General features: G+C 67.0%; 59 protein-coding genes, 1 tRNA gene and 2 pseudogenes (1 of these 62 cut by a window edge). 27 read left to right on the top strand and 35 right to left on the bottom strand.

The genetic code is table 11. The features are described from left to right. Nucleotides 1-266: 266 nt before the first annotated feature. Complete coding sequence (locus RJ05_RS18205; RefSeq protein ID WP_036538793.1) at nucleotides 267-1,403, top strand: helix-turn-helix transcriptional regulator; 1,137 nt, start codon at nucleotides 267-269, stop codon at nucleotides 1,401-1,403. An 11-nt stretch (nucleotides 1,404-1,414) separates the two neighbouring features. On the opposite strand, the gene RJ05_RS18210 is transcribed toward RJ05_RS18205, so the two are convergent. Together RJ05_RS18210 and RJ05_RS30975 are read right to left on the bottom strand one after the other, a co-directional pair. Next, nucleotides 1,415-2,071: a chymotrypsin family serine protease gene (locus RJ05_RS18210; RefSeq protein ID WP_036538794.1), complete on the bottom strand. Its 657-nt coding sequence runs from the start codon at nucleotides 2,069-2,071 to the stop codon at nucleotides 1,415-1,417. 95 nt (nucleotides 2,072-2,166) lie between these two features. Beyond that, nucleotides 2,167-2,409 carry a hypothetical protein gene (locus RJ05_RS30975; protein ID WP_138445744.1) on the bottom strand — a complete coding sequence of 81 codons (243 nt, stop codon included), beginning with the start codon at nucleotides 2,407-2,409 and terminating at the stop codon, nucleotides 2,167-2,169. 234 nt (nucleotides 2,410-2,643) lie between these two features. On the opposite strand from RJ05_RS30975, the gene RJ05_RS18220 reads away from it, so the two are divergent. From RJ05_RS18220 to RJ05_RS18230, 3 genes are all read left to right on the top strand, one after another. After that, nucleotides 2,644-4,257 carry an MFS transporter gene (locus tag RJ05_RS18220; RefSeq protein ID WP_249040579.1) on the top strand — a complete coding sequence of 538 codons (1,614 nt, stop codon included), beginning with the start codon at nucleotides 2,644-2,646 and terminating at the stop codon, nucleotides 4,255-4,257. Then, the gene (locus RJ05_RS18225) at nucleotides 4,208-4,768 is read left to right on the top strand and encodes a TetR/AcrR family transcriptional regulator (RefSeq protein WP_036538797.1); all 561 of its coding nucleotides are present in this window, start codon (nucleotides 4,208-4,210) and stop codon (nucleotides 4,766-4,768) included. Before RJ05_RS18220 ends, RJ05_RS18225 begins: the two co-directional genes overlap by 50 nt. A 116-nt stretch (nucleotides 4,769-4,884) precedes the next feature. Continuing rightward, complete coding sequence (locus RJ05_RS18230) at nucleotides 4,885-6,429, top strand: acyl-CoA carboxylase subunit beta (protein WP_036538799.1); 1,545 nt, start codon at nucleotides 4,885-4,887, stop codon at nucleotides 6,427-6,429. A gap of 44 nt (nucleotides 6,430-6,473) precedes the next feature. On the opposite strand, the gene RJ05_RS18235 is transcribed toward RJ05_RS18230, so the two are convergent. The 3 genes from RJ05_RS18235 to RJ05_RS18245 form a co-directional block, all read right to left on the bottom strand. Beyond that, the gene (locus tag RJ05_RS18235) at nucleotides 6,474-6,755 is read right to left on the bottom strand and encodes an SH3-like domain-containing protein (protein WP_228788966.1); all 282 of its coding nucleotides are present in this window, start codon (nucleotides 6,753-6,755) and stop codon (nucleotides 6,474-6,476) included. 86 nt (nucleotides 6,756-6,841) lie between these two features. Further along, nucleotides 6,842-7,543: a thiocyanate hydrolase subunit gamma gene (gene scnC / locus RJ05_RS18240; protein ID WP_036538802.1), complete on the bottom strand. Its 702-nt coding sequence runs from the start codon at nucleotides 7,541-7,543 to the stop codon at nucleotides 6,842-6,844. A gap of 36 nt (nucleotides 7,544-7,579) precedes the next feature. Further along, nucleotides 7,580-8,419, bottom strand: coding sequence for an SH3-like domain-containing protein (locus RJ05_RS18245; RefSeq protein WP_036538803.1), 840 nt, complete (start codon nucleotides 8,417-8,419; stop codon nucleotides 7,580-7,582). 256 nt (nucleotides 8,420-8,675) lie between these two features. Between RJ05_RS18245 and RJ05_RS18250 the strand changes: the two genes are divergently transcribed. Beyond that, nucleotides 8,676-9,128, top strand: a complete 453-nt coding sequence (locus tag RJ05_RS18250; protein WP_036538805.1) for a VOC family protein — start codon at nucleotides 8,676-8,678, stop codon at nucleotides 9,126-9,128. Between the two features lie 71 nt (nucleotides 9,129-9,199). On the opposite strand, the gene RJ05_RS18255 is transcribed toward RJ05_RS18250, so the two are convergent. Continuing rightward, nucleotides 9,200-10,114: a D-alanyl-D-alanine carboxypeptidase family protein gene (locus tag RJ05_RS18255; protein ID WP_051016694.1), complete on the bottom strand. Its 915-nt coding sequence runs from the start codon at nucleotides 10,112-10,114 to the stop codon at nucleotides 9,200-9,202. Nucleotides 10,115-10,247: 133 nt separating this feature from the next. Here RJ05_RS18255 and RJ05_RS30065 point away from each other — a divergent pair, with 133 nt between their 5' ends. Beyond that, a complete protein-coding gene (locus RJ05_RS30065) occupies nucleotides 10,248-10,676 on the top strand; it encodes an NUDIX hydrolase (RefSeq protein ID WP_085996234.1) in 429 nt (142 codons plus the stop codon). Between the two features lie 117 nt (nucleotides 10,677-10,793). Here the strand turns inward: RJ05_RS30065 and RJ05_RS30070 are convergent. Beyond that, nucleotides 10,794-11,177: pseudogene (locus tag RJ05_RS30070) on the bottom strand (transposase); the annotation flags it as partial. A gap of 195 nt (nucleotides 11,178-11,372) precedes the next feature. On the opposite strand from RJ05_RS30070, the gene RJ05_RS18265 reads away from it, so the two are divergent. Next, on the top strand, nucleotides 11,373-12,485 hold the full coding sequence (locus RJ05_RS18265; protein ID WP_130917443.1) for a hypothetical protein: 1,113 nt from the start codon (nucleotides 11,373-11,375) through the stop codon (nucleotides 12,483-12,485). Nucleotides 12,486-13,157: 672 nt separating this feature from the next. After that, nucleotides 13,158-13,721 carry an HD domain-containing protein gene (locus RJ05_RS30075; RefSeq protein ID WP_081597401.1) on the top strand — a complete coding sequence of 188 codons (564 nt, stop codon included), beginning with the start codon at nucleotides 13,158-13,160 and terminating at the stop codon, nucleotides 13,719-13,721. Here the strand turns inward: RJ05_RS30075 and RJ05_RS18270 are convergent. Together RJ05_RS18270 and RJ05_RS18275 are read right to left on the bottom strand one after the other, a co-directional pair. Further along, entirely contained in the window at nucleotides 13,697-14,179 is a 483-nt protein-coding gene (locus tag RJ05_RS18270) for an NUDIX hydrolase (protein WP_036538810.1), read from the bottom strand. The genes RJ05_RS30075 and RJ05_RS18270 overlap by 25 nt on opposite strands. Nucleotides 14,180-14,183: 4 nt before the next feature. After that, nucleotides 14,184-14,918, bottom strand: a complete 735-nt coding sequence (locus tag RJ05_RS18275; RefSeq protein WP_036538811.1) for a helix-turn-helix domain-containing protein — start codon at nucleotides 14,916-14,918, stop codon at nucleotides 14,184-14,186. Between the two features lie 259 nt (nucleotides 14,919-15,177). On the opposite strand from RJ05_RS18275, the gene RJ05_RS18280 reads away from it, so the two are divergent. The 9 genes from RJ05_RS18280 to RJ05_RS30980 all read left to right on the top strand — a co-directional run bounded on the left by RJ05_RS18280 (nucleotide 15,178) and on the right by RJ05_RS30980 (nucleotide 20,624). Continuing rightward, nucleotides 15,178-15,480, top strand: a complete 303-nt coding sequence (locus tag RJ05_RS18280) for a hypothetical protein (protein WP_036538813.1) — start codon at nucleotides 15,178-15,180, stop codon at nucleotides 15,478-15,480. 79 nt (nucleotides 15,481-15,559) lie between these two features. Then, nucleotides 15,560-16,939, top strand: coding sequence for a hypothetical protein (locus RJ05_RS18285; protein ID WP_036538892.1), 1,380 nt, complete (start codon nucleotides 15,560-15,562; stop codon nucleotides 16,937-16,939). Between the two features lie 6 nt (nucleotides 16,940-16,945). Further along, nucleotides 16,946-17,524 (top strand): class IV adenylate cyclase, encoded by a 579-nt coding sequence (gene cyaB, locus RJ05_RS18290; RefSeq protein ID WP_036538814.1) that lies wholly within the window; start codon nucleotides 16,946-16,948, stop codon nucleotides 17,522-17,524. Nucleotides 17,525-17,626: 102 nt separating this feature from the next. Next, a complete protein-coding gene (locus RJ05_RS18295) occupies nucleotides 17,627-17,791 on the top strand; it encodes a hypothetical protein (protein WP_174343947.1) in 165 nt (54 codons plus the stop codon). A 240-nt stretch (nucleotides 17,792-18,031) separates the two neighbouring features. Then, nucleotides 18,032-18,376 carry a helix-turn-helix domain-containing protein gene (locus RJ05_RS18300; protein ID WP_232052171.1) on the top strand — a complete coding sequence of 115 codons (345 nt, stop codon included), beginning with the start codon at nucleotides 18,032-18,034 and terminating at the stop codon, nucleotides 18,374-18,376. Between the two features lie 5 nt (nucleotides 18,377-18,381). Next, entirely contained in the window at nucleotides 18,382-19,251 is an 870-nt protein-coding gene (locus tag RJ05_RS18305) for an ImmA/IrrE family metallo-endopeptidase (protein ID WP_036538817.1), read from the top strand. Beyond that, nucleotides 19,248-19,862: a PIN domain-containing protein gene (locus RJ05_RS18310; protein WP_036538819.1), complete on the top strand. Its 615-nt coding sequence runs from the start codon at nucleotides 19,248-19,250 to the stop codon at nucleotides 19,860-19,862. The genes RJ05_RS18305 and RJ05_RS18310 overlap by 4 nt, the downstream gene beginning before the upstream one ends. 33 nt (nucleotides 19,863-19,895) lie before the next feature. Further along, a complete protein-coding gene (locus tag RJ05_RS18315; protein WP_036538821.1) occupies nucleotides 19,896-20,294 on the top strand; it encodes a DUF3558 family protein in 399 nt (132 codons plus the stop codon). An 87-nt stretch (nucleotides 20,295-20,381) separates the two neighbouring features. After that, nucleotides 20,382-20,624: a hypothetical protein gene (locus RJ05_RS30980; protein ID WP_138445745.1), complete on the top strand. Its 243-nt coding sequence runs from the start codon at nucleotides 20,382-20,384 to the stop codon at nucleotides 20,622-20,624. A 75-nt stretch (nucleotides 20,625-20,699) separates the two neighbouring features. Here the strand turns inward: RJ05_RS30980 and RJ05_RS29435 are convergent, their stop codons facing one another. Next, a complete protein-coding gene (locus tag RJ05_RS29435) occupies nucleotides 20,700-22,463 on the bottom strand; it encodes a protein kinase domain-containing protein (RefSeq protein WP_138445746.1) in 1,764 nt (587 codons plus the stop codon). A 347-nt stretch (nucleotides 22,464-22,810) separates the two neighbouring features. On the opposite strand from RJ05_RS29435, the gene RJ05_RS18325 reads away from it, so the two are divergent. After that, on the top strand, nucleotides 22,811-23,239 hold the full coding sequence (locus RJ05_RS18325; RefSeq protein ID WP_036538823.1) for a VOC family protein: 429 nt from the start codon (nucleotides 22,811-22,813) through the stop codon (nucleotides 23,237-23,239). 499 nt (nucleotides 23,240-23,738) lie between these two features. On the opposite strand, the gene RJ05_RS18330 is transcribed toward RJ05_RS18325, so the two are convergent. The 5 genes and pseudogenes from RJ05_RS18330 to RJ05_RS18345 form a co-directional block, all read right to left on the bottom strand. Then, a complete protein-coding gene (locus RJ05_RS18330) occupies nucleotides 23,739-24,344 on the bottom strand; it encodes a dihydrofolate reductase family protein (RefSeq protein ID WP_036538824.1) in 606 nt (201 codons plus the stop codon). An 82-nt stretch (nucleotides 24,345-24,426) separates the two neighbouring features. Further along, a complete protein-coding gene (locus RJ05_RS32385) occupies nucleotides 24,427-24,900 on the bottom strand; it encodes a multicopper oxidase domain-containing protein (protein WP_255220944.1) in 474 nt (157 codons plus the stop codon). A 670-nt stretch (nucleotides 24,901-25,570) separates the two neighbouring features. Further along, a pseudogene (locus RJ05_RS32390) lies at nucleotides 25,571-25,972 on the bottom strand (multicopper oxidase domain-containing protein); the annotation flags it as partial. Then, entirely contained in the window at nucleotides 25,969-26,349 is a 381-nt protein-coding gene (locus RJ05_RS18340) for a hypothetical protein (RefSeq protein ID WP_156090832.1), read from the bottom strand. The pseudogene RJ05_RS32390 and the gene RJ05_RS18340, both read right to left, overlap by 4 nt. After that, nucleotides 26,346-27,467 (bottom strand): amidohydrolase family protein, encoded by a 1,122-nt coding sequence (locus RJ05_RS18345; RefSeq protein WP_036538826.1) that lies wholly within the window; start codon nucleotides 27,465-27,467, stop codon nucleotides 26,346-26,348. Before RJ05_RS18345 ends, RJ05_RS18340 begins: the two co-directional genes overlap by 4 nt. 184 nt (nucleotides 27,468-27,651) lie before the next feature. Between RJ05_RS18345 and RJ05_RS18350 the strand changes: the two genes are divergently transcribed. Further along, complete coding sequence (locus tag RJ05_RS18350) at nucleotides 27,652-28,560, top strand: sigma-70 family RNA polymerase sigma factor (RefSeq protein ID WP_036538828.1); 909 nt, start codon at nucleotides 27,652-27,654, stop codon at nucleotides 28,558-28,560. 111 nt (nucleotides 28,561-28,671) lie between these two features. On the opposite strand, the gene RJ05_RS18355 is transcribed toward RJ05_RS18350, so the two are convergent. Next, nucleotides 28,672-29,061 (bottom strand): RidA family protein, encoded by a 390-nt coding sequence (locus tag RJ05_RS18355; RefSeq protein WP_036538829.1) that lies wholly within the window; start codon nucleotides 29,059-29,061, stop codon nucleotides 28,672-28,674. Between the two features lie 67 nt (nucleotides 29,062-29,128). Between RJ05_RS18355 and RJ05_RS18360 the strand changes: the two genes are divergently transcribed. Together RJ05_RS18360 and RJ05_RS18365 are read left to right on the top strand one after the other, a co-directional pair. Continuing rightward, entirely contained in the window at nucleotides 29,129-29,731 is a 603-nt protein-coding gene (locus tag RJ05_RS18360) for a CGNR zinc finger domain-containing protein (RefSeq protein WP_036538831.1), read from the top strand. A gap of 440 nt (nucleotides 29,732-30,171) precedes the next feature. After that, nucleotides 30,172-30,918 carry a phosphotransferase family protein gene (locus RJ05_RS18365; protein ID WP_232052174.1) on the top strand — a complete coding sequence of 249 codons (747 nt, stop codon included), beginning with the start codon at nucleotides 30,172-30,174 and terminating at the stop codon, nucleotides 30,916-30,918. Between the two features lie 105 nt (nucleotides 30,919-31,023). Here the strand turns inward: RJ05_RS18365 and RJ05_RS18370 are convergent, their stop codons facing one another. From RJ05_RS18370 to RJ05_RS18380, 3 genes are all read right to left on the bottom strand, one after another. Continuing rightward, nucleotides 31,024-32,079 carry a fatty acid desaturase family protein gene (locus RJ05_RS18370; RefSeq protein ID WP_051016705.1) on the bottom strand — a complete coding sequence of 352 codons (1,056 nt, stop codon included), beginning with the start codon at nucleotides 32,077-32,079 and terminating at the stop codon, nucleotides 31,024-31,026. A gap of 260 nt (nucleotides 32,080-32,339) precedes the next feature. Continuing rightward, nucleotides 32,340-33,089: an SDR family NAD(P)-dependent oxidoreductase gene (locus RJ05_RS18375; RefSeq protein ID WP_036538833.1), complete on the bottom strand. Its 750-nt coding sequence runs from the start codon at nucleotides 33,087-33,089 to the stop codon at nucleotides 32,340-32,342. A gap of 132 nt (nucleotides 33,090-33,221) precedes the next feature. Next, a complete protein-coding gene (locus RJ05_RS18380; RefSeq protein ID WP_036538834.1) occupies nucleotides 33,222-35,948 on the bottom strand; it encodes an ATP-binding protein in 2,727 nt (908 codons plus the stop codon). 182 nt (nucleotides 35,949-36,130) lie between these two features. On the opposite strand from RJ05_RS18380, the gene RJ05_RS18385 reads away from it, so the two are divergent. After that, nucleotides 36,131-36,655 (top strand): YybH family protein, encoded by a 525-nt coding sequence (locus RJ05_RS18385; RefSeq protein ID WP_036538901.1) that lies wholly within the window; start codon nucleotides 36,131-36,133, stop codon nucleotides 36,653-36,655. A 109-nt stretch (nucleotides 36,656-36,764) separates the two neighbouring features. Here the strand turns inward: RJ05_RS18385 and RJ05_RS18390 are convergent, their stop codons facing one another. From RJ05_RS18390 to RJ05_RS18410, 5 genes are all read right to left on the bottom strand, one after another. Further along, the gene (locus RJ05_RS18390) at nucleotides 36,765-37,406 is read right to left on the bottom strand and encodes an HAD family hydrolase (RefSeq protein WP_036538836.1); all 642 of its coding nucleotides are present in this window, start codon (nucleotides 37,404-37,406) and stop codon (nucleotides 36,765-36,767) included. After that, nucleotides 37,403-38,572 (bottom strand): MFS transporter, encoded by a 1,170-nt coding sequence (locus RJ05_RS18395; protein WP_051016707.1) that lies wholly within the window; start codon nucleotides 38,570-38,572, stop codon nucleotides 37,403-37,405. Before RJ05_RS18395 ends, RJ05_RS18390 begins: the two co-directional genes overlap by 4 nt. Before the next feature lie 429 nt (nucleotides 38,573-39,001). Further along, entirely contained in the window at nucleotides 39,002-39,322 is a 321-nt protein-coding gene (locus RJ05_RS18400; protein ID WP_051016710.1) for an NIPSNAP family protein, read from the bottom strand. 47 nt (nucleotides 39,323-39,369) lie between these two features. Next, a complete protein-coding gene (locus RJ05_RS18405) occupies nucleotides 39,370-39,747 on the bottom strand; it encodes a DUF4267 domain-containing protein (RefSeq protein ID WP_036538837.1) in 378 nt (125 codons plus the stop codon). A 303-nt stretch (nucleotides 39,748-40,050) separates the two neighbouring features. After that, nucleotides 40,051-40,557: a carboxymuconolactone decarboxylase family protein gene (locus RJ05_RS18410; protein ID WP_036538839.1), complete on the bottom strand. Its 507-nt coding sequence runs from the start codon at nucleotides 40,555-40,557 to the stop codon at nucleotides 40,051-40,053. 137 nt (nucleotides 40,558-40,694) lie between these two features. Here RJ05_RS18410 and RJ05_RS18415 point away from each other — a divergent pair, with 137 nt between their 5' ends. Then, on the top strand, nucleotides 40,695-41,582 hold the full coding sequence (locus RJ05_RS18415) for a LysR family transcriptional regulator (RefSeq protein WP_036538840.1): 888 nt from the start codon (nucleotides 40,695-40,697) through the stop codon (nucleotides 41,580-41,582). Between the two features lie 91 nt (nucleotides 41,583-41,673). Here the strand turns inward: RJ05_RS18415 and RJ05_RS18420 are convergent. The 6 genes from RJ05_RS18420 to crcB (RJ05_RS18445) form a co-directional block, all read right to left on the bottom strand. Continuing rightward, nucleotides 41,674-41,746 (bottom strand) — tRNA-Ala (locus RJ05_RS18420). Nucleotides 41,747-41,844: 98 nt separating this feature from the next. After that, complete coding sequence (locus RJ05_RS18425; RefSeq protein WP_051016711.1) at nucleotides 41,845-42,546, bottom strand: DsbA family protein; 702 nt, start codon at nucleotides 42,544-42,546, stop codon at nucleotides 41,845-41,847. A 96-nt stretch (nucleotides 42,547-42,642) separates the two neighbouring features. Further along, nucleotides 42,643-43,983 (bottom strand): MFS transporter, encoded by a 1,341-nt coding sequence (locus tag RJ05_RS18430; protein ID WP_036538843.1) that lies wholly within the window; start codon nucleotides 43,981-43,983, stop codon nucleotides 42,643-42,645. Then, on the bottom strand, nucleotides 43,973-45,613 hold the full coding sequence (gene pgm, locus RJ05_RS18435; RefSeq protein WP_036538907.1) for a phosphoglucomutase (alpha-D-glucose-1,6-bisphosphate-dependent): 1,641 nt from the start codon (nucleotides 45,611-45,613) through the stop codon (nucleotides 43,973-43,975). Before pgm ends, RJ05_RS18430 begins: the two co-directional genes overlap by 11 nt. A gap of 47 nt (nucleotides 45,614-45,660) precedes the next feature. Beyond that, nucleotides 45,661-46,023, bottom strand: a complete 363-nt coding sequence (crcB, locus tag RJ05_RS18440; RefSeq protein ID WP_036538845.1) for a fluoride efflux transporter CrcB — start codon at nucleotides 46,021-46,023, stop codon at nucleotides 45,661-45,663. Between the two features lie 103 nt (nucleotides 46,024-46,126). Next, nucleotides 46,127-46,546, bottom strand: a complete 420-nt coding sequence (crcB, locus tag RJ05_RS18445) for a fluoride efflux transporter CrcB (protein ID WP_036538909.1) — start codon at nucleotides 46,544-46,546, stop codon at nucleotides 46,127-46,129. A gap of 321 nt (nucleotides 46,547-46,867) precedes the next feature. Here crcB (RJ05_RS18445) and RJ05_RS18450 point away from each other — a divergent pair, with 321 nt between their 5' ends. Then, nucleotides 46,868-48,040, top strand: a complete 1,173-nt coding sequence (locus RJ05_RS18450) for a lipase family protein (RefSeq protein WP_036538846.1) — start codon at nucleotides 46,868-46,870, stop codon at nucleotides 48,038-48,040. A 208-nt stretch (nucleotides 48,041-48,248) separates the two neighbouring features. Here RJ05_RS18450 and RJ05_RS18455 read toward each other — a convergent pair whose 3' ends face one another. Next, nucleotides 48,249-49,748 carry an MFS transporter gene (locus RJ05_RS18455; RefSeq protein ID WP_036538848.1) on the bottom strand — a complete coding sequence of 500 codons (1,500 nt, stop codon included), beginning with the start codon at nucleotides 49,746-49,748 and terminating at the stop codon, nucleotides 48,249-48,251. A 110-nt stretch (nucleotides 49,749-49,858) separates the two neighbouring features. On the opposite strand from RJ05_RS18455, the gene RJ05_RS18460 reads away from it, so the two are divergent. Further along, nucleotides 49,859-50,533 carry a TetR/AcrR family transcriptional regulator gene (locus tag RJ05_RS18460; protein WP_249040580.1) on the top strand — a complete coding sequence of 225 codons (675 nt, stop codon included), beginning with the start codon at nucleotides 49,859-49,861 and terminating at the stop codon, nucleotides 50,531-50,533. Nucleotides 50,534-50,599: 66 nt separating this feature from the next. Next, complete coding sequence (locus tag RJ05_RS18465) at nucleotides 50,600-51,898, top strand: D-arabinono-1,4-lactone oxidase (protein WP_036538850.1); 1,299 nt, start codon at nucleotides 50,600-50,602, stop codon at nucleotides 51,896-51,898. Here RJ05_RS18465 and RJ05_RS18470 read toward each other — a convergent pair. Further along, on the bottom strand, nucleotides 51,865-52,464 hold the full coding sequence (locus tag RJ05_RS18470; RefSeq protein WP_036538851.1) for a hypothetical protein: 600 nt from the start codon (nucleotides 52,462-52,464) through the stop codon (nucleotides 51,865-51,867). The two genes, RJ05_RS18465 and RJ05_RS18470, sit on opposite strands and share 34 nt — an antisense overlap. A 225-nt stretch (nucleotides 52,465-52,689) precedes the next feature. On the opposite strand from RJ05_RS18470, the gene RJ05_RS18475 reads away from it, so the two are divergent. Beyond that, nucleotides 52,690-53,634, top strand: coding sequence for an AraC family transcriptional regulator (locus RJ05_RS18475; RefSeq protein ID WP_036538853.1), 945 nt, complete (start codon nucleotides 52,690-52,692; stop codon nucleotides 53,632-53,634). 53 nt (nucleotides 53,635-53,687) lie between these two features. Here the strand turns inward: RJ05_RS18475 and RJ05_RS18480 are convergent, their stop codons facing one another. From RJ05_RS18480 to RJ05_RS18490, 3 genes are all read right to left on the bottom strand, one after another. Next, nucleotides 53,688-54,431 carry an SIR2 family NAD-dependent protein deacylase gene (locus RJ05_RS18480; RefSeq protein ID WP_036538912.1) on the bottom strand — a complete coding sequence of 248 codons (744 nt, stop codon included), beginning with the start codon at nucleotides 54,429-54,431 and terminating at the stop codon, nucleotides 53,688-53,690. 184 nt (nucleotides 54,432-54,615) lie between these two features. After that, the gene (locus RJ05_RS18485) at nucleotides 54,616-55,182 is read right to left on the bottom strand and encodes an alkaline shock response membrane anchor protein AmaP (RefSeq protein WP_232052409.1); all 567 of its coding nucleotides are present in this window, start codon (nucleotides 55,180-55,182) and stop codon (nucleotides 54,616-54,618) included. A gap of 5 nt (nucleotides 55,183-55,187) precedes the next feature. Further along, on the bottom strand, nucleotides 55,188-55,267 hold the final stretch of the coding sequence (locus RJ05_RS18490) for a DUF6286 domain-containing protein (protein WP_036538856.1). It continues 460 nt past the right edge of the window; the window shows 80 of its 540 coding nt (coding positions 461-540); its start codon lies beyond the right edge, outside the window; the stop codon is at nucleotides 55,188-55,190.

Consider the following 55,267-nt stretch of genomic DNA (forward strand, 5'->3'; position numbering starts at 1 on the left):
CAATTCTTCTCGAATGTCCGTTTCGGTACGCAGGAGAATATCGTCAGCGTTTTCGATACCGCCGGTCCGAATTGATCTCGTATCCGTCCACATGGCAGATACCCCGTCGATAGCGCTCCGAATCACTCTGGAAGTTGGTAGATTTCGACCGAGGGTGGTCCGGCGCCGTACCGCCGCGGGGGTTTCATCGTTGTGATTCGAGGATGTTTCTCGACTATGGCTGACAAAACGAATTCTCGGAAATCCACTTCGGCGGCGATGATCAGATGACCTCCGCCGTCACCGCTTTCTCCGGTCGCGGAGGAGCCACGACGTCGATCGCGCTCCAGCGATTCTCGGATCTGGTCACCGCGATCCACGACGCCGGCGCCGACCCGACCCGATGGGACAGCGCGCTCGGTGCGATGACCGCTGCTTTCGGCGCCATCCGCGGACTGCTCGTCATCCCGGAGCCGGCCGGCAGCGGATTCGTCGTCACCGCCGCGGGCGCCGAACTCACGCCGGGAATCCACGAGCACATCGTCCGCGCCGCTGACCGCATCCAGCAGCTGCCCTCCGGCGCGCCCGTCACCAGCGATGAAGTGCTACCTCCACGCGACGGCGGCGACGGTGGCCGCGCCGATCCGGACGGCCTGGCCAACAGTTTCCTCGCCCGCCTCGACAGTGCGGTACCGCCCGCCTGGATCTGCCTGACCATGCCCGCGCAGGTCGACACCGCCCGTCATTCGGCGGGCCGAGCGCTACTGAGCGTCCTGGTGCCGCACCTCGGGCGGGCATTGCGCAATCAGTCGACCTTGATCGAGCTGACCCGCGAACGCGCCGTCGCCCTCGCGACCCTCGAGAAGGCGCGATACGGGATCATGATCGTCACCGCGGACGCCGCGGTGATCTTCGCCAACTCCGCCGCCATGGATATCACCGGAGACAGCGACGGCCTGGCCGCCGACAGTTCCGGACGCCTGCGGGCCAGCCCGTCGGCCAATCACGCCCGATTGAGCAGGCTCATCCGCGAGGCCGCCGACCCCGACGGTTCCAGCGGCAATGTCGCGATCACTCGTCCGTCGGGCAGGCGGCCGCTGATCGTCCGCGTCACTCCGCTCGACGGAATGCCCGGCGCCCCCTCGCCCCGGCCGCGCGCGGTCTTGCTGCTGGTGGTGGATCCCGATCACGATCTGGAGCCGCAGCCGCGGGCCCTGCACGATCTGTACGGGCTCACCGAGGCCGAGACGATGGTCGCCATGGGAGTCATCCGCGGCGACGGATTGCCCGCCGTGGCCGATCAGCTCTCGGTGTCGCTGTTCACCGCGCGCACCCACCTACAGCACATCTTCGTCAAGACCGGCACGCACCGCCAGGCGGAGCTGGTGCGCCTGTTGTTGTCGAGCGCTATTGCCGCGCAGTGATTTCCGGCGGCTCACACCGGACGGAAACCGGTTCCCGATCCGCCGCGCATGGCGACGTCGTCGAGAATCCGGGTGAAATTGACACCCACATGCGGGCCGAGGCACGGAACGGATACATATCCGTTGACCAGAGCCACCAACGTCGTGCCGACGACCACGGGCCCTCCGGAATCACCGACGAGCACACAAATCTGCGTCAGCGTCCAGGTCGCGGTATCGAACACGTCCCCGTACACCAGTCCGCATGTCTGCCCGGTCGTGCGCCCTTGCTTGCACGCGATCGCCGGGAATTGCGCGGGCAGACCGACTTCGGTGATCGTGGTCGCGCCGACCCGGTTCACCGGAATCACTTTGTCCGCGTCGAAGCGGATCACGGCGTAGTCGAGCTCCTTGTTGACATAGTCGATGGTGCCGACCGGACCCGCTTCCGGATTCGATTCGGCGGAGACGCCGGCCCCCGGCTGGTTGCAGTGGCCCGCGGTGAAGCCGACCATCCGGCCGGTGTCGTCCCAGCCGAGGGTGGCGAGCGAACAGGTCGCTCCGTCGTCGAAGACGATGCCCGACCCACCGCCCAGTACTACCGGGGGCGCCGCCTGGGCGCTCCCGATCGTCGTGCCCGCCAGGCCGAGGATGGCGGCCGCGAGCACGAGAAGGAATCCGCCGAACATGGTTCTCCCAAAGGTGGTCGGCCGAAGATCGGGGGGCACTCCCGAACCGAGTACGAGAGTGCCCTCACGTCCCCTCGGTCCTGGCATCGGTCGGATCAGACGACACACACCGGGAAGAGGATCGGCACCGTGATCAGCACAATCCCGCAGGCGAGGAACGCGCCGGGGATGGTGATGAACGGTGACAGCACGGCCGGCTGGACTTCGACCGGAACCGGTGCGACTGGTGCGGGAGCGGGCTCCGCGGCCGGTGCCGCGCTCGCTACCCCTGCGCCCATCGCGATCAACGGCGCGCACGCCGCTGCTGCTATGGCAGAGCGAACCTTGGTGCTAGTCATGACATTTCCCTTACTGTCAGCATTCTTGGTCATGGCCGACCCGGGTCCCCGGGTTGCCACAACGTTCAGCACAGCACCGTCCGGGCGGAAAATCCTCACGCGAACAGATGAGATGGGTTCGCCGAGACCGAAAAAGTCACCGAGTCGGGAAATGACACAGGTTCACACTCGCCATGATATTTGAACGATGGTACAACTTGTACTACCGTTCAAATAACTACCTGGGAGGGTGCCGTGTCGCGAGTCGACATCCGAAGTACGGCCACGCGCGAGTGGGCGGGCCTTGGCCTGCTTGCGCTGCCGACGATGCTGCTCGGCCTCGATGTCACCGTGCTGTATCTGGTCCTGCCGAGAATGGCCGAGGCGCTGAATCCGTCTGCGACACAGACACTGTGGATCATGGGCGCCTACGGCTTCTTCATCGCCGGATTCCTGCTCACCATGGGAACCCTCGGCGATCGGATCGGGCGCAGGCGCCTGTTGGTGATCGGAACGACGGCTTTCGCGGCGGTATCGATCCTCGCCGCCTTCGCCCCGAACGCCGAACTGCTGATCGTGGCGCGCGCCCTGCTCGGAGTCGCCGGGGCGACGCTCATGCCCTCCACACTGTCGTTGATCTCCAATATCTTCCGCAACGCGCGGCGGCGCGCCGTCGCGATCGGCATCTGGGCGACGATGTTCGCGCTCGGCATGGCCGCCGGACCCGTGATCGGCGGCGCGCTCGTCGACACCTTCTGGTGGGGTGCGGCATTCCTGCTCGCCGTTCCCGTCGCCGCCATCGTGGTGGCCCTCGCGCCGATTCTGCTTCCCGAACATGCCGATCCACACGGCGGGCGGCTCGATCCGGTCAGCGTCGCGCTGTCGCTGGCCGCGATCCTTCCGGTGATCTACGCGGTCAAACACGCCGCCGCCCATCGGCCCGATCTCGGCACGGCGTTGCTCGCGCTCGCCGGCCTGGTGGCCGGAGCTGCTTTCGTGCGACGTCAACGGGGCCTGACCGCGCCGCTGCTGGACGTCACGCTCTTCGCGAACCGGGCATTCTCCGCGGCGCTGGGTGTGCTGCTGATCGGATTGATCGGCGTCGGCGGAACGATGTACCTGGTCACCCAGTATCTCCAGCTCGTCGAAGGCATGACGCCGTTCACCGCCGGGTTGTGGATGGGGCCGCCTGCGCTGGCGATGTTCGCCGCGGCGATCGGAGCGCCACTCCTGGCGCGTCGGATACGACCCGGACTGCTGATGGCGGCCACACTCGGCCTGTCGGTGATCGGCTACGCACTGCTGACCGTCGCGGGCACCGGAGATACCGTGCTGGTGGTCGCCGGATTCGCCTTCGTTTACCTCGGACTCGGTGCGATCGCCGCCCTCGGCACCGATATGGTCGTCGGCGCCACCCCGGCCGCCCAGTCCGGTTCGGCCGCGGCCATGTCGGAGACGGTCCAAGAACTCGGCCTCGCTGTGGGAGTCGCGGTCCTCGGCAGTCTCACCACCGCGCTCTACACCGCCCGCATGACCGCGCCCGCGAATCTCACAGCGGCGGTCGACGGCCGTGTCACCGACAGTCTGGCCGGGGCGCTCTCGGTCGCCGATCAGGTTCCGGCCGAGACGGTGCAGGCAGCGCGGGAGGTGTTCACCAGCGGCGTCAATGTCGCCGCCGCCGTCGCCGGTGTCGCCATCGTGGCGGCGACCGTAGTCTGTCTGGCGACCTTGGGGCACCTCCGTCCGCTCGGCGGCGATCATGACGACGACGCCGCCGAGGCGATGTGCCCGACCGGCCCGGAGCCCGCAGGAGGGGAGCATGGACACCGCGAGCGAGCCGATCGACGGGCGCAGGGCCAGGGGCAGTAGGCGGCGCGCCGAGATCATCGAAGCCACCCTCGCCGTCGTCACCCGCGACGGGGCCGCCGGCGTCACTCACCGCACCGTCGCCAAAGAGGCAGGCATCACCACCAGCCTCAGCACCTACTACTTCGCCACCCTCGACGACCTGCTGGTCGCGGCCCTGTCCTCGGTCGCCGACACCTACACCGCGCGCATCCGCGAGATCATGGACGCCCCCGGCGACAAGCTTCGCGGGCTGGCCGAGCTGATCGTCGAATCCGCGGGCCCCGCCCGAGAGCGAGCGCTCGCCGAACGCGAGCTGTCCACCCTCGCCGCCCGCCGCCCCGCACTCGCGCCGGTCGCCTTGCGCTGGCGAACCGACGTCGCCGAGCTCGCCGCCACCCTCACCGACGACCCCGACGCGATCGCGGCCGTCGTCGCCGCCACCGACGGACTGTGCACGGCCCTGCTGCTCGACAATGCTCCCGCCGACCCCGACTACGTCCACCGCATCCTGCATCGCGCACTGGCGCGATGAGCGTCGCCCGGCAGCTCACACGCCTGGGAACCCCGATGCCCGGCGCCGCCGGGTACGGTGTCAAAGCCCCCGATCACGGTGCGGTGTTCCTGCTGAATAAAACTGGATGATTATCGATGAGTACTACCGCCGACAAACTTGCCGATCTGCGTAAGAAGCTCGAGATCGCGCAGGAACCGGCCGGCGAGGCGGGGGCCGCCAAACGCGCACGTAAGGGCATTCCGTCGGCCCGCGACCGCATCGACATGCTGCTGGATCCGGGCACCTTCGTCGAGCTCGGTGCACTCGTGCGCAACCCCAATGACAAGGACGCCCTCTACGGCGACGGCGTGGTCACCGGACGCGGCCTGGTCGACGGCCGGCCGGTCGCGGTGTTCTCCCATGACCAGACCGTGTATGGCGGCACGATCGGCGAGATGTTCGGCCGCAAGGTCGCCGCGATCATGGAGCTGGCGGGCAAGATGGGCTGCCCGCTGGTCGGCATCAACGACTCCGGCGGCGCGCGCGTCCAGGAGGCCGTCACCTCGCTGCGCTGGTACGGCGAGCTGGCGACCAAGATGGAACCGCTCTCGGGTGCGGTGCCGATGGTCTCGCTCATCCTCGGCAACTGCGCGGCCGGCGCGGTGTATCAGCCGATCTGCACCGACGTCGTGGTCGCCACCGAGAGCGCGCACATGTTCGTCACCGGCCCCAAGATCATCGAGGACGCCATCGGCGAAAAGGTCGACATGGAGGAGCTGGGCGGCGCCTACAACCAGGCCGCCTACGGCAATATCCACCACGTCGCCAAGGATGAGGCGGCCGCCTTCGCGTGGGTCCGCAACTACCTGAGCTACTTGCCGTCGAGCGCGGTCGAGCAGCCGCCGATCGTGAACCCCGGCCTCGAGCCCGAGATCACCGAATCCGACCTGTCGCTGAACACGCTCGTCCCCGACTCCGACAACGCCGTCTACGACATGCACGACGTGCTGGTGCGGATCTTCGACGACGGCGAATTCCACGAAATCGGCGCGGCCGCAACGAAGAACCTCATCACCGGTTTCGCCCGCGTCGACGGCCGCCCGGTCGGCGTTGTCGCCAACCAGCCGACCGTGCTCGCCGGCGCCCTCGACGCCAAGGCCAGCGACAAAGCCGCGCATTTCATCCACATCTGCAACGCCTTCGAGATCCCGCTGGTGCTGGTGGTCGACACTCCCGGATTCCTGCCCGGTGTGGAACAGGAGAAGGTCGGCGTCATCAAGCGCGGCGGCCGCTTCCTGTTCGCGTACGTGGAGGCCACCGTCCCCAAGGTGACGGTGGTGGTCCGCAAGGCCTACGGCGGTGGCTGGGCGGTGATGGGCGCCAAGGCGCTCGGCTGCGACGTCTACCTGGCCTGGCCCACCGCCCGCATCGCGGTCATGGGCGCCGAGAGCGCCGTCGGCCTGACCCAGCGCAAGATCCTCGACGCCACCCCCGACGATCAGCGCGCCGCGGTCCGTCAGCAGATGATCGACTTCTACAACGCCACCATCGCCACCCCGTGGATCGCCGCCGAACGCGGCTATATCGATGCGGTCATCGAGCCGTCGGCGACGCGCCTGGAGCTGCGTAAGGCGCTGCATCTGCTGCGGGACAAGCAGGTCATCCGGTACCCGCGCAAGCATCACCTGCTGCCGCTGTGACCGTCGATCCGCCGGTGCCCATTCGGTGATGTGGCACCGGCGGATCAGGCTTCGAGCCTGGCCCGCACGGCGTCGAGGCGCTGCTGGAGTTCGGCCTCGTCGATGACGCCGCGGGCGACCAGGGTGTGTGCCAGCGCGACGAGCTGGTTTTCCGGGTAGGGCAGGTCGGCGTAGAGGGTCGCGGTGAGCCGGTCCTCGTCGGCACGGCGTTGCTCGAGGTGCGGTACCGGCGGTGTGCCCGCGGCGCGATCGAGCGCATCGCACATGCCGTCCAGGCTCGTCTTCCACGGGGGAACCAGATTGGTGACGCCGTACTCGGCCGCCATCCGCGGCCATACCTGGTTGCGCGCCACGATCTTTCGCAACGGCGCGATCTCGGGCTCGTCTACCGCACTCACGCTGGGGTCTCCCCTCAGTCCACCGGATGGATCCCCGGCCGGGTTTCGGTGATGACATTGCTGGTGACGCCGGGCTTGGGCAGCGCAACGCCGATCAGGCAATCGCGGGTGACGATCTCGGCGAGCCGATCCTCATCCCATCCGTCGGCGCCTTCCGGGCGCACCGGCATCACCATGAAGCGGTGCTTCTGGTTGGAATCCTGCACTCGAATGGCCACATCGTCGCCCAGGTACAGCCCGAACTCGGCGAGAACCTGGCGTGGCCAGCGCACCATGCGCCGGCGATAATTCGGGGTGCGATACCACTCGGGCGAATTGCCGAGAATCGGTCGTGGATAGCACGAGCACAGGGCGCAGACGATCACGTGGTGCAGGGTCGGAGTGTCTTCGAGAAGCTCGAATGCGGTGAAATCACTGGGTGTTCCGAATCCGGTGGGTTCGAGCCAATCCACCCCGACTTCCTTGCTCGCCGTCATCGGCTCGGTGAGGGCGAGGTTCTTGAAGTCCGGATCGAGCCAGGCGCGGGCGACGAGGTGCGCGGCCGGAGTCGGGCCGATCTGCTCGGCGAACTCGGTGAAGCGCCGATGCTCCTCGGCGGTGAAAATGCCCTTCTCGATACATAATTCGCGCAGCGCGATCTCCAGGACTTCGAAGTCGGTGACTTCGTCCACCATCGGCGCCACGGTGCGGTCGTGCTCGTGGTCGTGGTCGGACATGGAATCCCTTTCTGGCGGGGAGCCGAAACGAGTCACCTACGCCGCGTGCTTCAGCCAGCGTTCGGGGAGTTCGGTCTGCAAGGTGTCGTTCGCCGTACCGGTGTAGCCGTCCCACAGTTCGGAAAGGTCGAATCGAACGACGTAGAACCATTCGGGTTTCGCGTCCGGGCGGTCCCACGTCTCGTCCTCGGCGGCCGGGCTTTCGTAGGCGACCGAAGCGATCTCTCCGGTGGCGCCGCGGACGTATTCCGGAGTGCGCGTATACAGCAGCGCAGGCATATCGCGCACGGTCACGGCATCACCGACTCGGAAGCCGGGTTCTCCCGCCCGACCCGCGAACACCTGCGGATCCCCCTTGCCGACGGCACGAATGTGGTGCTCGTTGCGTACGACCTGCGCCCCGTCCCCTTCGAACTTCGGCTGCGCCGCCAACGCCTTCCCGGCGAGCCCGCCGTCATACCGCGCCCGAACCTCCTCCATCCGCTCACTCAACTCACCGAGCGCGATGTGGTGCTTCTCCACGAGAACCCGCGCGACAGCAAGCAGCCAGCGCCCGTAATACGGAAGCCCCAGGTAGATGGCCCGACCGACGTCCACGTTGCCCATCCGGCGCCGCTCCTCCGACAGCCAGATCCCCCGCCAGGCCAGCACCTCACAGATCACATAGGTGTTGTGCTCCCACACCTCGTACTGCTTGTTCTCGAACTTCATCGGCGCGTCCGGTTCACCACCGACGTCGTGCACGGTCTTCAGATACGCCTTCAGGCGTTTGTGGTCGAGCAGATCCGGTGTCGGCGCATCGGGAAGTTCGGGATAGGCGGAGTGGAGCCTGGCCACCAAATCCAGCTGAGCGGCCCGCTCCGCGGCGGTACTCATGAAGGCTCCCTTCACAGCGGCCTGGTCGACTACTGGACAGCACACCTCACAGATCGAATGTATGCCTCATCGTTGCTGGTGGGTAGCATTCCGGCGGATTTTCGCGCGACTCGGCGGCACACTGTTTCCCAGTGACGTGGCGGCTGCGTCGCGCATCGGCGTCACGGACCACGTTTGGACCGGACATGCGGAGAAATGCCCACCGTAAGCGAGCTCGACCGATACCCCGGTCGCGCACCGGCGCAGAGGAGCAGCCATGCCGAGTACAGATGACTGGCCCGTACCGACGAGCGGGCTGCTCGTCACCCATTTCCTCACGGTGCGCGACGTGGCGGTCTCTCGGCAGTTCTACGCCGACATCTTCGGCGGCGAGGTGGTGCTCGAGGAGAACCCGGCCATCGTCAAGGTGGCCAACAGCTGGATCATCATGAACCCCGGCGGTGGGCCCACCCCCGATAAACCGGACATCACCCTGACGCCGCCCGAGCCCGGCGACCCGGTATCGGCCTTCCTCAACGTCCGCGTCGCCGACATCGCCGAGTTCCATGCCGCCGCCACCGCCAAGGGAGCGCGCTTCATGACCGACCCCATCGACCGCAAGGCCGAACTCCGCTGCTACCTGCGGGACCCGGACGGGTACCTCATCGAGATCGGCCAGGCGACCGGGATGCTGCGCGGCATCTTCGCGGATCGTCCCGGGTCGACCTGAGCCGAATCCCGCCTCAGCCCATCGTCTCGCGGGCCGTTATTCACCCCAGGTACCAGCCCGCAACATGTAACTCAGCCGGCCGACATGGAACTGAGGACCGGCAGGAATCCCCAGTTCATGATGCGTTCGGCATCGGCAGTAGCGGCATCCAGATCGAACGGCGCGCTGTGCAGCACCACCCCGATCAACCGCTGCGCACCCCGCTGCGCCTCGAACAACAAGCAGGTCCCCGCCGCATTGGTGGAGCCGGTCTTGATACCCGTGGTCCCCGGATACCGATGCAAGAGGTCGTTCGTGTTCTCCCAGACATGCGCCCGGTTCGCCGGCCCACCGGGCTGATGATGGACCCGAGTCCCCACGATCTGCCGGAAAACCGGATTGCCCATGGCGTGATGCCCCATCCGCACCATGTCAGCGGGCGTGGAATAGGTGGAGTAATCGCCCGGAACGGGCAGCCCACTGGGATCGGTGAAGTGCGTGTTCCCCATCCCCAGCCGATGCGCCATCGCGTTCATCTTCCCGATGAACGCCTCCCGCCCCGGCCCGAACGCCTCCGCCAGCGCATACGCCGCATCACACCCCGAAGGCAACATCATCGCGTACAACAACTGCCGAGCCGTGAGCACCTCACCGGCCACCAGCCCCGCCGAACTCCCCCCATGCGCCGCCGACGCATCGATCGCCGCCTGCGGCACCGTCACCGCTCGCTCCAAATCCCCCGCCTCCAACACCACCAACGCCGTCATCACCTTGGTGAGACTGGCCACCGGAACCCGCGTGTGCGCCTCCCGCGACCACACGATCAACCCGGTATTCCCCTCCGCCAACGCCGCCCCGCGCGCTTGAATCCCATCGGGTTGCAGAGCCACCGGAAACGGAGCCTGATCATTCGAGCCGCCGACCACCGGGGCCGCCGCGACAGTAGGCGCGAAAACGACGAGCACCGCGGCGATCGCCGCCGGCAGCGCACGGGTATAGGTTCGCATCGGGCTATTGTGCAGTCGAGATGTTCCCAATAGTGGGATTTCGCGTCGTTGCACGGGCGCGTCATCGCTGGTCCGGGCGATATCTCCGCAAGAAGGTCCGCCGACCGGAACCCCACTCGGGCACGATGCCACAGTGCACCATCCGAGAATCCGCGTAGCCGCCTACGTCATCAGATACCGCACAACCCCTCAACTCCTCGTCTTCGATCACGTCGGCCTCCCCGAAGCAGGAACCCAGATCCCTGCGGGAGGCGTACACCCTGGAGAAGCCCTCGACACAGCGGTCCTCCGCGAAGTAGCCGAAGAAACCGGCCTGACCAACGTCTCCATAGCCGACCGAATCGCCGTAGACGACCACCCCCACCCCCTCACCAACCTCCCCCGCCGAACAACCTTCTACCACCTGCACGCCGAACCCGACACAGCCGACGCCTGGCTCCACCAAGTCGACGGCGAAGGAGCCGACCACGGCCTCACATTCGCCTGCCGCTTCGTACCACTGCCGCTGGAAGAACCGTTGGCCGACAACCAGGATCGCTGGTTGCCTCTGCTCTCGGGGTGATCATTACCTCGACACCACAGTCACCGTCCGCGAGGCCAACGACCTCACCACCGCCCTGGCCCCGCTGTTCCACTCCAATTCAACAATTTGGTGATTCCGGCAGTTTCTCTCAGTAGGTTCGGGCGTCGGGCCAACGGGCGGCAAGGTGATCGCGAACGCGTTGACCGCAGGCTTCCACCGCATCCTCTATCATTCCCGACCGGCACCGGTCAGATCGAGCGAACGAGGAACCCGATACAAGCATTAAGGGCGGCCTGCTCGGTGGGGAACGTCCTCTGGCCTTGATCGGACGCCGGTAGCGGGGGTAATCAACGACTCGATCGCATTCGTCGAGCAGATCACCCGCCTAATCTCGAAATCGTAGTCCAGGAACACAATGAACTCCTCCCACGCGTTGTTCCAGCGGCACACGATCGCCCCGCATCTGGTGCCCCACCGCTCGGTCAGCTCGTCGAGCGCAGCCCGAGCGGCCGCAGCGTTTACCGCGGTGTAGTTCGGCCGGTTGGCGACCTGGCCATCCCGGATCTGTTGCGAACCGACTGCGGACTGCGTCGCTGGCGACGGGCTATGGCGCGGCCCTCAGGTAGGCCCGCGGACTGGCTCGTTCGACTCCTTCGGCTCGTGTCGGTGGCGTCGGTCATACTCGCTTGGGTCTCGGACGATGGGTACCGGGTGTTCTGTGTAAGGGAGCACAGTTTGGCCAACAGCGCGTTGTTGATATCGGGGGTTCCGTTGGACGTGCCGATCCTCACCAGGCGGGGTTGGGTCATGTATGACCAGATCCTTCCCGGTGATGAGACACCCGGTCTCAACATCGAGACGGACCGCACCGAATGGACCGGGATCACAGACATCAATACCTACGACAACGAGGAGGTCGTAGAGAGCACCAGCATGTCCTGGTCGGTGTGCAGCACCCCTGGCCACCGTTGGATTCGTTGGAATCACGCGAGTGGGACGTACTCGAAGGTAACCACTGCGGGCACCACACGCGGCATCTCATGGCAAGCATCTGCCCAAATGGCTGCCGGGCCCGGACTTGATCTCACTGAGAACGAGGCCGAATTGATGGGTTGGCTGCTCACAGACGGCAGCCAGTGGGAAGGCGGGGCCATCTGCGCGTTCGAGGGCTGCACCAATCCGGCGCGCGCCAGAGGGTTATGCGGCTCCCATTCACGCCAACTCAAGCGGTGCCAGGAGTTGCACCCGTTGCGGGCTTGCTACCCGCGTGGCGCAGTCGCGGACTTCTCCTTGTTCGTCTGGCAGACGAAGCCAGCCGGCGTTCAACGGCTAGCCGAGGTCCTGGGTGAGCATGGCCGCTGGAACGGCAAAGGCTATCGGATCATCGATTCCTATGCCCGCGACCTGCTTCGTCGCGCCCGGATCGAGCATGTGAAGAGTGCCCCTCAACTCCTGGAAATGATCAACGAGATGTCCGCAGTGCAGCGTGAAGCAACACTACGAGGCGTCATCAACGGTGATGGGACGCGGGTAGTCGGCCGCAAATCGGAACACATACGTATCTACCAGGATGATGGCCCTTTGGTGGATGTCATTGCAATCCTCGGCTACTTCTGCGGTTACCGGCCAAGCGTTCTCAAGCGAGAGGTCGAGGGGTTTCCGGGTTACGAAAGCAAAGGCGTGCACCTGAAGATCACTCTGTGTCGCCCAAGGGCGTCCCCCGGGCGCCAACCCATGCGTTCCCTTGGGCCAATGAGGGTGTGGTGCCCGACTACCGAATTAGGGAGCTGGACAGCACGCTTCGGGAAGAATCCAGTGCTCACTGCTCACACCGACGGTAGTGGATGATGCTGGACTGTCTACCCTTCGACAAAGTGACTACGCATGGCCTGATGGGTGGTGGTCTGCGCCTACTGGGCTGGCTTCCCCTTGCCCCATAGGGCCTGCCTTTCTTGCGTAGAGGCTCCAAGGTCGAGGGTGGCGTAGCACATTGCGTAGTGACGCCAGAGCCACCCTTGACGCTAGACGAAAGCGGGCACACCATTCAGCAAGGCCACGCAGCCGCAGGTCGCGCAAGTCGTCTCGGCACATCGTGGCGATCTACCATCCCTTCATGCCGACTGAGATACCGCCTTGATCGTTGGAGATAGCTTTGTCGCGAGCCACCGAATCGGACCACAGCCGGTTGACCGGGCAGTGCGTCGGCTGAGGCGTGGGCGGCCGCGGGAGATAGGTCGAGTAAGGCTATCGTCGTGCGCCCACACTTCTCAGTTATCGAAACCTCGGCAATCTCGAATCGGTGGGTGTCGGCGCCCGGCTCGAACGGGCTGCTACCCCCTCCGAAACGGGCGCATTCATCCGGTGGCCAGTGCGCCTTGGGCGAGGATGTTCGCAACATTAGCCGCCGATCCACGCGACGAACAAACATGTTTTCACGTGGCCGTGGCAGCACTGGCCTGCCTCGGTCCGTCAGTCAACTGAAGCCCGAAGGCATCGAGTGCGGTTCTCGTAGTCCAACCGATGCTTCAGAGAGCGGCGAGGCGTACCATCGCGGCCGTGGATCGGGCTGTGGTTGACCTGTTGGCTCCGCTGACTGAATCGCGTCGGGCTCACTCAGTCGCGGTGGGACGTCGGATGGAATCCGTAGTGCACCTGCTGCCGGCCAACATTCGTAGGGATGCGGTTATGGCTGCCTACCTGCATGACGTTGGCTACGGGCATCCTGACCTGGGTTTTCATCCCATAGATGGTGCCCGGTTGCTGCGATCGCTCGGGTATTCGCCGGTTGTATGCCATATGGTCGCGTTTCACACAGCAGCGGAGGTCGAGGCGGAAGTGCGAGGTCTCGACGCCGGAATATTCGACGAGTTCTACCTCTCGGGTGTAGCTGGGCTCGAGAAGGCCGATGATTTCCTGTGGTGGTCAGACCTATCGACAGGCCCGAACGGGGGCGATTTCACGGTCGACGAGCGGCTGGCTGAGATTTCGAGTCGCTACGAACCGGGCAACGTCGTTCACACTGCGATCACTAAAGCGGAGCCGAGACTGCGAGCAGCTGCTCAGCGCGCATCGGGATCGATATAAGGCTCACTCTCGTTCAGCGCCCAGTCGATGCGCTTCCGTTGGCTGCGGTCCATCGTCAAGTCGGGGATCTGCTCGACCGGCACCCACTCGACGCGTGTGCTCTCGCTGCTCGTTATGGGTTGGCCACCGATCGCCTCACCGCGATACACAACGGTGAATTCCTGACGGACCTCGTCGTTGCTCGTGTAGTGGATGACGTGGGTCGGATCGGTGAAGATGCCGACAATGCCGGTTAATCGGATATCCACTCCCGTCTCTTCTCGAGTCTCGCGAACAGCGGTGCGACTGAGGGATTCGCCTGGGTCATGGGCGCCTCCCGGCATCGACCAGTTGCCGTTGTCGGACCTGCAGATCAGTAGGACTTCCCCGCCTTTCCGGACGAATGCGGCTGCGCTCGGGCGGACACTGTTCGCGGCCGGTGCGTGGGGGTCTTGGTGGTAGTCGATGCGCCGTCCCATGAGGTCAGGTTACGGTGCGACCTGTCTTCCAGACAGCCTCGAACGAATCCATGTAGTGGGCGAAGAGACGTCCGCCGGGGACTTTCTGGAGGTGCTGAACCGGAGATTTCGACGCGTACGCACCGTAGCTGTGGGTGTTGACCAGCAGCGAGTCGCCGAATCGGTAGATGCTGTTGTACAGCGTGGTGCGATGCGTCCGGATATCTACCATCGGCAGGTCCATCGTTTCCCGAAGATACTCCAGCGTCGACTCACACCGCTTCGCCAGCGAGGGCAAGCCTTCTTCACGCCCCCGTGCTACGACCTCCGGTGCGTCACTTTCGCCCACGAGGATCCGCACCTGTACACCAGCACCCGCCTTGGCACGGACGACGTTCACGAAGTCCAGCGACTCGACCAGAAACCCTCCTGCATAGACCAAGACGTCGATGTGGTCGCCGGCTTGCTTCATGAGCGAGCGCCATACCTCGTGCGGCACTTCGGGCCGGGTCGGCCAAATCTGCACCAGCTCCGAGAGAGACGCAGCCGCGGACCTACGGCCGGCCAACAACTCCGGCCAGAGGTAGGTTTCGTCGCAGTCGAGGACCCGGGCTGCCTTCAGGCGGAGACCGGGGTGTGGACACCGGCCCTGGGTGATCCACCGCTCGACGGTTTTCGTGCTGACGCCAAGCCGCTCTGCCAGAGCATGTTTCGTCAGGTTCGCGCTGGCCATTGCGCCCCGCAGCCGCTCGTTCGTCATGGCTCGGTTTTAGCCGAAAAGTGTCCCTATGTGTCCCAAATCTTGGGTTATTTCGTCCCTGTATGTCGCGGGAGCCTTGTCATACCGGATGCCAGTTCCGTCTTTGGCTCAACTAATCCACACCGAGACAAGGGGTTTCAGTGCTTGCCCTTCTGGATCAGATCGCTGGACGACACGAACTACACAACACCCGCCCGACAACTCCCGTCAGGGCCAACCTCCCGGACCGTAGCCACGCGCAGCCGAGCCAGGCGGCGCCATGAACCACTCGATCGCGTTCGGCTGGATCGACTACGACATCAGCCGTGCACCCGAATGGGATCGCGCCCAAATACACCGCCTCGCCCGTCACATCGGATACCGCCTCGTGTGGCCCGACGAACGGTCGGTGCTCCGGGTGGCCGACCAGGTACGCAGCGCTGGGGTCGACCTGGTGATCCTGCCGGCACCCGACCACTTGAGCCCGCTCGAACTCAACGCGGTAATGGACGTGGCCGACGTGGAAACAGTGGTACCCCGACTCAGCTTCGCCCGCTGGGCGTTCGCAAAGGTGAGTCCATGAGCGCCACGGTGGCGATCGGTTTCGCCATCGCGATCGGGCTACCACTGCTGGTGATCGCGGCATCGATCTGGTGGCCGTGATGATCGGAGCACCGAACCGCTTCGCGCATGTGCACAAGTCGGCTGCGACCTATCTCGACGTCGCCGCCAACGACCACGGCGACGAGAAGGGACTACTCGTATACCGGGCGTTGCAACGCGTCGAATCGCCTGAACCGCATCTCGTCGAGATCGGTCCGGGTGGCGGCGCTGCCGTCGACTACCTCGCGACGCGGGCAGCCGAGGAGCCACGCCCTGTACAACTCACACTGGTGGAGGCACCCGGCGTCTCCTCGACCTCGCTCACGGACGCGATCGGGCGGTTCAACGCGGTCGGGTCGTGCGTGCTGGTGCACGGATGGGCTCAGGACATCGGGCGACTGTTGCGCGAACCGGTCGACGTGATCAGCGCGTCCGCCCTGATGCACGAGGTCTACTCCTACGGTGGCGCCTACTCCGGACTGCACACCTTGATGCGGACCCTGCCGACCGTGCTCCACCCGTACGGTTACTTCGTCTACCGCGACGTCTACGCCGTCGCCGCGCCGAGCCTGCACGAGCGGGTCGTGCAGTCCTACAGCTCACAATCCTGGTTGCAGTTCTGGCGCATGTTCGTCCCGCACTACCTGCGGGAAGGCACCCATCCCTATCACCATCACGACGACGAGGTCGTCGCCCGGCAGAACTCGCGCATTGTGCCCGTAGGCGAACTGGACACCCGGGTGTGCGCGGTAATCGAAGCGCCGGTCGGGCTGTTCCGCGAGGTACAACGGCACTACATCACCTGCCGCGACCATGTCTGGCGTTCCGGGATCCTCGGGTTTCGGCCGGTTCTCGACGGACCACTGTCCGGAGACTGGATCGACTTCCGGACCGGCCACAAACGAGTGCACTACACCCTGACGGAATCCGATCGCATGCCGGCGATACAACGGGCGAACATCCTCGCGGTGAGTGAACCGTTCGACGATCATCACGTGATCGACGGAGATATCTTCGACGCCGTCAGCGACGTAGCCCTGATGGCCTTCATGTCCGCAGCCGAACAGGGCACCGACGACTGTGTCCTAACCTGGAATTCGTGGCTGACCCGAGAAGGCCGCGAAACCTACGCCTACCTCACCGTCGACGAGCTGCTTTCCGCGTTCGCCGTGCACTCGATCAACGCCCATCCCACCCAAGACCGGGTCCTGATGCCGGTCTCGACCGATGATGTGTTCACCCGCGACCGGCGCTACTACAACCGATTCCTCACCCACCGCCTATCGAACCCGCTCGTCGACGCGAAGCAGATGGTGCTGTTCCAGAACATCCCGCTCAGCGACACCGAAACCCTGCAACGCGCTCTCGGCACCCTGCAAACGATCTGCTCGAAACCGACACTTGCTCGGTTGCACACGGCAATTCACTGGAAAGGATGATCCCGGATGGACCTGATCGAGGTCGAACGCAAGCGAGAACTCGCCGACAGCGAAGCCCTGCGCTGCCGTCTCGCCGAACTCGGCTACCGCGAGATCAGTTCGCTGACCGAAGTCGACACCTACTACAGCCGACCCGACGTCGACTACATGGAAACCGTCGAATGCCTGCGGGTACGGCAGCGCGGCGGATCGGCAGAAATCACCTACAAGCCACCATCCAACACAGCCACCCACTCGGAGCACGGCGTCATCGCGAAGCGCGAAACCAACGTTCAGCTCGCCGATCCCGACCAGGCGGGCGCGGCTAACGCACTACTCAATGCCATCGGAATGGTCGAGCTTGTACGAGTCGAGAAGGCACGTACTACCTATCGTCGTCCAGGCCATGACGACACGACCATAAGTATCGATATTGTCGCCGGTGTCGGCGCCTTCGCCGAAACCGAGATCCTCACCATCAACAGTGAGGACGCAGCCACACAGCTCGAGGGCATCGAACAGGCGATCGGCGTTTCCACTTACCCGATCGTGCGCCTCCCGTATCGGGACCTGGTGATGCGCGCACGGCCTTGGGCCCGGGTGTAATTCAGCGACGTTGGCGCTCCTGACTCACCCGAGAGCGACCGCGACCACGTACACCGCCTCGGCTACCACCTCGTATGGCCCGGCGAACACTCGGTGCTACGCGTGGCCGACCAGGCACGCAATGCCGGCGCCGACCTGGTGATCCTGCCGGCACCCGACCACCTCGGCCCGCACGAACTCGACGCCGTACTGGACATCTGCGATGTGGAAACCGTGCTACCGCGTCTCAGCTTCCCACGCTGGACCTCCACGCAGGACACACCATGAGCGCCCTGGTAGTGGTCGGTTTCGCCATCGCGATCGGACTACCACTGCTGGTGATCGCGGCGACGATTTGGTGGCCCTGATGTTCGCAGCGGACAACATCGGCCACAACTCTCTCGCCACGCCACCGACGCTGCCATGTGGCGGCAAACGGGCCGACTCCAACCTGGTCGAACCCGCTCCGGCGGGCTAGACTGAATCATAGTCGGCATTTTTGATTCAAGACGGACAGAGGTGATGGCGGTGACGAACGAGGCCGGTGCACGGATCGAACGCGCTCGCGTTGCCGCGGGGTTGAGTCAGCGCGCTCTGGCGGACGCGACCGGGATCTCGCAGTCGACCCTGTCCCGGATCATCTCTGGGGACAGGCCGGCGAAGATGCCGGAGATCGTGGCGATCGGCTGGGCGACAGGGCACACAGTCGCCCAGCTCACAGGGACCGCGCCGGTAGCCGAGCGGGTCCGATGCGCGGCGCGGGCGACCAACGATTGCGAGATGGATCGCATGCGGGAAGCGCTGCTGCATTTCCTGGAATTGAACGACTACCTCGACGATCAAGCCATCCCCGCCACCACCGACCCAGCGTAGGAACCGTGAACAACGAGGCAGAAGGACGCGACGCCGCCGCCCGGTTCCGCCGCGAACACCGACTCGGCGTACAACCCCTGGGCGACCTGGTCGCGATTATCGAACAGGCGACCGCGATCGACGTTGCCGTACTCGATGCAGGCCCGGACGAGCACGGGCTGACGATGCGCGACCCGGTACGCAACGCCGTGATCATCGGCGTGGCACGCACCCGGAACCCGATGCGGCAACGCAGCACGCTCGCCCACGAGCTCGGCCATGTGCTGTTCCAGGATTGGGCAGACGATCACACAGGCAACTGGAGTGATCGAACACCCACGGAAGTGCGCGCCGACGCCTTCGCCCGCCACCTGCTCGCACCGATCGAGGGGCTCCGCGAGTTCCTCGGCGACCGGGAAACGGCAACCCGATCCACGCTCTCCGAGGTCGTCCAGCGGTTCCTGGTGTCACCACCGATCGCGGCGATCGCCCTGCACCAGGCCGGATACATCGACGAGGCCACCAAACACGAGTGGATGGCGTCGACGGCACCACAATTGGCTGCCCGCTACGGATGGTCCGACCAGTACCGCGCATTACAGGCCGACTCCGATCAACGCCGGGCGCCCCAGCGGCTACTCGCCCGAGCCATCAAGGCATACGAAGAAGAAGTGCTGTCCGCGCAGGCGATCGCCACCCTGCGGGGTATCACGCTGGAAGCCGCCCAGGAAGAGCTGCGCGAAGCAGGTATCGAGCCCGCCGGACATCCACTCGCCTGGTCCGACGCTGCCGAACTGCCCGACGCCGAAGTGGACCTGGCCGCCCTGGACGCAGCCCTCGACAGCCCTGGCGACGAATCCGATGATCCGGCGGCCGAAGCGAAGGATGCGAGGTGAGCCACCCGCCGATCATCGACGCCGGGCCCGGCCTGAACTTCTTCTCCATCAACAAGGAACGCTTGCTCATCGGCGTCCTCGGCCGGATCAGCGCTCCGGAGACCGTCCAAACCGAGATCTTGCGAAAGTCACGGCACGATCCACGGTTCCGCGCCGCCGCTACGGTCTGGCGCAAACTGACACCCACCTGGATCCAGGTGCTCTCCGACGACCAAACGCCCGAACTCGCCGCTGCGGTGCACAGAATCACCCGCCAACCCATGAAACAACGCGTGCAGTCCCCGAAAGACCTGGGCGAGACCATGGTCATCGCGCACGCAGTCGTCGCCGCGGAAGCCGGGGAGACCGTCACGGTTCTCATCGACGACGGCCCCGGAGCCCGCACAGCAACAGCTGACATCAGCCGCCTGCAACGACTCCAGTCCAGTGGTCGCGCCGTAGGGACGATCCGGCTGGTGAACACACTGACAATCCTGGAGAAGGCAGCGGCCGGACAGCACATCCCCGACAAGGCCGCGATGCGCGCCATCTACACCCGACTGCGTAGCCTCGTCGACGGACTCCCACCCATCGAGAGAACCCCCCTTCTCCGGCTTCCGCACTGGCGCTGAGGTGCACCACGCCCTCCGCCGAACCGCGGACTGGTGGCCAGGGCAGGCTTCACCCCGGAGACCCGCGAAAGAGCCACCGCTGAAGGTGTCGGCATCTTCACCGAAATCGGCTGCCAGTTTTGGCGCGAAACCCTTGTCGACGGCGAGAACCTCCCCACCAGCGCGGTTTCGGTGACGTCGAGCGACTTGACTCTCGACGATATCCGGAAGAACCCCGCTCACGAGGTTTTCAGCTCGGAACCGATCGGTGGGCGTGCGGCGGTGCTGTATCGGACTCCGGCGAATCCCGGCGCCTGCTCGGCCGCCGTCGAAACAACCGACGGGGTCTTCCGGGTGGGCATCATGACGCTGCCGGCAGTACAGGCTCCCCCACCCTGCGATGAGATCCGTCCGATCACCGAGATTCTGAGCGAATCACTTGGCACCAATTGAGACCTGGAACCTGGCCGGGATCCGTCCGCCCGATCCGATGGCCAGGGCCTGCAGCCAACGTAGAACGAACCGAGTCAGAGGATATCGATGACCGAGACGTTATCAGCAAATTCCAGCGAGATCGCCGGCCTGGGTGTTCTCCTCGCTTCCATCGGTGCAGACGTCCAAGCGACGTCGGATTTCGTGGCGAAGGAAGGTAGAGCGGCAGAGTGGCTACACGGGCCGATCATCGACACCCTGGTGGCCCCGTCCAACGACGCGGCCGACTGGTGCACATACGCTTCCCGCCCGGGAAGCGGCGGCGAAAGTTACGGCACGTATCGTCCATGACCGCGTTGAGTTCGAGCGAGCGCAGGTGGTCGGGTGCAGGCAGGATCACCCGGTCCGGAGGAAGCAGTTACGCAGTCAGCCCTCGATGTCGATGCTGTTGAAGACGAGGTTGCTCAGTCGCTCACTTCGGCCGTCGTAGTCCGGGGGTATGAGGCTGTCGATGACCTTCAACCCCTCGTCGGAGATTGTGCCGAACACCGTGTATTCCGGTTTGAGTTGTCCGTCGGCGAAGAGCAAGTCGAAAGTAGCGCCGAAGAAGGAAAGGCTACTCATCATGAGATAGCCGCGACGGTATTGCAACTCGATGAAAGCCTCGGAATCCAAGTCATAACCAGGGCTTTCGCTGTTACCGCACGCAATCCACTCCACTCGCCCTCCGGCGCAGCGGACTCGGTCGAACGCGCCCTGCTCGGCCAGGCTGATGAAACTGTTGACTGTGCAAGGCGCCAGTGATCGGTCGAGAAGTAGCGGGATCGCTCCCGCATTGGTGTTGATCGTCGCCCGGACGGTGCCTTTAGAAGAAACCGGGCCATCGTCCGGGCGCTTCACTCGTGGTTCCTTGCCGTCCGGTTTGTACCGGCAATAGACCGGATCGGGTAACGGAGTCGGGCGTATGGGCGGCGGCACGAAACCAGGGGGGATCTGTGTCGGTTGGGAAGTGGTCGGCTGCGGAGGTGGTTGCTGCGCGGCGGAGTCACCATCGCTGGGTATGAGGCCGGGGAGATAGATCGCCGCGGCGACCACGATCGTCAGCACCGCGAAGATCACCGCGGCGCCCGAGGCGACTTTCCGCCGACCGGCCGCCCCGGCCCTCCAGCTCTGTGAGCTCCTCTCCGGACGCCGCCTGGGGCTCGGTAAGCCGGAGGCCGATGGAGAGTCGCGAGAAGGTGCGGTGGTTGCGTCAGGTGGATGCGGAGGCGGCGCGGTGTGCGCACGCGCCGAAACCGGTGCCGGAACCCCGGCTGTCGGACCGGCTTCCGTGATGCCGGCCGCGACGGACGGCGTGCCCGCGAGCGCCGCGCGGGCCGCTGCGGCGAGTTCACCACAGGAGCGATACCTGTCGGCGGGTCGTTTGGCCAGCGCGGTGGCGATGACCATATCGAGCGCGGCCGGCAGATCCGGGCGTAAGACACTGGGCCGCGGCGGCGGATCGTTCAGGTGGGCGGCCATCACGGCGGCGTGCGTATCACGGGGAAACGGTCGCTGCCCGGTGAGCAGGTGATGCAGTGTGCAGCCGAGGGAGTAGACATCGGTGCGGCGCTCGGAGGGTTGAGCGAGAAATCGTTCGGGTGCCGCGTAGGCGAACGTGACGGCCAGCGTGGACGCCGTCACCGATTCGTCGAGTGCACGAGCGATGCCGAAATCGGTGAGTACCGCCCGGTACTGCCGGCGTGGGTCGGGCGCGATCAGCAGATTGGCCGGCTTCACATCGCGGTGCAGGACGCCTGCGGCGTGGGCGGTATCCAACGCGTCCGCGGCGTCGGCGATCAGTTCCACCGCCAGATCCGGGGCCAGACCGTCCGGGGCCGCCGCGAGCAGGGCGTTGGCGTCCCCGCCGCTGATGTACTGCATCGACAGCCACAGATCGGGATCGCCGGGGTCGCTGCGATCGTAGACGGCAACGATATTGGGATGGTCGAAGCGTGCCGCCAGCGTTACTTCCCGCTCGAAGGCGATACGCGCTTTCGGATCGGTGGCCAAGACATCGTTGAGGACCTTCAGCGCCACACGACGTTCCAGCCGTGGATGGCGAGCGAGATACACCACGCCCATCCCGCCCGAACCGAGAGGTCGATCGATGACGAACCCGCCGAACTCATCCCCCGACTGCAAAACCACCTCGGCTCCTGGTTTTTGGGCGTCTTGCGTACCCGCGCCGATCGAATACCTTTGTGTCGTCAGCGAATATAACCTACGTAGCAGACCGGCGGCGCCGCTCCGGCGCCGGGCGTGATGGGTCCGAGGGAGGTGCCCACCGCAAACTCACAACAAGGTGTGCTGCTAACAGGCGACATCCGCGACGTTTCGTTTGCCAGGGGGAAGAGGTCGAGCGCCGGGACCGCGTGGGGTCTCGGCTCGACCTGATCAACGCGCCGCGCTTTGTGACGCACGCCACCCTGGACTTAAAGCCGACTTGAAGTTGCACGATGGTTCCCGACATTCGTACTGGAGAAGGGAAGCGAACTGTGCCGAAACTCGACCGGATCATCGAATCCGCGCTGTACGTCGACGACCTCGATCGTGCCCGCGCGTTCTATATCGATGTGTTGCAGCTGAAACCGATACTCGACGCTGATCCGTTGTGCGCGTTCGATGTCGGTGGCGACAATGTACTGCTGTTGTTCCGCCGCGGTGGTTCGCTCGAACCGAAGGTTCTGCCCGGACCGGGTCTGCCGAAAGGCGAGATCCCACCGCATGACGGCAGCGGTCGGCTCCATGTGTGCTTCGCCGTCTCCGAGGATCAGTTGACCGAATGGGAAGCTCACCTGGACGCGCACGACATCCCGATCGAAGGCCGGACCGACTGGGCACGTGGCGGGCGCAGTATCTACTTCCGCGATCCCGACGAGCACCTCCTCGAGCTCATGACGCCGGGCAACTGGCCGACCTACTGAGCATCCTGCCCAACGCAGGCGCTCAGGCAATGCTCAGACATAGGACCAGCTGATCACCGCGCATCTTGGCGACAGACCTTCGAGCGGGCCCGAGGCGCGGCATCGTTGCCCCGAGAAGTCGGATTAGGACGTCCGCTATTCCGAGTTTGAGATAAAACTAGGAATAAGCGCCCTGTAATTCCGAGTTCAGAGGAGCTATGGGAGACGCGGGCTCGCCCCCACACGAGCATCGAGCGGTTCCGTGGCACCAGCAGTTCAGGGGCGGAACCCGCGACGATCGGACCGTGCGGGAAGTCGTGGCCAGCCTCCCTCTCGTCCTCGACGAACTGGATGCACTCGGCGCCCGAGGCAAGAAGGCGGCAACCTGAGCCGGGGCCGGCGCGACCTGCCGGGGCGGTCCGACTCGGCCGCAGCGACAGGCGATGAGCGGCGTTCAAAGCGCAAGTGCGTTGTTCGTGCAGGTCATGAATGAGGAACCGGCCCGGCGAGCACAGCGACCTCACGCAGGCCCACCCAGCGGCGGGTGCTCGAGCACGCGGGGCTTGTACTCGACCAGTTGAGTGCGGCCGTCGAAGGTGCGGTGGTCGATCATGTCGAGGGCGACATCCGGATAGCCGTCGTAGATGCGTTCTTCGCCGGTGGCCCCGGTGATCACCGGGAACATCACGACGCGGAAGCGGTCGACGAGGCCGGCTCGCAGTAGGGAGCGGCTCAGGCTGAGGCTGCCGATCGTGCTGAGGATGCCGGAGCCGTTCGCCTTCATCGCGCGAACGGCCTCGACGGCGTCGTCGCGGATCAGAGTGGAGTTGGCCCAGGTGAGTGGCTCCTCGAGGGTGGAGGAGAACACCAGCTTGGTCGCCTGGGTGAGCTCGTCGACGGAGGCCTCTTCTTCGGGCCGGAACTCGTCTTGGCCGTCAGGGACCTGGCCGGCGGCGAAGCCCGACATCAGGCGGTAGGTATTGGCTCCCATCAGGTAGGTGACCTTGGGCTGCTCGCCGAGCCACGCGAGGTACTCCGGGCCCTCGAGGCCCCAGAAACCGGGCCAACCCTGGCCCGATGCGTAGCCGTCGAGCGAGGTGATGAAGTCGACGAGAAGCTCCGCCATCGCAGTGTCCTTTCCTAGGGTGTCACGAGCTCTGACCGGTCGGGAGCCGGAAATTCATCGGTCGCGCCGCGGGGCGGCGCAACTACGTCACCACGAAGTCGGCCATCATCGCCATGTCCTCGTGTTCGAGATTGTGGCAGTGCAGCATGAACGGGCCGGGGTAGTCGGTGAAACGGACCGCGACCTCGACGGCCTCGGCGGGGCGGACGTCGACGGTGTCTTTCCAGCCCGCGTCGAAGGGGCCGGGCGGGCGGTTGTTGCGGGAGATCACCTGGAACGGGTCGAGGTGGACGTTGGAAATCGGTGATGAAGCGCCAGATCTCGACGGTGCCGAGGCGCGGATTGGCGAGGGCGCGGCCCGGTTCGTACGGTGCGCCGTTGATCGACCACCCGTGCGGGCCCAGTTGGAACAGGAAGGTGCGTTCGGCGACGGCGGTGGCCGGATCCAGGCGCTCGACGGGGGCGAGCCGGTCGGGGACGGTAGTGTCGTCGCGCCGGAGCGGGCCGGTGACGTCGAAGCGCATGATGTCGGCAGCCGGTCCGGTGTCGAGGGCATTGCGTAACCGGACAGAGGTGCCGGGCGGGTAAGCGCCGAAATCGATGATCACGTCGAAACGTTCGGCCGGCGAGATATCGAGGTGATCGTGCCGGATCGGCCGGTCCAGCAAGCCTCCGTCACTGCCGACCTGCACGAAACCGGCTCCGGGCGGGTCGAGCATGAGCCGGTAGCGGCGCGCGTTCGAAGCGTTGAGCAGTCGGAATCGGTAACGCACCGGCGACGCCTCCAGCCGCGGCCACGGTGCGCCGTTGACGAGCACCACATCGCCGAGAACCCCGTTCATATAGGGGTCGGTGACGCCGGGTGTGCGCAGGTCCGGGTCGATCAGCGGGTAGGCGAACGAACCGTCGGCGGCGAAGGAACGATCGCTGATCAGCAAGGGGATGTCGCGATCACCGCGCGGTAGCGGCAGGGCGTCTTCGGCGTCGTCGCCGACGAGGTGGAATCCCGCCAGCCCACGCCAGACCGCCGGGCCCGTGAAGCTGTGCCGGTGGTCGTGGTACCAAAGAGTCGCGGCGCGTTGGCGATTCGGGTACAGGTAGGTGCGTTCACCATGAGCGAGCGCACCCGTCATCGTGGTGGCTGCACCGTGTCCATGGTGCTGGGGTGCGGTGGTCGAGCCGACCGGCAGGATCAGGTCCATCGGGTAGCCGTCGCTGTCGGCGGGAGTGTGCCCGCCGTGCAGGTGCACCACTGTCGGGTGGGGTAGTTCGTTGCGGTGGCGCACCGCGGTCGCCCGGCCCGTCCTCGCCCGGATCGTCGGGCCGGGGAAGGTGCCGTGGTAGGTCCAGGCTTCGGTGCGCAGGCCCGGCAGGATGTCGAGATGTGCGGTGCGCTGGACGATCTCGTAATAGTCGGTGGTCGCATCGGAAGCGACGGGAGCCAGCTCCGGCGGAATGGGTAGATACGCCCGATACGGCTGCGGCAACGGCGCCGCGCTGGGCAGCAACAGACCCGGCTCACCCGGTCGCACGATCTTCGGCAGCACCGCCCAGCTCGCGGCCCCGACGGCGGCCGCCGCGCCGACCCCGGCGCCCGCCCGCAGAAATCCTCGCCTGCTGATGCTCATCGCTGCCACCGCCACGCCCAGCTCACCAGCAGCCCCGTGCCGATGGACAACCCGACCGCGAGCGGAATATGTACCGCCAGCACCCGCTCCTCACCGAGTGGGATGAGCCCCGCCGCGATCACCAACTGCACCACCGCGGTTCGGACCGGCCACGCCGGGCCGCCGCCCCGGCGCCACAGCAGCACCGCGCACACGAGCTGACCGAGGAACACCAGCGCCACGAGGCCGCCGTTGCGGCTGTGCATGGCCAACGCTTCGAAGTGCCCGGCCAGGAAACCGCCGGCCAGGGCGGCCTGGGCGAATACCAGCACCACCGCCGTCGTCGCTATCGCCCGGAACAGCGGCAGCGGCCATCGCGCGACCACGGCCGCGGTCACCGGCGGACCTGCCGCACGCCGCGACGCCACACCTCGGCGATCTCGGACGTGGCGGTGATATCCGTCGTCGGGTCGCCGTCGACGAGCAGCAGATCCGCTCGCAAGCCCGGAGCGATGCGTCCGCGATCGGACAGACCGAAACGATCGGCGGTGCGGCTCGTCGCGGCCCTCAGTACTTCGAGTGGACTCATTCCCACCCCGATGAGCAGCGCCAATTCCCGATGCAGTCCTGAACCATGCGCGGGTACGTACGGCGTCGCGTCGGTACCCGCGAGCAGCGGCACGCCGGCCTCGTGCAACGCCCGCGCCACTCGGACCGCGTCGGCGAACGAGCCGGGGCGCGCGCAGTCCGCGGTACTCTCGCGCTGCCCCGTGATGGCCTCGAAGTACACGAGGGTGCTCACCACGAACACGTCGTGCGCGGCGATTCGATCGGCCAGCTCGGGGGTGCGGTCGGTGAAATCGGTCCACACGTGTGCCAGCCCGTCGACGCCGGCATCGAGTGCGATCGTCACTTCGTGCTCGGTGATCGCGTGCGCGATGACCTGCAACCCGGCGTCATGGGCGTGGGTGGTCAGCGCTTGCGCGGTCTGCGACGAGAGCACCGGCAGTCCCGTGCCGTGCACGGCACCGTCATCGATGACGATCTTCAGATAGTCGGCGCCCTCGGCCAGCCGGGCCTGCACGAAATCCGCCGCATGCTCGGGGCCGGAGATGGTGTCGAACGGCGCGAGTCCGAGCGCGGCGATATCCGGCGAGGCGAGCAGCTGACTCGGGTGGCCGCCCGGCGCCGTCGCCAGGGTGGCCGCGCTGCGGAAATCGGCGATATCGTCGCGCGATGCGGCCGCTGCCCGCTGGGCGGTGAGGACCTCGGGGAGACAGAACATGTCGAGTTCGGTCGTGACTCCGAAGGTGAGCGCGGCGGCCAGATCGCCGTCGAAGATGTGGGTGTGGGCATCGATCAGGCCCGGCAGCAGGGTTCGCCCGGTCCCATCGATCTCGACATCGGCAGCAGTGTCGTCGGTGGCGATGATCCAGCCGTCCTCGATGAGCACGGTGGTGCGGTCGATGCGCTGTTCGCCATCGAAGATGCGGACATTGCTGATGCGGGTGCGCATGGGGAGCTCCTGGTAGGGATGACGGAAGGTTTCGTCGCCAAGGAGCAAGCGATGTGGGCAGAACGTGACACCGCGAGACCGGTTCTGTGGGATGGATCACCGAATCCGGCGGCGGTGTCACACTCGATGGCGTCGCGGCCCTCTTCGTAGAAGGACCAATTCCCTGCCGGACCGGAGGACCGCCGTGCACGATGACATCGACAACGCCACCGAAACGTTCCTCGGTTACCGCGAGCTGCTGTTCTCGGTGGTCTACAACATGCTGGGCAGCGTCGCCGACACCGAGGACGTCCTGCAAGAAGTGTGGTTGGCGTGGCAGGCCCGCGTCGGCGGCGCGGAGCCGATCGACAACGTCCGCGCCTACCTCACCCGGATAGCGGTGAACCAAGCCCTCGCCCGCCGTTCCGCGCTCGCCCGGCGGCGTGAAGACTATGTGGGGCAATGGCTTCCGGAGCCGCTGATCGACAAGGACACCCCCGCGGACGGTGCGGCGAGCGTGCTGCGGACCGAATCGTCGTCGATGGCGATGCTGGTGGTCCTCGAATCGCTGACTCCGCTGGAGCGGGCGGTGTTCGTGCTCAACGAAGTCTTCGCCTACCCGCACACCGAGATCGCCGACATAGTCGACCGCTCCCCCGCCGCGGTCCGCCAGATCGCCCACCGCGCCCGAGCCCATGTGCGGGCACGCAGGCCACACACGCAAGTGGACCCGCGGATCCGGCGGCAGGTGACCGAGCGCTTCGTCGACGCCGCCATGGGCGGAGACCTCGAAGGTCTCCTCGCGGTGCTGGCCCCGGACGTCACCCTCTGGACCGACAGTGGCGGCGCCGGTGTCGCCACGTCCTTGCAACCGGTGCACGGCCGAACCGCTGTCGCCGAGCTGTTCGTGTCCGTTGCCGAGGCCGGCCTGGACGGTTACCGGGTGGGTTGGCGCACGGTCAGCGGCGATCCGTGCGCGGTGATCTTCGACGGTGACGCCCCGCTGGCGGTCGTCGTCCTCGATATCACTCCCGACGACACCGTCATCGGGGTCTACTCCGTGACCAATCCCGCCAAGCTGACCCGGGTGAACGATACGAATCCGACTCGCTGACCGGTAGAGCCGCGTGGAAGATCGCCGACCGGATCGGCACGAACGCCGCTGCCCCGGCGGTGAAAACGGCTACCGACGAGGCCGCGCCGCACACCAACGACAGCTCCGCTGCTACACCACGGCCACGGCGTCGATCTCGACGAGGCATCCCGGATTCAAGCCCGCGACGACGTGGACGGTGATGGCCGGCGGCGGGTCCGCCCGGTTCCAGACCTCCTGGAAGGCGGCGACGCCCTCGTCGAAGGTGTGGCCGTCGAGCACGGCGATTCGCCAGTGCACGATGTTCGCCAGGCTCATTCCCTCGCTGTCGAGGATGGCGATGAGGTTGCGGAAAGCCTGCCTGGACTGTTCGCCGACGGTGGGGCCGACGACCTTGCCGTCGGCGTCGACGCCGTTCTGCCCGCCGATGTAGATCGTCTTCGTGGGGTTTTCGACCACGACGGCCTGACTGAATGCCGGGCTGCGGTGCAGGCCCTCGGGGTTGATGTGCCGTACGGCCATGAGCTTCCTCCTCCACTAGCGAAACCAGTTAAAGCGGTTTCGGTACGACACCAGTTATAGTGGGTTCATGCGAGCCAAGGCAACCGGGCGGGTGCTGCACGACCCCAAGGGCGGGTCGTTCCGGTTCGATGCCGGCGCCGTCTGCCTGGACTTCGCCCATACCGGCGGCGAGGGCGAGTACGCGAAGTTCGAAAGCCTCCACGAGCCCGCCGACCTCGCCCAATGGTTGGCAGAGCCGCCCCTGTCCGCGCTCCCGACCGCTCCCGTGACCGCCGACGAATTGACCGAGGCGAAAGCGTTGCGCCAGGCTATCTGGGTCGTGGCCCACGCCCGTGCGGACGGCCGGCCGCTTCCCGCGGACGCGGTCGCGGTCATCAACCGCGCTGCGACCACGACGCCGCTGACCCCCGAACTCGCCGTGGACGGCACTACCGCCGGCTGGGCTGCGCCGGTGCGGGCGACGCAGGCGCTGTCGACCCTCGCGCGAGAAATGATCGAACTGCTGACCGGCCCGTTGGCGGGCCGCATCCGTGAGTGCGCCGGGGACAATTGCCCGCTGGTCTTCGTGGATACCTCCCGCCCCGGCGCACGCCGATGGTGCGCTATGGAACGCTGCGGCAACCGGCACAAGCTCCGCGCCCTGCGTGCCCGCCAGGCCATGCAGCGGTGATCCGGATCGGCTGGCTCATACCAGCGGCGGCGAGAAAGGTGAGTCGCCACGCAGGTCCCACGTCCGACGACGCCGCGGCGCAGACGCTGCCTGACTGCTCGGCCGCATCGCGCCGAACGCACACAGCGTGTACTGCCGCTGCCGGCCCGACCGAACCACGCCATCGTCGGAGGCTTTTCAGCCAGGCACCGCCGTGATGCGGCCGCCAGCACGCTGCCGCGACCACTGCGGCACGAAACGCAGGACCCGCAGAATCGGCTCGTTGATCCGGACGACGCACCGCGATGCGATACGCGCGAGGACTCGGCCGGATCGCCACGAGTTGGCCGGCCGCCTCGGCGCGGCTGTGCCGGTCGGCTACTCCGAACCCGGATCCTGCGCTCACATTCCGAGCGAAAACCCGGATGACGTCAAGGCTCCCTCCGGCGATACTGACCGCCGTGGACAAGCACGGGGTGGAAGTAGTCGTCGCTCATCACGATTGCGCGACGCTGCGAGTCGGTGACGTTTTCCTCAAGCTCGACGCTGATCAAGGGCGCACCGACACCGAGGTCGACGCCATGACGCGGGCGCCGATCCCCACTCCCGAAATCCTGTGGCGCACACCGCCTGTCCTCGCGCTGGCGGCGTTACGGGGAACCGCACTCGCTCGTCTCGGTGAGCCGTCGAGCGCGTCGCCGCGGGCGTGGGCCGCGGCGGGTGCTGTCGTGCGGCGGCTGCATGATGCGCCGCTGCCGCCGTGGCCGGGTCGCAACCGGGAGGAGTTGGCGTCGCAACTCGAGGTCGAATGCGCGTGGCTCGTCGCGCATGACGTGCTTCCCGCCGACGTCATCAGGCGCAACCGCGAACTCGCCGAGGCCGCGCTTCGCCCGTGGACGCCGGTGTTCACTCACGGTGATCTACAGGTCGCCCATGTGTTCGTCGACGGAGACGAGGTCACCGGCGTGATCGATTGGTCGGAGGCGGCCCAGGGTGACGCCGTGTACGACCTCGCCACCCTGACCCTCGGCCACCCGGAGCATCTCGACGACGTCATCGCAGGGTACGGCGCGGAGGTCGACCGCGAGGTGATCCGCGGTTGGTGGTCGGTGCGGTGCCTGCGAGGCGTTCGCTGGCTGGTCGAGCATGGATTCGACCCGAGTGCGCCGGGCTGCGAGATCGATATTCTGCGAACGCAGGCGTTGTGAGGCGCAGCAGATCCAGGCGAGGTGACGGCCCCGGCGGAGGTCAGGTGATGAGCGAGCATCGCGACCCCCAGCTCGCCGCCGACTACGAGGCCCCCGTCACGCGACTCAGAGCTCGGACTCCTGACGCCCCCGCAGCGGAGCGCCGACATGATGCATGTGCTGCAGCGCTTCGCGATAGGAAGCGATCAACCCCGTCTCGTGGTACGGCACACCGATTTCCGCGCAGTAGTCGCGCACGATGACCTGGGCGTGGCGCAGGTTCGGGGTCGGCATGCTGGGGAACAGGTGATGCTCGATCTGATAGTTGAGGCCACCGAGGGCGATATCGGTCAGCTTGCCGCCCTTGACGTTTCGGGACGTCAATACCTGACGCCGCAGGAAGTCCGGGCGGTCGTCGCCGGTCAGGGTCGGCATACCCTTGTGGTTCGGGGCGAAGATGCAGCCCATGTACACGCCGAACAATGCCTGGTGGACGACGAAGAACGCGAAAGCCTTGTCCACCGGCAGGATGACGAGCAACGCGGCCAGGTAGACGGCGAAATGGCCGAACAGCAAGGCGCCCTCGAGGACGCGGTGTTTGACCGATCGATTTCTGAGCGCCCGGACGCCAGCCAGATGAAGATTCAGGCCCTCCAGCATCAGCAGCGGGAAGAACAGATACGCCTGTGCCCTACCGATGAGACGGGGCAGCCCCCGACTGGCCCGCGCTTGCTGTTGTGACCAGACCAGGATGTCGGGTGCGACATCGGGATCGAGTTCCTCGTGATTCGGGTTGGCGTGGTGGCGGGTGTGTTTGTCCTGCCACCAGCCGTAACCCAAACCGATTCCGGCATTGCCGACGACGCGCCCGACGATTTCCGTCGGGCGACGCAGCCGGAAGACCTGCCGGTGCGCGACGTCATGCATGACCAGAGCGACCTGAGCGAAGGTCACGGCCATGAACGCCGCGACCAGCAGGGTCCACCACGAATCACCGACCAGCACGAACGCCGCCCACCCGGCGGCGAACGCGAACCCGACGAGCCCGAGCCGGACCGCGTAGTAGACCGGACGCCGGTCCATCAGGCCGGCCTCGCTGATCCGGCGCAGCAGCGCGGCGTAGTCGCCACCGGCGCCACCGCGCCGCGTCAACCGGGGAGAGGACAGGGTAGGTGTCGTCATAGAACTTCCTCGGAGTCGGAATCCACCCCGCGCGATGCACGGCCGACCGTCGGATGCCGGTCGGCGCCCGGCCCGTAGCGGGCACTGCGGCGCGGCGATGTCGTTACTCCGAAGCTATGCGCCCATTCCTCGTCCGGTGTAATCCCCTGGTATGACGCGGAATAGCGCTGCGGTGTGAGATCGGCGCGATCTGCCGGCGGGCCGCGGGAGCGGCGCACCGGCCAGTGCCGGGTTCCGGCAGGCGACCCAGGCCGCCCGGCTCAGTTCGCGTAGGCGCCGCAGGAGATGTCGATCTGGGTGTCGGTGATGGAACGGGCGCGGTCGGAGGCGGCGAAGGCGGCGACGTGGCCGACGTCGGCGAGGGTGGCGGCGCGCTTGAGCAGGGTGGCGTCGATCATGGACTGCTTGGCGGGTTCGGTCTGCGGGATGTCGGGGAGGGTTTCGGGGATGCCGCCGGTGCGCAGCGTGAGTACGCGGACGTTGTGCTCGCCGAGTTCGCAGGCCCACTGGCGGCGCAGCGCCTCGATGGTGTCGCTGCCGATCTGGACATTGCCGAGGCCGGGCATCTTGCTGGCGTAATCGGAACCGCCGAAGAAGAGGATGACCCCGGATTCCTGGGCGACCATGTGCCTGGCGGCCGCCTTCGTGGTGTTCAGCTGGGAGGTGATCAGCCGGGACATCGAATTCGCGAAGGCGTCCACCGGGAGGTCGGCGAGCGGGCCGAACAATGCTTCCTGGGAGATGACGTTCACCGAAATGTCGAGGCTGCCGGCCTTTTCGACAACGGCGGCGGCATGATCGTCGACGGCGGAACCGTCCAGCGCGTCGACCACGGCGGTTTCGGCCCGGCCGCCGTCGGCCCGGATCTTGTCGGCGACGGCGTCCAAGGTGGCGGCGGTGCGGCCGACCAGGAAGCAGTTGGCGCCTTCGGCCGCGAAGCTCGCGGCAAGGGCGGAACCGATGGCGCCCGCCGCGCCGTAGATGACAGCGGTTTTGTTGTCGAGGAGCATGTGCGTCTCATTTCGTGCGGTGAATACCTGACACGAGCGACGCTATTTCGACGGTACGACCGGCCGCATCGGTCGATCGACTGGCGTGTGGAAGCGGTGCGCGGGGCCGAATGGGTAACCCGACGCCCGCGCCTACAGCCGGAACCGCGCGAGGTCGGCTCGGCGGGTGATCCCCAGCTTGGGGTAGGCCTTGTACAGGTGGTGGCCGACGGTGCGCGGACTGAGGAAGAGCCGGGCGCCGATTTCCTTGTTGCTGTATCCGGCGGCGGCCAGGCGCACTACCTGCGTTTCCTGCGGCGTCAACTGGGCAAGCGGATCGGTGCGCCGGGGCGCGGCCGGCTGGTCTCCGAGCGCGGCGAGTTCGGCGTTCACCCGCGTCAGCCAGGCTCGCGCGCCGAGTTGATCGAAGGTCTCGAGGGCCTCGACGAGTTGCGCACGCGCGTCGGCACGTCTACGGCGGCGGCGCAGCCACTCGCCGTAGACCAGCTGGGTGCGGGCACGATCGTAGGGGCCGCCGTGCTTGTCGTGCTGTGCCAGGGCGGCCGAATACAGGTCATCGGCCTCGTCGCCGGACGCCAGCAACGCGCTACAGCGCAACGACAGCGCTGCCGGCAGGGGTGTTCCGACGGTCTCGGCCCATTGCCCGAAACCGGCGAGGTGTTCACCGGCCCGCTCACGGCGACCGGCGCGCACGGCCGCCTCGACCTGATCGGGTACCGCACGAATCAGGAAGTCGTATGCCGCGGGTCCGGCACACACACTGCCCAGACGATCGAGCGCGGCATCGAACGCGCCCGCCGCCAGATCCGCGAGCGCGACTCCCCACTCGGCCAGCGCCGCATGGGTGCGATGGGTCGCGGACAATCTCGGCCGGATCTCTGCTGCCAACTCGTGGCATCCCTGCTCATCCCCGCTCACCGCCGCCAGCCACACCTCGATCGCCCGCAGCGCGTCCGCCTCGATCGGCATACCGATCTCCTCGCTGAGCGCGATCCCCTCGGCCGCAGCGGATCTCGCTTCACCGAAGCCACCGGAGAACATCTGCGCGAGCGCCGCCACTTCGAGGCCGTACGGCACCCAGTGCAGCTCGCCGATCGCGCGGGCGCCGGCGATCATCTCGTCCATGATGGCCGCGGCGGCCGCGTCGTCGGCCAGCATCAATCCGCTGAACGCCGCGACAACCTTGTGCAGGTCGTCGACCGCGTCGCCGTGGGCGGCAAGCAGTTGCGCTGCCATCACGCCGGCCGCCGCCGCGGCAGCACCGCCGAGCAGGTCCGCCCAAGCGATCTGCGCGGCCGCATGCGGGCGCAGCGGCGAATCGTCCGGAAGTCGAATGGAATTCAGTAGTTCGGTACCCCGGAGCAGTAGGGCACGGTCGGCCGCGTCACGCGCGCAGCACAGCGCCTCGGCCAGGAAGAAGGCCGCGCGTTCGGGGTCGAGGTCCGCGATCAGTTCAGCGGCCCGCAGGCTGAGTTCGGCGTCGGCGGCGGGCGAGGTGCGTTCGTATTCGACCTGAGCCCTGATATGCGTTGCATCCGCGATGATTGCGAGATCATCGGTGAGCGCCGCGGCCTCGGCGGCCAGCCGGGTGGCGCGGTCCGGTTTGCCCGCGTCATAGGCCGCGCGTGCGGCCAACAGTATGCGGTTGGCTTTGCGCTCCGGATCCACGCTCAGCCGCCCGGCGCGATCGTATGCCGCCGAGACGGCCATGGCACCGCCGCGGGCCTGCTGACGGCGTGCGGTCTGCTCGAGTACGGCGGCCACGCTCTCGTCGGGTTTCGTGGTCGCCGCGGCGAGGTGCCAGGCGCGGCGGTCGGCGTCCGCGGGCGCGGTCAGTTCCGCGGCGAACCGTTCGTGCACGGCGGTCCGCTGATGGTGCGGCGCGTTGCGGTACACGGCGGCGCGGATGAGTGGATGCCGGAACTCCAGCCGGTCGCTGTCCACTGACACGAGTCCGGCGCGCTCAGCGGGCTCCAGATCCTCACCCGACAATCCGAGCCCGGCGGCGACGCCGAGCACCGTGCCGATATCGGTGCCGCTGTCGGCCGCGGCGATCAGCAGCACAGTGCGGGTGCCCGCGGGAAGGTCGGCGATCTGCGCGCGGAAACTCTCCTGCACCCGCGAGGTGACCGCCAGCGGGCCGACCTCGTGGCCGGGATCGAACCGCCCGCTGGCTTCCGCGGCGCGGCGGGCACCGCCCAGTTCCAGCAGCGCCAGCGGGTTGCCTGCCGATTCCGCCAATACCCGCTCACGCCCCGGCACAGTGAGGCCCGGCGTGCACCGATCGAGCAGTTCGGCGGCAGCCTCCTGGGGCAGGCCGGTCAAACGCATGCTCGCGATGCCCGGTGTCGGGAAGGGTACGGCCGTGTCGCGCACTCCGAGAATCATCGCCACGGCGTCCTCGCCGAAGCGACGGGCAGCGAACAGCAGCGCGTCGATGGAGCTCTGATCGACCCACTGGGCGTCGTCCACCAGCAACAACGTCGGTGTCTCGGCCGCCAGCTCCGCGAGCAACGTCAACGTCGCGGCGCCGACCAGGAAGCGATTGACCTCCGCCGCCTCCGCCTGGCCGAAAGCCGCGCGCAGGACCGCGGCCTGCGGTCCCGGCAGCCGGTCGATCCGATCGGCGAAGGGGTTCAGCAGCATGTGCAGCACCCCGAACCCCAACTCGGCCTCGGATTCGATGCCGACACCACGCAGGACCCGCATACCCTCGGCCGCTTCGCCGGCGTATCGGAGCAATGCCGACTTCCCGATTCCCGCTTCCCCCCGAACAGCCAAGGCACGGCCGTGCCCCGCCATCGCGTCGGCCAGCAGGTCACGGATGCCGACCTGCTCGACGTCCCGACCCACCAGCATTCGGTCAGCATAATCCCGGTCGGCGGCCGGGCCGAGATCTGCGCGGGACGCGTGGATGCCGACCGGCGGGGGTCGCCCCGCGAGGGCACCTCACATTTGCTCCCACCGCGTCGTCGGAGTGCTGAAACCATGCGGCGGCCGTCTGGAAGGCGGCCGCGGACGGAAACTCGAACGGAGACATGATGACTTCGAATGAGCAGCAGATCCGGGCACTGCTGGAGAGCCGGACCGAGGCCCAGCGGACGAAAGACATCGATCGGCTGATGTCGTTCTATGCGCCCGACATCGTCTACTACGACGCCGTCGCACCGCTGCGGTTCACGGGAACCGACGAAGTGCGCCGCAACTTCCTGCGCTGGTTCGACGGCTATGAGGGCCCGATCGGCCTGGAAACGCACGACCTGACCGTCGTCGCGGACGACGATGTCGCATTCGCCAATATGCTTCACCTGGATTCGGGCAAGCACAAGGGCGGGATCGAGCTGTCGATCTGGGTGCGCGAGACCGTCTGCCTGCGTCGTACGAACGGCAGCTGGGTGATCACCCACGAACACATCTCGATACCCTTCAGTCCCAGGAACTTTCAGGTCTGGTGCGCCTCGGGGAAGGACTCGACGGTCCGGGACGGCAGGACGATCTTTCATCTGGCCGTCAGCGGCCTGGCTGCCCGGCTCGGCCTGCGCGGGCGGGGGCCGAGCCGATCGTGATTATCGGACTGTGGTCCGGGGACTCACCGCCGGCGCTTCCGTGAACGGCTGTCCCCCGAATCCGAAGAACGCGGACGATTCCCTGCTCCGCGAGCGTCGGTACCGGTCTTCACATCCCGGCTACGACCGGGCCAATCCGGTCGTGGATCTCCATCGGCGAACCGGTGTAGTGAAGGGTACGCAGACCCACCTGGGCGGCCGCCGCGCAATTGTCGGCGCGATCGTCGATGAACAGGACCGCTGCGGGATCTCCGGCGCCGGTGGCCGCGAGCGCCTTCCGGTAGGTATCCGGGTGTGGTTTGTTCATCCCCAACCGGCACGAGTAGAGGGCATCGTCCATCACCGCGCGCCAGGCGGCGGCATCGAGAGCTTCGCTCACCGGATGCGGTGCGTTGGAGAGCAATACGATCGGCAGGCCGGTGCGTCGGATCCGATACAGCAGCTCGACCACCCGGTTGTCGGTATGGGTCCACATGGCGGCGTCGACGGCGCGGAGCCGGGCGAGCTGTGCCGGGTCCGGGCGGTGGCCGAGTACCGCAGACCAGAAGTCGGCGTCGTCGAAGCTGCCGGAATCGTAGGGTTCGCGGGCGCTCCAGAACGCGCTCTGAAAGCTCGTGAGGCAGCCGGCGGGCCAACCGGCCAGTTCGGCGAGCTCATCCCACATGGCGGAGGTTGGTTGACGTCCGATGACGCCGTTGTAGTCGAAGATCACCGCGTCGAGCGCGGTCTGCTGCACACGTTCCGAGGTCATGTGTTCTCCAGGGCTCGAGGGGACAGGAATGCCACGGCCGCGGCGAGCGCGGCGGGCAGTAGGAGGGCGAGGGGCAGGGACGTCGCGGTAGCCAGGACGCCGATCGCGGCGGGCCCGGCGAGCAGCCCCACGTAGCCGATGACCGCCACGGTCGCCACCGACCGCGGACCGCCGGACCCGGCCGCGCTGAACAGCGACGGGACGATGACCGACAAGCCGAGCCCGAACAGCGCCCAACCGGCCAGCGCGACCACGATCTCGGCGCTCAGCACGCCGGCGAGCAGCCCGGCCGCCGCCAGCATCGCACCGACACGAACGACTTTCGACGCCCCGAAATGGGTGGTCAGCCGGTCGCCGACGAGGCGGCCCGCGGCCATGGCCGCGCTGTATCCGGCGAAGGCCGCGGCGGCGAGAGTCGGTGAGGCGTCGAGATCGGTGAGGTGCACGGCCGACCAATCGGCGGCGGCCCCTTCGCCGAGCAGGCAGGCGGCCGCCAGCACGCCGAGCAGCCAGACCCGGAAGGAGCGGGACTGCGGTACCTCCGGTGTCGCGACGTCCTCGGGCGCCGGTGCGCCGAGCTCGCGGGTGACCGGCACGGCCGCCATGGTTGCCACAATCGATATCCCGGCGATGCCGACGAAAAGGTAGGTGTGTGGCCACTGCGCCGTCACGGCGGCGATCGAAGCTCCAGCCAGCGCGCCGAGACTGTAGGCCGCGTGCAAGCCGGACATGATCGGACGCCGGTATGCCCGCTGGCAGTCGACCGCGGCGGCGTTGGCCGCGACATCCAGCACACCATGGGCTGCCCCGAAGATCAGCGCCGCGACACCGGCCGCCAGCGCGGTGCGGCAGGTCCCGAGCAGCGCCAGGCTCATCGCGAAACCCACGCCGCCGCCGGTCAGCAAGACGGGCAGCCCGTGACGTTCGGCGATCTGCCCGCCGACGCGCAGGCCGGCGACCATTCCGGCCGCCGCCGCGAGCAAGACCGCCGCCAGGCCCGCGGTATCCAGCCCGGCCGCTGCCTGAACCGCCGGGATCCTGGTCCCCCACACAGCGGTGACGACACCGAGCCCCACGAAGTACCCGGTCAGCAGGGCCCGATCCCGGGCAAGAGCGCGCGGTATGGTCCGCACATCTCGGGACGTCGGTGCGCCGACGATTGTCATGACAGCTCCAGCAGCGGCAGCACGCCGATTCCGGTGGTGAATTCGGCACCGAGAAATCGACTGCGGACAGACAGGGGTGGGCCGCCCCTTTCCGAATGAATAGGCGGCACGAATATGTTTCGGAGGAATGGGCTTTCGGGCGAATCCTCAGCGATTCACCCTTCGACGATCCGGAAAGTTACCAGCAGATCCGGTGGCCCACCATCCGAGGGGAGGTGTCGTGATCCGCTTCATAATCCGCCCAGCACGGCTCTGATCCCAGACCGACTATTTGAGGAAATAGGTATAGAAATGCGCTGCGACGCAGTCACTTTCCGGCAACCGCGCCGCAGCCGAGAATTCATGTATCCCGAGAAAATTCACCACGCTCATTGATCGGTGCCGAAGGCTCTCGCTGCCTTGCCCGCGCTGACCCACACCATCCAGCCCCTAGAGCATCGGCGATCCGGGAGCCGGGGTGAGTTGGGTGGCGGTCACCTCGAGGATGTCGGCTGTGTCGAAGCCCTCCATATCGGAGCGCAGTTCCGGGCTGGCCAGATACCGTGCGGCGACGTCGGCCGGGTCGGCGTGGGCAGGATATGACAGCAACGCATACAGTCTCGGCACATCGGAGTCTTCGGTCCACAGGCCGTGGAGCCCGATGTCGAATGCCGGGAAGCTCGTCAGATGCCGGAGATAGTGCACGCTGCGATACCGTTCCAACGCATCCCACGTAGCGAGCGTGTACATCCTGAGCTGGTAGATCCTCATGGTCGCGTTCCTGTTCGGTGGTCTGAGCATGACTGCTGCGACGGACCTCAGGCGGTCAGCAACAGGACCGCGGCCACAAGCACCACCGCCGCGCTGGCGGCATGTACGCCGTAGGCTGCCGACTTCGGCCCCCTGCTGTGGAGCACGATCGCGGCGTCTCCGATCGGGATGAGGGCGAGCGCGAGCATCAGCCCGCCCAGCAGCGCGGGCGTGCCTGCAACGAGGAGGATGACGATACCCACCGCGCAGGCCATGTCTCGGACGCCCTTCACCCGCAGCCAGGCACGGAACGCCGGATCTCGAGTCGGCGAATTCGGGATTCCGAATCCGAGTGCGCCCTGCGGCGCCCAGTAGAAGCTCGTTCCCATGACGAAGACCGCGAGGGCGATCAGTGCGGCGAGTGCGCTGCCGATGATGGCTTGCATAACGTATTCCTTTGACCCGGTAGTGCGTTCAGCGCTGATCGGCAGCCCGGGTCCGCGGTGATCGACGTCATGTCCTGAATGTCGATACTCACCGGGCCTGCCTTTCAACAACTCTCGATCGGTTCGAGCTTGCTACCCGGGTTTTGGAAGAGACTTGGAGCGGACTTGGAAACGCTCGCCCGGCGGCCGACCGCCAGTGGGCGAAGCCCCGGATGAGGTGGGGGCTTCGCCCAGCATCGCGTTGACGGCATTCACACCGGTGCACCACGCGGGCAGGCGGCCGGCCGGCCGCACCGGAGCGCACTACGGGGTCGGCACGGGCGTCCACTGCCGAGACGGTGTCACCCCGGGCAGTGGCTTGCCGATCACCGCGAGCGGGATGTAGAAGTTGACCTCGCCGATCACCATTGCCAGCGTGGCGATCTCCCGATCGCTGTAGTGGCTCGATACCTGTTCGTAAAGGGCGTCGGAAACGCGCTCGGCCGAGGCCGAGGGTTGCAGCACCGCTTCGACCAGCGCCAGGGCGGCGCGCTCGGCGTCGGAGAAGTACGGCGAGGTCGGCCAGGTCGCGACCGCGGCGATCCGTTCCTCGGATTCGCCGTTATTCCGCAAGGCGGAGGTGTGCAGGACGGCCAGGTAGGTGCTGCCGACGATCTGCCCGGCACGCAGCTGCACCAATCCGATGGTGGCCGGGTCGATGGTGCCGGTACCGGTCACGCCGCGCAGTGCCGCGGCGATCTGGCCCATCTCCGGCACGAGTTGAACCGGATTCGGCATCCGGGAGACCCTCGTCTGTTCCGCGGTGGTCATTGACATGTTCCTTCCTCTCCGGCCGACAGCCGATCAATCGCTGTCGTGCCGGATCAACGATCGGCTCGCGCGGCTGGAGGAACAACGGCGAAGTGTGCAACGCTGCGTTAACCACTGTGTTGACAGACGAGGTAGACGTGGAGATTCGCGATATCGAGATCTTTCTGACGCTGGCGGAGGAACTTCATTTCGGTCGCACCGCTGCCCGGCTGCATATCTCGGTGGCCCGCGTGAGCCAGGCGATCAAGAAGCAAGAACGCGCGATCGGCGCTCTGCTGTTCGATCGTGACAACCGCAATGTCCGGCTGACCGCTGTCGGTGCGCGGCTGCGCGACGACCTCATTCCGGTCCGCGACGGTCTGCGCGCCGGTCTGCAACGGGCCAGGTTGTCCGCGATCGGCACGGGCGGCGCGCTCCGCGTGGGGTCGCTGCTGCTCAGCGGCTACGACCTCGAGCGGTACTGGGCCCGCTTCCGTGAGCGGCATCCGCAGTGGGAGATTCAACTGTCCTTCGCGCGGTTCGTCGATCCGTTCGCCGGCTTACGCCGAGGCGATATCGATGTCTTGATCGCCTGGTTGCCGGTCGAGGAGCCCGACCTCACGGTCGGACCCACCATCACGGTCGAGCGCCGGGTCCTGGGCGTTTCCGCGGACCACGCGTTGAGCACTCGACCGGCTGCCTCGGTGGGGATGTTGAGCGATTTCTGCCACCCGACCACAGAGTCGGCGCCGAAATACTGGGTGAACAGTTTCACCTCCGCGCGGGCGTCGCAGGAAGGGCGAACAGGGCGGACCCATATAGTCGCGAATACCGAGGATCTCGTTCATCTGACCGCGACGGGCGACATCGTCACCGTCCAGCCTCGTCATGCGGCCCGCTACTGGAATCGACCGGATCTGCGCTGGCTGCCGATCACCGACATGTCCCCACTCCGATATGCGCTCGTGTGGAAAACATCCACCGAAACCGATGCGATTCGAGAGTTCGCCGGCGTCGTGCGCGAACTCGGGCCGCGTTACGAGTAGCGCACTACCGGCCGCCGGTCGCGGATATCGTTCAGCCGTCGACCATGGAACGAGAAAAGGCCCGGCTCGAAAGCCGGACCTCTTATTCGAGTGGAGCTAAGGGGACTCGAACCCCTGACCCCCACACTGCCAGTGTGGTGCGCTACCAGCTGCGCCATAGCCCCGAGTGGTGTGCCGCCGGTGTTCCCCGGCTGCCTGAACGAAGTTACACCACGTGGGGACCGGGAACCAAATCGCCTCGATACGGGGGTTGAACGGCTGGTCAGGGGGTCAGGTCGGCGACCCAGTTCTGATTTCCGACGTCGATCTTGGTGGTGCCGTCGAAGACCGAGGGGGTGGCGGCGTCGTCGTCGAGGAGGGTGGTGAGATCGGCGTCGGCTTTCACGGCATTGATCTTCGCGGCCTCGATTCGGGCACCGGAGGTGATGCAGTCCACGGCGGCGGGGGTGGCGCCGGTTTCCCGGGCGAGGGCGGCCAGGTCGTCATTGCTGAGGTCGGAGCCGCCTTCGTCGGGCTGGCGGGTGGTGAACAGGGCGGCGTGGAAGTTGGCGTAGACGGGGCCGGAGCCGTCGGCGGCGACGCATTGCAGGGCCGCGATGGCGCGGGTGGAGTAGTCGCCGCTGGCGGATTTGTCGTCGAGGAAGTTGACGAAGCGGTACCGGATGGCGAGTGTGCCTTCGTCGAGCTTCTGGGCGATTTCCTGGCCGAAAATGTGCTCGAGCGCACCGCAGCCGGGGCACAGCGGGTCTTCGAAGACGTCGATGATCTTGGTCACGCCAGGGCGGCCGAGCACGATGGCCCCGTTGGGCTGCACGGCGGTCACCACCGCCGGATCGCGGACGGGGCCGTAGCCGTCGTTGCGGATCTCGGCGTCGTCGTCCATCCAGCGGTAGGCCAGGAAGACGAGCAACGCGATGAGGACCAAGGCGACCGCGCCCAGCGCATAGGTGGTCTTGCTGGACATGGGCCTGGGTGTGTAGTTCGACGGCGAAGTGCTCACCCGAACCACTTTGCCTCGAGTCGGGGCCGGAGGCTGCCGCACCCGCCGCACGGGCGAGCGCTATCGCCTGCCCTTCGCCTCACTGTCGGCGTGCACGACCTGCTCGACGGAGCTCGCCGCCACTCCCCCGCCCGGCCCGCCGTCGCAGGTACAGGGCGCCGCCAGCTGATCGGCTTCCTCGTCGACGGTCTCGATGCGCTTGTCCATCCGCACCTCGCCGCGCCGCATGGGCTCCGGCACCACCAGCCAGGCCACCGCGGCGACAGCCAGCAGCCCACCGGTGACGGCCAGCCCCACCCCGAAGTTCAACCGCTCGGCGATGAAACCGACAACGATCGGGCCGAGCACCGCGCCCAGGTCCGCCGACATCTGGAACCCGGCCAGCACCGGCCCGCCGCGCACCTTGGGGCCGATGATGTCGGCGACGGCCGCCTGCTGCGCCGGGGTGAACATGCCGGAACCGAGTCCGGCGACGAACGACGACACCAGCAGCCAGATCACGCCGGGCGCCACACCGAGGCCAGCGGTGCCGATCGCGCAGACGGTGGTGCCGATGATCAGGAACGGTTTGCGGCCGAAACGGTCGGAGAGTTGACCGGAGAAGAACAGCACCACGGCATTACCCGCGGCGAACACCGTCAACGCGACGCCCGCCATGCCGGCAGGCTGTTCCAGCACTTCGACCACCAGCAGCGGCACCAGTGCCATCCGCACGCCGAACACCGCCGCACCGTTGGCGAAGTTGGACCACAGCACAGCCCGATACTCCGATCGCGCCAGCCCGTCGCGGAAACTCATGCTCGCCGGCGTGGCCTCGGAGGTCTCCGGCGCCGCCAGGTGTGAGTTGCGCAAGTTGAAGTAGACGACGGCACAGGCGATGAGCAACGCGACCGCGTAGATCAGGAACGGCGCCCGCAACCCGAATTCGGCCAGCAGACCACCGATCAGCGGCCCGGCCAGCGAACCGATGAGAAAGCTCGTCGACCAGAGCCCGGAAATGCGGCCACGCTGGTCCGATGGTGACATCCGGATCAGCAGCGCCAGCGATGACACCGTGAACATGGTCGAGCCGATCCCGCCGGCCGAGCGCAGCACCAGCAGCTGCCAGTAGGTCTGCGCGAAGGCGCTGGCACCGGTGGACACCGCGACGATGAGCAGGCCGCTGGTGTAGACCCAGCGTTCGCCGAGTTTCTGCACCAGCCGCCCGCTCATGGGCGCGAACAGCAGCCGCATCAGGGCGAACGCGCTGACGATCGCCGAGGCCGCCGCGAACCCGACACCGAAGCTGCGCGCGTATTGCGGCAGCACGGGCGAGACGAGGCCGAATCCGATGGCGATGACGAACGCGGCCCCGACCAGGACCCAGATCTCGCGGGGTAGTGCTTTCGAACTAGCGGTCACTCGATAGAGCTTGCCCCACCAGTTCCTCGGCGGCCGCTTGCACCTGCTCTAGGTGCTCGGTTCCGTGGAACGACTCGGCGTAGATCTTGTATTTGTCCTCGGTGCCCGACGGACGCGCCGCGAACCACGCGTTCTCGGTGGTGACCTTCAACCCACCCAGCGGGGCGCCGTTGCCGCGGGCGCGGGTGAGCACCGCGGTGATCGGCTCGCCGGCGATCTCGGAGGCGCTCACCTGCTCCGGCGACAGCTCGGCCAGCAGCTTCTTCTGCTCGGCCGTCGCGGGGGCGTCGACGCGGGCGTAGGCGGGGCTGCCGTAGCGGCGCTCGAGTTCGACGTAGCGCGCCGACGGGCTCTGTCCGGTGACGGCGGTGATCTCCGCGGCCAGCAGAGCGAGCACGATGCCGTCCTTGTCGGTGGTCCAGACACTGCCGTCCATCCGCAGCAGCGACGCTCCCGCGCTCTCCTCACCGCCGAAAGCGAGGCTGCCGCTGAACAATCCGGGCACGAACCATTTGAAGCCGACCGGCACTTCGTGCACGTCACGGCCGAGCACGCCCACCACCCGATCGATCATCGACGAGGTGACCACCGTCTTGCCGATCTTGGTGAGCGCATCCCAGCCCATCCGGTTGGGCACCAGGTATTCGATGGCGACGGCGAGAAAATGATTGGGGTTCATCAGCCCGCCGTCCGGGGTGACGATGCCGTGACGGTCGGCGTCGGCGTCGTTGCCGGTGGAGATGTCGTAGTCGTCCTTGATCGACACCAGCGAGTTCATCGCGAACCGGGACGACGGGTCCATCCGGATCTTGCCGTCCGAATCCAGCGGCATGAACCGCCAGGTCGGGTCGACCAGCGGGTTGACCACCTCGAGCTCGAGGTCGTAGCGCTGGCCGATCTCCTCCCAGTAGTCGACGCTGGCCCCGCCCATCGGGTCGGCGCCGAGCCGAATGCCCGCGCCGCGGATGGCGTCGAGGTTGAGCACGCTCGGCAGGTCGGCGATGTAGTGGTCGAGGTAGTCGTAGCGCTGCACGGTGGACAGGGCCTGGGCGAGGGTGCCGTGTTTGACCTCGGCGAGGCCGCCGCGCAGCAGTTCGTTGGCGCGCTCGGCGATGGCGTCGGTGGCGACGGTGTCGGCGGGACCGCCGTGCGGCGGGTTGTACTTGATGCCGCCGTCGCGGGGCGGATTGTGCGAGGGGGTGACGACGATGCCGTCGGCCTGGTGCTTGGTGCCGCCGCGGTTGTGGCGCAGCACGGCATGGCTGAGCGCGGGCGTCGGGGTGTAGCGGTCGCGCGCATCGATCATGGCGGTGACGCCGTTGGCGGCGAGCACCTCGAGCACGGTGGTCCAGGCCGGCTCGGACAGCGCGTGGGTGTCGCGGGCCAGGTAGACCGGGCCGGTGATGCCGCGGGTGGCGCGGTACTCCACGATGGCCTGGGTGATGGCGAGGATGTGCGCTTCGTTGAAGGTGGTGTCCAGGCTGGACCCGCGATGCCCCGAGGTGCCGAACGAGACCAGCTGCGCCGGCTCGGCCGGGTCCGGGATGCGGGTGTAGTAGGCGGTCACCAGGCCGGGGACGTCCACCAGGTCACTCGGCCGCGCTGGCCGTCCGGCTCGATCGTGCGCCATGCTCGGATCTCCCTTCCGGGTCGGCTGTGCCCGGCTCGTCATCAGAATCATGTGAACAGCCATTCGGTCACGGACGCGGCGGCATACACCACGGCCAGGCAGGTCGCGACACTCAGCACGATGTTGCCGAGGGCGTAGCCGTACGCACCGTCGGACACCAATCTGATCGTCTCGTAGCCGAACGTGCTGAAAGTGGTCAGCGCACCGCAGAATCCGGTTCCCGCGCCCGCCAACAGCCAGCCGTTCGCCCCCGCCCCGATCAATGCACCGAGCAGCGCCGAACCGACAATGTTAACGGTCAACGTCCCCAATGGCAGCATCGAATCCGAACGGGCCGTGACGGCGCGGTCGATGAGGTATCGCGCAGGGGCGCCGAGCATTCCGCCGATCACGACCCAGACCGCCGTCATCGCGTCGCCTCCGGCCGCCGGACCTCGGCATCGATCGCCCACTGCCCCGCACCGCGGGACGTCCCGGTCATCGCTGACCCCCTTCCGTGCCGTTCACCATTGTTCACCGCACACTTCCAGTTACCCACCGCGCACCCGCCATCCCCGCGACCACCGCCGCCAGGCAGGTCACCATCGTGACGCCGAGATAGCCGAGCCCCACACCGACCGCACCCGATTCGAGCAGTGTACGAATCTCGGCACCGTAGGTGGAGAAGGTGGTGAATCCGCCGAGCACGCCGACACCGAGAAAGGGCCGTAGCAGTCTGTGGGCTACCCATACCTCGGTGACGAGAACCATCAGCACCCCCATCACGGCACAGCCGATCACGTTGACGGCGAACGTCGCCACCGGGAAGCCATCGGGCCGGGTCGGTAGCCAGACCGCGAAACCGTAGCGCGCCAGCGCACCGAGCCCGCCGCCCACCGCGACGACGAGCAGCACCTGCGGATCGGCGATCCGGGCTCCGGCCCGCGATGACACGTCCCCAACCTCCTGTCCCAGCCCGGTGAGCGGCCGCACCGGCGCGGCCGCGTCGACCGCCACGCTATCGGTAGCAACGGCACCGGCCGACGGCGCGGCTGCCCGGCCCGCGCCCGTCGTTGACACACCGACCGGCGCGCAGTACGAATCGACTGAGGTCTTCGCCGAAGACCGAACGCAGTCCACAGCCTCGTCTTGGAGCCGGTGATGGCGGCACCGCGGAGTTCACGAATACGGCGACGCCGGCACCGGTCCGAGCGCCACGCCGCACCCGAGCAAACATTGAGCATACGGCATGCTCCGGCGCGTCGGGCGAGTCCGGTGATTCGTCGTCTGGTGCTCGCACTCGCCATAGCATCGGTGCTGGCACTGGGCGATACCCTCCCCCCGACGATGACCGTCCACCCGGTGACCGAGGCCGAGACCTTCTACTCGGCACCCGCCGACCTCGGCGACTACCGGCCGGGAGAGGTGATTCGCAGCAGGCGGGTGACCGCGGCCGGATTCACCGGTACCACGGCCTGGCAGTTGGCATTCCGCAGCACGAATTCGCGCGGCGAGCCGATCGCCGCCGTCACCACCGTATTGCTGCCCACGAGTGCGGCTCCGGATCGCCCGCTGGTGTCCTATCAGCCGTTCGTCAACTCGCTCGGTACCCGATGCGCGCCATCGCATTCGCTGCAGGCAGGCACGCTGCGGGAAGCGCCTGCGGTGAATCTGCTGTTGGCACGCGGCTGGGCGGTGGCGGTACCCGATCACCTCGGTCCGGACAGTGCCTATGGCGCCGCACAATTGGGCGGGCGCATCACCCTGGACGGCATTCGCGCGGTCCGGCAGTTCGATTCGGTTCAGCTCGACGACAGTCCGGTGGCGTTGGCCGGTTACTCCGGTGGCGGTATGGCGACCGGGTTCGCGGCGGCCATGGCCCCGGATTACGCGCCAGAACTGCCCATCGCCGGGGCGGCGGCGGGTGGGGTACCGATGAATCTCGGTGCGCTGGCGCGCGATCTCGGAGACCGGCCGAATCCGATGTTCGGCCTCGGTTTCGCGGCGGCGGTCGGACTGGCACGCGAGTATCCGGCGGTCGACCTGGACAACTTCCTGAATCCCGCCGGCGCGGCACTGCTCGACAGCGTCGACGACGCCTGCATGGACGAGATCGTCCGGGCCGCGGCTGGCCTGGCCACCGATGACGTGTTCACCGAACCGCCCACCGAAGATCACGCCGCCGCACCGATTCTGCGGGACAACAGCCTGGAGACCTTCGATGGCGTACCCACCACTCCCCTGTACCTCTGGCACGGTACCGCCGACTTGATCTCGGAGGAACCCATGCGGCGGACGGCCGAACGCTATTGCGCCGCGGGCACGCCGGTGCAGCTGGATCTACTCGACGGTGCCGATCATTCCGCCGCTGTCCTACCGGGCGCCTTGCGGGCACTCGACTATCTCGAAGGTCGCTTCGCCGGTACGCCGCCACCGCGGAACTGCTGAGTTCACGGCGCTGCCGCGAACTGTCGAATTCCGCGGCCGCGGCACCATGCCCCAGCCCGGCGAGGCCTCCGCCGACGGGGCACCACCGCACCGGAGCCGGTGGGCCATCCACCGGCCGTCCAGCGCCGTCAGCGAGAGCCAGGCCGATACGGAACCGCCGCCCGCCGAGCCGGAAGCTCGACGGGCGGCGGTACTTTCGCGACGGTGATCAGTGCGCGAGCACCAGCTCCCCTTCGGCAGGCGCGGGGGCGGTATTGGGCAGCAGCACGCCCGTCACCACCGCACCGATGACGAAGATCGCGGTGGCCCACCAGAAACTGGTGGTGTAGCTCTCGATCGCCGACTGCGCGACGGTCAACTGATCCGGTGTCCGACCGACCATGTAGTCACTGGCCGCCGAGGCCGCGATGGTGCTCAGCAGCGCGGTGCCGATCGAGCCGCCGACCTGTTGGCTGGTGTTGATCGTCGCCGAGGCGACACCGGCGTCCTCGTGGTGCACGCCGGCGGTCGCGCCCTGGAACGCCGTTGCCATGGCACCACCCAGGCCGAGGCCCATCAGGATCAGGCCGGGCAGGATGTGGGTGGTGTAGCCGGTGTCGAGCCCGATCCGGGTCAGCCACGCCATACCGGCCGCGGCGATCAGGAACCCGGCGCTGACCACGATCTTCGGGCCGAGCTTCGGCAGCAGCAGCGACGGCGTCGTGGTCGAGGACACGATCATCGCGGCCACCATCGGCAGGAAGGCTACACCGGTGGTGATCGGCGAGTATCCCAGGGTGAGCTGCATGTAGTAGGTCAGGAACAGGAAGATCGCGAACATTCCGATGCCCATGACGAAGACGGTCAAAAATGATCCGCCCCTGGTGCGGTCGAGCACGACGCGCAGCGGCAGCAGTGGGTTCGCGACCCGGGTCTCCAGCCAGACGAAGACCGCCAGCAGGGCCGCGCCGCCGATCAAGAAGGCCAGGGTGACCGGGTTGGTCCAGCCGTCGGTCTCGGCGTGCGAGAAGCCGTACACGATGCCGAACAGTGCCGCGGTGACGACGACGGTGCCGGGGATATCGAGCTTGGGCCGTTCGGTGACCGTGTGCTTGGCCAGCAGCAGCACCGCGCCCACCAGCGCGACGGCGGCGAAGGCCAGGTTCACGAACATCACCCAGCGCCAGGAGGCCCACTCGGTGAGCACGCCGCCGAGCAGCAGGCCGATGGCGCCGCCGGTGCCCGCGACCGCGCCGAAGATGCCGAAGGCCTTGGCCCGTTCGGATGGTTCGGTGAAGGTGACCGTCAGCAGCGACAGCGCCGCGGGCGCGAGCAGCGCGCCGAAAACACCCTGGCCGATGCGGGCCGCGACCAGCATCTCGAAGTTGGTGGCCGCGCCGCCGATCGCGGACGCCACCGAGAAGCCGATCAGGCCGACGATGAAGGTGTTGCGCCTGCCGAACAGGTCGCTGAGCCGGCCACCCAGTAGCAGCAAGCTACCGAAGGCCAGCGCGTAGCCGGTGATGACCCATTGCCGGTCGGCATCACCGAAGCCCAGGTCTCGTTGCGCCTCGGGCAGCGCGATGTTCACCACGGTCGCGTCGAGCACGACCATGAGCTGGGCGACGCCGAGGACGGCGAGCACCCACCAGCGCAGCGCGTGCGAGCCACGCCTGCCTGACGTCGGTTTCTGCTGCGGGTCCGGCCCGCGTTCGATGGTGGTGGTCACGTCGCCCCTCGTTGAATATTAAACGGAGATGGTTCCTCCGGTTAGCTGAACGCTACCACAGTAACGGAGGAAGCGCCTCCACTTAATCCCGTCGCTGATAGCATGGTGATGTGAATCCCGCCACGACCATGCCTCCGACCCGGCGTTTGCGAGCCGACGCCGCACGCAATCAGCAGCGCATCGTCGAGGCCGCCCGCCAGTTGTTCGCCGATCACGGTCTCGAGATCACCCTCGATGACGTCGCCGAGCGCGCGGGTGTCGGCGTCGGCACGGTCTACCGTCGTTTCGCGAACAAGAAGGAACTCATCTCCGAGGTCTTCCAGCAGCACCTCGACGAATTCGCCGAGACCGCCGAGGAATGCGCCCGCCACCCCGATCCATGGCAGGGCCTGGTCGAGTTCTTCGAGTACGCGTGCAGGCACATGGCGACCAATCGCGGGTTCAGCGAGGTCATGCTGGAGCTCGAGGACGATCTCGAGCAGTTCGCGCGGGTGCGCGACCGGATCAGGCCGACCGTCGCCCACATCGTCGACCGCGCCCGTGATGCCGGCGTGATCCAGCCCGACGTGGTGGCCTCGGATTTCTTCGCGATGGTGCACATGGTCGACGGGATCGCCGAGTTCGCCCGCCCGGTCAACGATCAGGTGTGGCGGCGCTATATGGCGCTCGCACTCAACGGCGTGCGTACCGAACTCGTACCACGCCAGCAGTCGTCGGTGCCGCCGCTCGACGACGACGAGGTCGAGTGCGCCAAGACCGCCCGGTGCACGGGCCGGCGGCGCTGACGCCACTCCCCGGCAAACAACAACGCGGGTAGCGCAGGTCACACCCGATCCCTTACAGTTGGACATGTGACCAATTCGTGGATGAACTGGGCCGGCGATCAGCAGTGCACGCCGGCGTCCGTCGCGGCTCCGCGCAACCGCAATGAACTGGCCGACCTACTCGGCCAGGCCGCCGACGCCGGACGACAGGTTCGCGTCGCAGGCTCGGGACATTCGTTCACCGATATCTGCCTGACCGACGGGCTGCTGCTGGACCTGTCGCGGATGAACCGGGTGCTCGACGTCGACCGCGCCAGCGGCCTGGCCAGGGTCGAGGCCGGACTCACCCTGCACGCCGCGAGCCCGGCACTGCACAACCACGGACTGGCCTTCCCCAACCTCGGCGATATCGACGCCCAGACCATCGCCGGAGCCACCGCCACGGCGACCCACGGCACCGGGGCCACCCTGCAAAACCTCTCGGCCGCAGTGCATTCGGTGGAGTTGATGCGCCCGGACGGCAGCGTCGTCGAGCTGAACGAACAGTCCGATCCGGACGGCTGGCGGGCGGCACGAGTCAATCTCGGCGCACTCGGCGTGGTCACCGCGATGACGTTGCGGCTGGTTCCCTCGTTCGTGCTGGAGGGCATCGAGCGGCCGGTTCCGGTCGAGGAAGTGCTCGACGATCTGGACACCTATGTCGAGGGCAACGACCATTTCGAGTTCTACATGTTCGCGCACAGCCCGCTGGCCATGACCAAGCGCAACAACCGGGTCGATCTCGCCGAACAGCCTCGGCCGCAGCTGGTGGACTGGTTCGCCGACATCCTGATGTCGAACTACACCTTCGACGCGCTGTGCAGGCTCGGCCGCAGGCAGCCGCGGCTGGTGCCGTGGATCCATCGCGGTGCCGCCTACGCGGGCAGCTACCGCCGTCAGGTGGACCGGTCCTACCGGGTGTTCGCCTCGCCGCGCCTGATCCGCTTCACCGAGATGGAATACGCCATTCCGCGCGAACATTCGGCCGAGGCCATTCGCGCGATCAAAGAGCTGTCCACCCGCTTCGACACCCCGATGCCGATCGAGGTGCGCTGGGTCGCGCCCGATGACGCGTTCCTCTCACCCGCAGGCGGCCGCGACACCTGCTACATCGCCGTGCACATGTACCAGGGCATGGATTACGAGCCGTATTTCCGGGCCTGCGAAGCGGTATTCGACCGGTTCGACGGCCGCCCGCACTGGGGCAAACGTCATTTCCAGACCGCGCGGACGTTGCGCGGCAGATACCCGGAGTGGGATCGCTTCGCCGAGGTTCGCCGCCGTTTCGACCCGAAGGGCGTGTTCGCCAACGACTATCTCGATCGCGTGCTCGGCCCGATCGGCTGACGTCGCGGCGGTATGAGGTGCATCGTCGCCCATCCGGACGGCTTGGCCCTGGTGCTGCCGAAGGTGGTGAAGGTGGTGGGCAGCACGGCCGGCTCGGGCATCCGGCGCCGTAGCTGTGCGGGTTCGCCGACCCGGACGACATCGCAGGGCCCGGCGAACGCACACGCCCGTCCGCATTCCAGGTGCCAGCCGAACGGCATCAGGTGCACGCGTTCGCCGCGTTCCTCCAGTCGTTCGGCGATCTCCTCGACGAGATCGAGGGTGTCGGCCAGATGCGCGAGCAGATCCGGTCCGGACATCGCGGCGCGACCGGCACCGCTGGGTAGCACCGGAGAACCGTTGATGACCACGTAGGCCGCCGCACTCTGCGTGATCATCGCCTGGATCGCCCGGACGACCTCGCCCGAGGGCCCGCGCTCACCCGGCTCGACATAGATGTGCAGCAGTAAGCAGTCGTGGAAGGTGCGCGCCAGCGCGACCGACGCCGGCGCGAGCTCGACAGCGCAGGGCCCGGGATCGACCGGCGTGTATTCGAAACAGTGCCAACGACTACTGAGAATCTTCACCCATACCCCTACCGCGCGACCCTCTTCGCCCTTCGGACGCCGGACAGACGAAAATGTAGTGATGCCGGAACCCGCGCGGTTGTCGCCGAACGCACGAACTTTGCGCCCCGGCGCAGATCCACCCGCGCGACTCGGCCCGAAACCGCACGACGACGACCTATCCTCGGCTCCACGGGCGAGACAGCCGAGGCCCGGTCCACACACGGCACGAGAACGGAGTCTGTGATGGCAGGTGAGGCGGTGGTCGAGGAGGCGTCGACGGCGGACGTCGACCCGCGTGAACGTGTCGACTACTGGGCCGAGCTGGTCGATGCCTTCCAGGGTGTGCGCTTGAACTACGAGTTCGGCTCCGCCACCGATTTCTTCGGCCGGATCCGGCGCCACCGCACCGACACCTACCAGATCGTCGGCCGTGAATCCGATCCGATCGTCTACACCCGCGCGGCCACCCATATCCGCGCCGACCCCGATGACGACTACCGGCTGGTCATGCCGCTCACCGGACGTTTCGACCTGAGCAGCGACGACCGTACCGGCTCATTGCAGCCCGGGATGGGCAGTCTGATCACCATCAATCGGCCGCTGTCGTTCACCGCGTGCAGCGGCACCCACGGGCTGATCATGACCATTCCGCGACGCGAGATCGAGCATCGGCTCAACCGCGCCGAACCTCCCGCGCGGCCCTTGGACCTGAGCAGCGGGCTCGGCCGGGTGGCCGCGACCATGCTCACCGGACTGTACGAGGAAGCCGGTGCGCTCACCGCGACCCAGTTCGACGCCGTGGCCGAACGGCTGGTCGATCTGATCTGCATGCTGGCCCTCGGCTCGGTACCGACCACGAACAGTCACCTCGGCGAGGTCGAATCGACGGTGCGGCGCTACATTCGCCGCCACGCCGGCAATCCCGACCTGTCCAGCGCGCAGATCGCGCGGGCCCTCGGCTGGTCGGTGCGCCAGGTGCAGCTCGCCCTCCAGCAAGCAGGCACCACGCCGCGCGAACTCATCCGGGAAGAGCGGCTCCAGCTGGCACATGCCCGCCTGCGCAACCCGGCCTACCGGCACACCAGCGTCACCGATATCGCCCTCGGACTCGGTTTCGGCTCGGTGAGTAGTTTCAGCACCGCCTTCCGGCAGCGCTTCGGATCGACGCCGAGCAGCGTTCGCGAATAGCGTTCCGATACCCGAAAATGCTCGGCGGCAACGCTTTCCACGCGCGAAGGGAATTAGTAGCCGAGAACGCGCGCGACGAGATCGGGGACGGCCGTGCCGATGGGTTCGCGGATGACCTCGGTGGCGATGCGGTCGTAGGGCGTCGGCTCGGCATTGACGATGATCAGGTCGGCGCCGTTGTCCACCGCGAGCGCACACAGTGAGGCGGCAGGCTCCACCTGCAACGAGGTGCCGATCGCGATGAACAGATCGGCAGACTCCGCGGTGATCGTCGCCTTCAGCATGGTGCGCGGTTCCATCGCCTGCCCGAACATCACCGTGCCCGCCTTGAGGATGCCACCGCACCGCGGGCACGGCGGATCGTCTTCACCGGCGGCGACTCGCTCGAGCGTCGCGGCCATCGTCGAGGTGTAGTCGCAGTCGACGCAGACGACGTCGAACATATTGCCGTGGATCTCGATCACCCGGCTCGGCGAGGATCCGGCGCGCTGATGCAGCCGATCGACGTTCTGGGTGATGATGGTGAGGGCGCGGGCCCGTTCGAGCTCGACCAGCGCGGTATGCGCGGCATTGGGCCTTGCCTGCCAGGCCGGATTGTCGCGGCGGGCCAGCCAGGAGCGGCGGCGCAGGTCACGGTCGGCGATGTAGTTGTCGTAGGTCGACAGCAGTTCCGCGATCGGGTCCTCGGTCCACACTCCACGCGGCCCACGGAAATCCGGGATGCCGGAATCGGTGGAGATTCCGGCGCCGGTGAGCACCGCGATCCGGCCGGGGCGGGTGTGCCAGTCCGCGGTCACGGCAGGCTCCGTATCGTCGGCGAACACTGCATATCGTCAGGCTATCGGGCACAACGTCCGGCGCCGCGCTCCGGCCCGCCGCACCCTCCGGCCTGCCGCACCGCGGCCGCCGCCCGCCCCAGCCGCAGAACCACCGCCGACCCCACCACCGCGCACATCGAGCCCGAACGTCACGTCCCGCGAGTCAGCGCAGCTGTGGCTTCTTGCCTGCATCGGCGAAGCCCAGCTCCAAGCTCACCGGGATGGATTCGAGCTCGAGCGCCTGCCGCAGCCGAGGCACGGCCTCGTCGAGGATGCGCCGACGCAACTGCCCGATCTCGGCGTGCGGTTCCGCGGTGACGGTGAGGTGCAGTTCCGGCGCCCACCGGGTACCGGTCAGCCAGGCCGAGGCCGAACGCACATCGTCGAAGGCCTCGATGTCGTCGGCCACCGGGGCCGCTGCCGTCGCGGAGGCCATCACCGTCGTTCCGGCCGAGCCGTCGGCGTCGAATCGCCAGGTCTGCGATTTCGGCATCCGGAAGATCTGCGCGAGCAGCCAACGCAGGCACAGCAACCCGAGAACGACCGCGCCGGCGATCACCGCCCAGAACACCCAGGTGGGTGGGGCGGCGGTGCCCGGCACCAGCGTCGAGTCCTGGTCGACCCAGTGCAGCTGCCCGTAGTAGGCGGCTACCGCGTAGCCGCCGGCTGCCAGGCAGAGCAGTCCGGTCAGCCCGATCAGCACGCGATTCACGGCGGCGGGACGATTCACCTTGCTCAACGGAGACCTCCGGCTTCGGGTGCGTGCAGTTTCGCCTTCACCCTTTTCACCGGGCGGCCGAGTTGATGCACGCGGT

Origin of the sequence: Nocardia cyriacigeorgica NBRC 100375 (assembly GCF_000308555.1) — a bacterium.
Classification (GTDB): domain Bacteria; phylum Actinomycetota; class Actinomycetes; order Mycobacteriales; family Mycobacteriaceae; genus Nocardia; species Nocardia cyriacigeorgica.

What these genes read in the sequence shown, in the direction of transcription:
- RJ05_RS18205 (WP_036538793.1), top strand. Translation starts at nt 267, where the DNA reads ATGACCTCCGCCGTCACCGCTTTCTCCGGTCGCGGAGGAGCCACGACG.
- RJ05_RS18210 (WP_036538794.1), bottom strand. Translation starts at nt 2,071, where the DNA reads ATGTTCGGCGGATTCCTTCTCGTGCTCGCGGCCGCCATCCTCGGCCTG.
- RJ05_RS30975 (WP_138445744.1), bottom strand. Translation starts at nt 2,409, where the DNA reads ATGACTAGCACCAAGGTTCGCTCTGCCATAGCAGCAGCGGCGTGCGCG.
- RJ05_RS18225 (WP_036538797.1), top strand. Translation starts at nt 4,208, where the DNA reads ATGGACACCGCGAGCGAGCCGATCGACGGGCGCAGGGCCAGGGGCAGT.
- RJ05_RS18230 (WP_036538799.1), top strand. Translation starts at nt 4,885, where the DNA reads ATGAGTACTACCGCCGACAAACTTGCCGATCTGCGTAAGAAGCTCGAG.
- RJ05_RS18235 (WP_228788966.1), bottom strand. Translation starts at nt 6,755, where the DNA reads ATGGCGGCCGAGTACGGCGTCACCAATCTGGTTCCCCCGTGGAAGACG.
- scnC (WP_036538802.1), bottom strand. Translation starts at nt 7,543, where the DNA reads ATGTCCGACCACGACCACGAGCACGACCGCACCGTGGCGCCGATGGTG.
- RJ05_RS18245 (WP_036538803.1), bottom strand. Translation starts at nt 8,419, where the DNA reads ATGAGTACCGCCGCGGAGCGGGCCGCTCAGCTGGATTTGGTGGCCAGG.
- RJ05_RS18250 (WP_036538805.1), top strand. Translation starts at nt 8,676, where the DNA reads ATGCCGAGTACAGATGACTGGCCCGTACCGACGAGCGGGCTGCTCGTC.
- RJ05_RS18255 (WP_051016694.1), bottom strand. Translation starts at nt 10,114, where the DNA reads ATGCGAACCTATACCCGTGCGCTGCCGGCGGCGATCGCCGCGGTGCTC.
- RJ05_RS30075 (WP_081597401.1), top strand. Translation starts at nt 13,158, where the DNA reads ATGCTTCAGAGAGCGGCGAGGCGTACCATCGCGGCCGTGGATCGGGCT.
- RJ05_RS18270 (WP_036538810.1), bottom strand. Translation starts at nt 14,179, where the DNA reads ATGGGACGGCGCATCGACTACCACCAAGACCCCCACGCACCGGCCGCG.
- RJ05_RS18275 (WP_036538811.1), bottom strand. Translation starts at nt 14,918, where the DNA reads ATGACGAACGAGCGGCTGCGGGGCGCAATGGCCAGCGCGAACCTGACG.
- RJ05_RS18280 (WP_036538813.1), top strand. Translation starts at nt 15,178, where the DNA reads ATGAACCACTCGATCGCGTTCGGCTGGATCGACTACGACATCAGCCGT.
- RJ05_RS18285 (WP_036538892.1), top strand. Translation starts at nt 15,560, where the DNA reads ATGATCGGAGCACCGAACCGCTTCGCGCATGTGCACAAGTCGGCTGCG.
- cyaB (WP_036538814.1), top strand. Translation starts at nt 16,946, where the DNA reads ATGGACCTGATCGAGGTCGAACGCAAGCGAGAACTCGCCGACAGCGAA.
- RJ05_RS30980 (WP_138445745.1), top strand. Translation starts at nt 20,382, where the DNA reads ATGACCGAGACGTTATCAGCAAATTCCAGCGAGATCGCCGGCCTGGGT.
- RJ05_RS18330 (WP_036538824.1), bottom strand. Translation starts at nt 24,344, where the DNA reads ATGGCGGAGCTTCTCGTCGACTTCATCACCTCGCTCGACGGCTACGCA.
- RJ05_RS32385 (WP_255220944.1), bottom strand. Translation starts at nt 24,900, where the DNA reads ATGCCCTCGACACCGGACCGGCTGCCGACATCATGCGCTTCGACGTCA.
- RJ05_RS18345 (WP_036538826.1), bottom strand. Translation starts at nt 27,467, where the DNA reads ATGCGCACCCGCATCAGCAATGTCCGCATCTTCGATGGCGAACAGCGC.
- RJ05_RS18355 (WP_036538829.1), bottom strand. Translation starts at nt 29,061, where the DNA reads ATGGCCGTACGGCACATCAACCCCGAGGGCCTGCACCGCAGCCCGGCA.
- RJ05_RS18360 (WP_036538831.1), top strand. Translation starts at nt 29,129, where the DNA reads ATGCGAGCCAAGGCAACCGGGCGGGTGCTGCACGACCCCAAGGGCGGG.
- RJ05_RS18370 (WP_051016705.1), bottom strand. Translation starts at nt 32,079, where the DNA reads ATGACGACACCTACCCTGTCCTCTCCCCGGTTGACGCGGCGCGGTGGC.
- RJ05_RS18375 (WP_036538833.1), bottom strand. Translation starts at nt 33,089, where the DNA reads ATGCTCCTCGACAACAAAACCGCTGTCATCTACGGCGCGGCGGGCGCC.
- RJ05_RS18380 (WP_036538834.1), bottom strand. Translation starts at nt 35,948, where the DNA reads ATGCTGGTGGGTCGGGACGTCGAGCAGGTCGGCATCCGTGACCTGCTG.
- RJ05_RS18385 (WP_036538901.1), top strand. Translation starts at nt 36,131, where the DNA reads ATGACTTCGAATGAGCAGCAGATCCGGGCACTGCTGGAGAGCCGGACC.
- RJ05_RS18390 (WP_036538836.1), bottom strand. Translation starts at nt 37,406, where the DNA reads ATGACCTCGGAACGTGTGCAGCAGACCGCGCTCGACGCGGTGATCTTC.
- RJ05_RS18395 (WP_051016707.1), bottom strand. Translation starts at nt 38,572, where the DNA reads ATGACAATCGTCGGCGCACCGACGTCCCGAGATGTGCGGACCATACCG.
- RJ05_RS18400 (WP_051016710.1), bottom strand. Translation starts at nt 39,322, where the DNA reads ATGAGGATCTACCAGCTCAGGATGTACACGCTCGCTACGTGGGATGCG.
- RJ05_RS18405 (WP_036538837.1), bottom strand. Translation starts at nt 39,747, where the DNA reads ATGCAAGCCATCATCGGCAGCGCACTCGCCGCACTGATCGCCCTCGCG.
- RJ05_RS18410 (WP_036538839.1), bottom strand. Translation starts at nt 40,557, where the DNA reads ATGACCACCGCGGAACAGACGAGGGTCTCCCGGATGCCGAATCCGGTT.
- RJ05_RS18425 (WP_051016711.1), bottom strand. Translation starts at nt 42,546, where the DNA reads ATGTCCAGCAAGACCACCTATGCGCTGGGCGCGGTCGCCTTGGTCCTC.
- pgm (WP_036538907.1), bottom strand. Translation starts at nt 45,613, where the DNA reads ATGGCGCACGATCGAGCCGGACGGCCAGCGCGGCCGAGTGACCTGGTG.
- crcB (WP_036538845.1), bottom strand. Translation starts at nt 46,023, where the DNA reads ATGACGGCGGTCTGGGTCGTGATCGGCGGAATGCTCGGCGCCCCTGCG.
- RJ05_RS18475 (WP_036538853.1), top strand. Translation starts at nt 52,690, where the DNA reads ATGGCAGGTGAGGCGGTGGTCGAGGAGGCGTCGACGGCGGACGTCGAC.